Annotated in this window: 49 protein-coding genes and 1 pseudogene; 16 read left to right on the forward strand and 34 right to left on the reverse strand. The window is 66.5% G+C overall.

Features of this window, described 5'->3' with window-relative positions:
- From KGM94_RS03615 to KGM94_RS03660, 10 genes are all read right to left on the reverse strand, one after another.
- A partial coding sequence (locus tag KGM94_RS03615) for a CbiX/SirB N-terminal domain-containing protein (RefSeq protein WP_300255095.1) occupies window positions 1-557 on the reverse strand: 557 nt, incomplete at its 3' end.
- Window positions 541-2,106, reverse strand: a complete 1,566-nt coding sequence (locus tag KGM94_RS03620) for a nitrite reductase (protein WP_300255097.1) — start codon at window positions 2,104-2,106, stop codon at window positions 541-543. The genes KGM94_RS03615 and KGM94_RS03620, both read right to left, overlap by 17 nt.
- Window positions 2,084-3,292, reverse strand: a complete 1,209-nt coding sequence (nirJ, locus tag KGM94_RS03625) for a heme d1 biosynthesis radical SAM protein NirJ (protein ID WP_300255099.1) — start codon at window positions 3,290-3,292, stop codon at window positions 2,084-2,086. The genes KGM94_RS03620 and nirJ overlap by 23 nt, the downstream gene beginning before the upstream one ends.
- 15 nt (window positions 3,293-3,307) lie before the next feature.
- Entirely contained in the window at window positions 3,308-3,784 is a 477-nt protein-coding gene (locus KGM94_RS03630) for an AsnC family transcriptional regulator (protein ID WP_300255101.1), read from the reverse strand.
- A gap of 2 nt (window positions 3,785-3,786) precedes the next feature.
- Complete coding sequence (locus KGM94_RS03635) at window positions 3,787-4,239, reverse strand: Lrp/AsnC family transcriptional regulator (RefSeq protein ID WP_300255103.1); 453 nt, start codon at window positions 4,237-4,239, stop codon at window positions 3,787-3,789.
- Window positions 4,239-5,222 carry an Lrp/AsnC family transcriptional regulator gene (locus tag KGM94_RS03640; protein ID WP_300255104.1) on the reverse strand — a complete coding sequence of 328 codons (984 nt, stop codon included), beginning with the start codon at window positions 5,220-5,222 and terminating at the stop codon, window positions 4,239-4,241. The genes KGM94_RS03635 and KGM94_RS03640 overlap by 1 nt, the downstream gene beginning before the upstream one ends.
- A complete protein-coding gene (locus tag KGM94_RS03645) occupies window positions 5,219-6,403 on the reverse strand; it encodes a cytochrome D1 domain-containing protein (protein WP_300255106.1) in 1,185 nt (394 codons plus the stop codon). The genes KGM94_RS03640 and KGM94_RS03645 overlap by 4 nt, the downstream gene beginning before the upstream one ends.
- Window positions 6,400-6,711 carry a cytochrome c gene (locus tag KGM94_RS03650; RefSeq protein ID WP_300255108.1) on the reverse strand — a complete coding sequence of 104 codons (312 nt, stop codon included), beginning with the start codon at window positions 6,709-6,711 and terminating at the stop codon, window positions 6,400-6,402. The genes KGM94_RS03645 and KGM94_RS03650 overlap by 4 nt, the downstream gene beginning before the upstream one ends.
- Window positions 6,701-7,480 (reverse strand): uroporphyrinogen-III C-methyltransferase, encoded by a 780-nt coding sequence (gene cobA / locus KGM94_RS03655; RefSeq protein WP_300255109.1) that lies wholly within the window; start codon window positions 7,478-7,480, stop codon window positions 6,701-6,703. Before cobA ends, KGM94_RS03650 begins: the two co-directional genes overlap by 11 nt.
- 74 nt (window positions 7,481-7,554) lie before the next feature.
- Window positions 7,555-9,273 carry a nitrite reductase gene (locus KGM94_RS03660; protein ID WP_300255111.1) on the reverse strand — a complete coding sequence of 573 codons (1,719 nt, stop codon included), beginning with the start codon at window positions 9,271-9,273 and terminating at the stop codon, window positions 7,555-7,557.
- A 147-nt stretch (window positions 9,274-9,420) separates the two neighbouring features.
- On the opposite strand from KGM94_RS03660, the gene KGM94_RS03665 reads away from it, so the two are divergent.
- A complete protein-coding gene (locus KGM94_RS03665) occupies window positions 9,421-11,568 on the forward strand; it encodes a NosR/NirI family protein (RefSeq protein WP_300255112.1) in 2,148 nt (715 codons plus the stop codon).
- A 9-nt stretch (window positions 11,569-11,577) separates the two neighbouring features.
- Window positions 11,578-12,567, forward strand: coding sequence for an FAD:protein FMN transferase (locus tag KGM94_RS03670; RefSeq protein WP_300255113.1), 990 nt, complete (start codon window positions 11,578-11,580; stop codon window positions 12,565-12,567).
- A 37-nt stretch (window positions 12,568-12,604) separates the two neighbouring features.
- Here the strand turns inward: KGM94_RS03670 and KGM94_RS03675 are convergent, their stop codons facing one another.
- The 9 genes from KGM94_RS03675 to KGM94_RS03715 form a co-directional block, all read right to left on the reverse strand.
- Window positions 12,605-12,988 carry a cytochrome c family protein gene (locus tag KGM94_RS03675; protein WP_300255114.1) on the reverse strand — a complete coding sequence of 128 codons (384 nt, stop codon included), beginning with the start codon at window positions 12,986-12,988 and terminating at the stop codon, window positions 12,605-12,607.
- 51 nt (window positions 12,989-13,039) lie between these two features.
- Entirely contained in the window at window positions 13,040-13,438 is a 399-nt protein-coding gene (locus KGM94_RS03680) for a hemerythrin family protein (RefSeq protein WP_300255115.1), read from the reverse strand.
- 10 nt (window positions 13,439-13,448) lie between these two features.
- Window positions 13,449-13,952: a hypothetical protein gene (locus KGM94_RS03685; RefSeq protein ID WP_300255116.1), complete on the reverse strand. Its 504-nt coding sequence runs from the start codon at window positions 13,950-13,952 to the stop codon at window positions 13,449-13,451.
- Window positions 13,949-15,478: a cytochrome b N-terminal domain-containing protein gene (locus tag KGM94_RS03690; RefSeq protein WP_300255117.1), complete on the reverse strand. Its 1,530-nt coding sequence runs from the start codon at window positions 15,476-15,478 to the stop codon at window positions 13,949-13,951. Before KGM94_RS03690 ends, KGM94_RS03685 begins: the two co-directional genes overlap by 4 nt.
- A 96-nt stretch (window positions 15,479-15,574) precedes the next feature.
- Complete coding sequence (locus tag KGM94_RS03695; protein WP_300255118.1) at window positions 15,575-16,378, reverse strand: SCO family protein; 804 nt, start codon at window positions 16,376-16,378, stop codon at window positions 15,575-15,577.
- The gene (gene cyoE, locus KGM94_RS03700; protein ID WP_300255119.1) at window positions 16,375-17,247 is read right to left on the reverse strand and encodes a heme o synthase; all 873 of its coding nucleotides are present in this window, start codon (window positions 17,245-17,247) and stop codon (window positions 16,375-16,377) included. Before cyoE ends, KGM94_RS03695 begins: the two co-directional genes overlap by 4 nt.
- Window positions 17,248-17,280: 33 nt before the next feature.
- Entirely contained in the window at window positions 17,281-19,002 is a 1,722-nt protein-coding gene (locus KGM94_RS03705; RefSeq protein ID WP_300255120.1) for a cbb3-type cytochrome c oxidase subunit I, read from the reverse strand.
- Between the two features lie 4 nt (window positions 19,003-19,006).
- Window positions 19,007-19,582, reverse strand: coding sequence for a hypothetical protein (locus KGM94_RS03710; RefSeq protein WP_300255121.1), 576 nt, complete (start codon window positions 19,580-19,582; stop codon window positions 19,007-19,009).
- 39 nt (window positions 19,583-19,621) lie between these two features.
- Window positions 19,622-19,795, reverse strand: coding sequence for a hypothetical protein (locus KGM94_RS03715; RefSeq protein ID WP_300255122.1), 174 nt, complete (start codon window positions 19,793-19,795; stop codon window positions 19,622-19,624).
- Between the two features lie 106 nt (window positions 19,796-19,901).
- On the opposite strand from KGM94_RS03715, the gene KGM94_RS03720 reads away from it, so the two are divergent.
- Window positions 19,902-20,381, forward strand: coding sequence for a hypothetical protein (locus KGM94_RS03720; RefSeq protein ID WP_300255123.1), 480 nt, complete (start codon window positions 19,902-19,904; stop codon window positions 20,379-20,381).
- Here KGM94_RS03720 and KGM94_RS03725 read toward each other — a convergent pair.
- The 3 genes from KGM94_RS03725 to KGM94_RS03735 all read right to left on the reverse strand — a co-directional run bounded on the left by KGM94_RS03725 (window position 20,350) and on the right by KGM94_RS03735 (window position 24,674).
- On the reverse strand, window positions 20,350-21,138 hold the full coding sequence (locus tag KGM94_RS03725) for a Crp/Fnr family transcriptional regulator (protein WP_300255124.1): 789 nt from the start codon (window positions 21,136-21,138) through the stop codon (window positions 20,350-20,352). The two genes, KGM94_RS03720 and KGM94_RS03725, sit on opposite strands and share 32 nt — an antisense overlap.
- Before the next feature lie 102 nt (window positions 21,139-21,240).
- On the reverse strand, window positions 21,241-21,468 hold the full coding sequence (locus tag KGM94_RS03730; protein WP_300255125.1) for a DUF1858 domain-containing protein: 228 nt from the start codon (window positions 21,466-21,468) through the stop codon (window positions 21,241-21,243).
- A 161-nt stretch (window positions 21,469-21,629) separates the two neighbouring features.
- Entirely contained in the window at window positions 21,630-24,674 is a 3,045-nt protein-coding gene (locus KGM94_RS03735; protein ID WP_300255126.1) for an adenylate/guanylate cyclase domain-containing protein, read from the reverse strand.
- A 283-nt stretch (window positions 24,675-24,957) separates the two neighbouring features.
- Here KGM94_RS03735 and KGM94_RS03740 point away from each other — a divergent pair, with 283 nt between their 5' ends.
- The gene (locus tag KGM94_RS03740) at window positions 24,958-25,452 is read left to right on the forward strand and encodes a hypothetical protein (protein WP_300255127.1); all 495 of its coding nucleotides are present in this window, start codon (window positions 24,958-24,960) and stop codon (window positions 25,450-25,452) included.
- Between the two features lie 12 nt (window positions 25,453-25,464).
- On the opposite strand, the gene KGM94_RS03745 is transcribed toward KGM94_RS03740, so the two are convergent.
- Both KGM94_RS03745 and KGM94_RS03750 read right to left on the reverse strand, forming a co-directional pair.
- Window positions 25,465-26,490, reverse strand: a complete 1,026-nt coding sequence (locus tag KGM94_RS03745) for a histone deacetylase family protein (protein WP_300255128.1) — start codon at window positions 26,488-26,490, stop codon at window positions 25,465-25,467.
- Window positions 26,491-26,566: 76 nt separating this feature from the next.
- Window positions 26,567-26,935: pseudogene (locus tag KGM94_RS03750) on the reverse strand (hypothetical protein); the annotation flags it as partial.
- 414 nt (window positions 26,936-27,349) lie between these two features.
- On the opposite strand from KGM94_RS03750, the gene KGM94_RS03755 reads away from it, so the two are divergent.
- Together KGM94_RS03755 and KGM94_RS03760 are read left to right on the forward strand one after the other, a co-directional pair.
- A complete protein-coding gene (locus tag KGM94_RS03755) occupies window positions 27,350-27,583 on the forward strand; it encodes a hypothetical protein (protein ID WP_300255129.1) in 234 nt (77 codons plus the stop codon).
- A 10-nt stretch (window positions 27,584-27,593) separates the two neighbouring features.
- A complete protein-coding gene (locus KGM94_RS03760; protein ID WP_300255130.1) occupies window positions 27,594-27,785 on the forward strand; it encodes a hypothetical protein in 192 nt (63 codons plus the stop codon).
- Window positions 27,786-27,799: 14 nt separating this feature from the next.
- Here KGM94_RS03760 and KGM94_RS03765 read toward each other — a convergent pair whose 3' ends face one another.
- The gene (locus KGM94_RS03765) at window positions 27,800-28,573 is read right to left on the reverse strand and encodes an enoyl-CoA hydratase-related protein (RefSeq protein WP_300255131.1); all 774 of its coding nucleotides are present in this window, start codon (window positions 28,571-28,573) and stop codon (window positions 27,800-27,802) included.
- 103 nt (window positions 28,574-28,676) lie between these two features.
- On the opposite strand from KGM94_RS03765, the gene KGM94_RS03770 reads away from it, so the two are divergent.
- On the forward strand, window positions 28,677-30,266 hold the full coding sequence (locus KGM94_RS03770; protein WP_300255133.1) for a gamma-glutamyltransferase: 1,590 nt from the start codon (window positions 28,677-28,679) through the stop codon (window positions 30,264-30,266).
- A gap of 2 nt (window positions 30,267-30,268) precedes the next feature.
- Here the strand turns inward: KGM94_RS03770 and KGM94_RS03775 are convergent, their stop codons facing one another.
- Window positions 30,269-31,534, reverse strand: coding sequence for a D-amino acid dehydrogenase (locus KGM94_RS03775; protein ID WP_300255135.1), 1,266 nt, complete (start codon window positions 31,532-31,534; stop codon window positions 30,269-30,271).
- 70 nt (window positions 31,535-31,604) lie between these two features.
- On the reverse strand, window positions 31,605-32,933 hold the full coding sequence (locus tag KGM94_RS03780) for an aspartate aminotransferase family protein (RefSeq protein WP_300255137.1): 1,329 nt from the start codon (window positions 32,931-32,933) through the stop codon (window positions 31,605-31,607).
- 149 nt (window positions 32,934-33,082) lie between these two features.
- Here KGM94_RS03780 and KGM94_RS03785 point away from each other — a divergent pair, with 149 nt between their 5' ends.
- From KGM94_RS03785 to KGM94_RS03795, 3 genes are all read left to right on the forward strand, one after another.
- Window positions 33,083-33,631: a cupin domain-containing protein gene (locus tag KGM94_RS03785; RefSeq protein ID WP_300255139.1), complete on the forward strand. Its 549-nt coding sequence runs from the start codon at window positions 33,083-33,085 to the stop codon at window positions 33,629-33,631.
- Between the two features lie 46 nt (window positions 33,632-33,677).
- Window positions 33,678-33,857: a hypothetical protein gene (locus KGM94_RS03790; RefSeq protein ID WP_300255140.1), complete on the forward strand. Its 180-nt coding sequence runs from the start codon at window positions 33,678-33,680 to the stop codon at window positions 33,855-33,857.
- 95 nt (window positions 33,858-33,952) lie between these two features.
- Window positions 33,953-34,357, forward strand: a complete 405-nt coding sequence (locus KGM94_RS03795) for a DUF4864 domain-containing protein (protein WP_300255142.1) — start codon at window positions 33,953-33,955, stop codon at window positions 34,355-34,357.
- On the opposite strand, the gene KGM94_RS03800 is transcribed toward KGM94_RS03795, so the two are convergent.
- Window positions 34,354-35,610 (reverse strand): MFS transporter, encoded by a 1,257-nt coding sequence (locus tag KGM94_RS03800; RefSeq protein ID WP_300255144.1) that lies wholly within the window; start codon window positions 35,608-35,610, stop codon window positions 34,354-34,356. The genes KGM94_RS03795 and KGM94_RS03800 overlap by 4 nt on opposite strands.
- Window positions 35,611-35,991: 381 nt before the next feature.
- Here KGM94_RS03800 and flhA point away from each other — a divergent pair, with 381 nt between their 5' ends.
- Both flhA and KGM94_RS03810 read left to right on the forward strand, forming a co-directional pair.
- Window positions 35,992-38,130, forward strand: a complete 2,139-nt coding sequence (gene flhA / locus KGM94_RS03805) for a flagellar biosynthesis protein FlhA (RefSeq protein WP_300255146.1) — start codon at window positions 35,992-35,994, stop codon at window positions 38,128-38,130.
- Between the two features lie 291 nt (window positions 38,131-38,421).
- The gene (locus KGM94_RS03810; protein ID WP_300255148.1) at window positions 38,422-38,622 is read left to right on the forward strand and encodes a hypothetical protein; all 201 of its coding nucleotides are present in this window, start codon (window positions 38,422-38,424) and stop codon (window positions 38,620-38,622) included.
- 144 nt (window positions 38,623-38,766) lie between these two features.
- Here KGM94_RS03810 and KGM94_RS03815 read toward each other — a convergent pair whose 3' ends face one another.
- The 6 genes from KGM94_RS03815 to fliI form a co-directional block, all read right to left on the reverse strand.
- The gene (locus KGM94_RS03815) at window positions 38,767-39,705 is read right to left on the reverse strand and encodes a formylglycine-generating enzyme family protein (RefSeq protein ID WP_300255150.1); all 939 of its coding nucleotides are present in this window, start codon (window positions 39,703-39,705) and stop codon (window positions 38,767-38,769) included.
- 256 nt (window positions 39,706-39,961) lie between these two features.
- A complete protein-coding gene (locus KGM94_RS03820; RefSeq protein ID WP_300255152.1) occupies window positions 39,962-40,921 on the reverse strand; it encodes an AraC family transcriptional regulator in 960 nt (319 codons plus the stop codon).
- A gap of 204 nt (window positions 40,922-41,125) precedes the next feature.
- On the reverse strand, window positions 41,126-42,028 hold the full coding sequence (locus KGM94_RS03825; protein ID WP_300255154.1) for an anti-sigma factor: 903 nt from the start codon (window positions 42,026-42,028) through the stop codon (window positions 41,126-41,128).
- Window positions 42,029-42,031: 3 nt separating this feature from the next.
- Window positions 42,032-42,577, reverse strand: coding sequence for a sigma-70 family RNA polymerase sigma factor (locus KGM94_RS03830; protein ID WP_300255156.1), 546 nt, complete (start codon window positions 42,575-42,577; stop codon window positions 42,032-42,034).
- 204 nt (window positions 42,578-42,781) lie between these two features.
- Window positions 42,782-43,201, reverse strand: coding sequence for a flagellar export protein FliJ (gene fliJ, locus KGM94_RS03835; RefSeq protein ID WP_300255158.1), 420 nt, complete (start codon window positions 43,199-43,201; stop codon window positions 42,782-42,784).
- 109 nt (window positions 43,202-43,310) lie between these two features.
- Window positions 43,311-44,636 carry a flagellar protein export ATPase FliI gene (gene fliI / locus KGM94_RS03840; protein ID WP_300255160.1) on the reverse strand — a complete coding sequence of 442 codons (1,326 nt, stop codon included), beginning with the start codon at window positions 44,634-44,636 and terminating at the stop codon, window positions 43,311-43,313.
- 394 nt (window positions 44,637-45,030) lie between these two features.
- On the opposite strand from fliI, the gene ctrA reads away from it, so the two are divergent.
- The 4 genes from ctrA (at window position 45,031) to KGM94_RS03860 (ending at window position 47,109) form a co-directional block, all read left to right on the forward strand.
- Window positions 45,031-45,732 (forward strand): response regulator transcription factor CtrA, encoded by a 702-nt coding sequence (ctrA, locus tag KGM94_RS03845; protein WP_016848562.1) that lies wholly within the window; start codon window positions 45,031-45,033, stop codon window positions 45,730-45,732.
- A gap of 221 nt (window positions 45,733-45,953) precedes the next feature.
- Complete coding sequence (locus tag KGM94_RS03850; RefSeq protein ID WP_300255162.1) at window positions 45,954-46,358, forward strand: DUF350 domain-containing protein; 405 nt, start codon at window positions 45,954-45,956, stop codon at window positions 46,356-46,358.
- Window positions 46,359-46,360: 2 nt separating this feature from the next.
- Window positions 46,361-46,759: a hypothetical protein gene (locus tag KGM94_RS03855; RefSeq protein ID WP_300255164.1), complete on the forward strand. Its 399-nt coding sequence runs from the start codon at window positions 46,361-46,363 to the stop codon at window positions 46,757-46,759.
- A 110-nt stretch (window positions 46,760-46,869) separates the two neighbouring features.
- Window positions 46,870-47,109, forward strand: coding sequence for a hypothetical protein (locus KGM94_RS03860; RefSeq protein WP_300255166.1), 240 nt, complete (start codon window positions 46,870-46,872; stop codon window positions 47,107-47,109).
- Window positions 47,110-47,358 lie beyond the last annotated feature (249 nt).

Below are 47,358 nucleotides of genomic sequence, written 5' to 3' on the forward strand. Positions count from 1 at the left end.
GCGGCGACGTCACCGAGCGACGGCAGCTCTTCGAGAAATGCAGGCTCCACCTTGCGAAAGACCGCGCGTTGTTCGAGGGCGCGCGCCATCTGCTCAGTGGACTGCCGGGAGGCCGGATTGCGCTGCGAGCCGTGCGCCAGCAGGATCACGGTGCAGGCTTTTGGCGCGAAGCCGTGATCCCGTGCCGAATCGCCGGCCTGCTGCAGCACTACATCGGGCAGGCCCGGGTCGAGCCCGAGCGGCGTCAGCATCTCGACCTCGCGACCGGCGCGGCCGGCCTCGTCGAGGATCTGCACCAGGCGGTCGCGGGTGAAATAGCCGCTGGCGGCGAACAGCGGATAGACCAGGATGCGGTCGGCGGCCAGGCGCTCGAGCGCGTCCTTGACCGAAGGCTTTCCGGAGATGAAGCCGACCGCGACGTCCAGGCCGCGTTCGGACAGCGCGCGAGCGATGCGGAAGACGCCCTCGTTGCCCGCGTCCGGCCGCCGCTCGCCATGGGCGGCGAGCAGCAACGCAGTCCGCGGAGCGGCGCCCGCTCGCTCAGTGACTGGTGCCATCGGAGAAGGTGATCTTGTTCCAGACGTTGTATTTGCCGGAGGGGCGCGACATCGGGATGCGCTTCACCTCGGCGAAGGTCGCCGCATCGTAGATCACCAGCGCGCCCTTGTCCTCCCAGATCGAGACCAGGGCGTGGCGGCCATATTTGTCGAACTCGACGTGGGCGGCGGTCTTGCCGGGCTCCGGCGTCACGCTGCGGACCACCTCCAGCGTGCGCTTGTCGATGATCGTGAGCGTGTCCTTCTTCGCGCTCATCATGCTGTCGGTCCAGGCATAGGGCGTGTTCTCGTGGCTGCGCATGAAGAAGCCGGGGCCGGGCGTCTCGATCGTCTTGACCGGCGACCAGTCCTGCATGTCGAGCACGCTGATCTTGCCCTCCTTCAGGAGCGGCGTCGCCATCACGGCACGACCCTGCCAGGTCCAGGAGATGCCGGAGCCGAGATGCGGCAGGCCCGGCAAATCGAGTTGCTTGATGTCGCGCCCGACTGTGAGGTTGACGACGATCGCCCTGCCCTCGCGCGCCGAGCCGATCAAATTGCGGTAGGGCGGATCGAAGAAAAAATCGTCGAGCGGCTCGGGCACCTCGATCCGCCGCAGCGCGAACAGGCCCTGCGAGGACGGCAGAGCCTCGATCATGCCCTTCTCGTGGCTATGCACGTAGCCGCCATAGACCGGCGGCGCGCTCGGGTCGGTGGCGACCTCCCAGATCTCCGGCACGTCCTTCAGCGCCGCGATGAAGCTGTTGCGTGACGGCGCCTGATAGACGGCGGAGACGCGCGAGGAATTGCCCTTGCGGTCCTTGGCGTCGAACACCTTCTCGACCGAGAGATCATCGGTGGACAGCATCACCAGCGTATGTGGCAGATAGTTGGCGACCGCGATATGCTTGCCGTCGCGCGAGATCGCGATGTTGCGCGAATTGATGCCGGCGCGGACCTCCGCGAGCATGGTCAGGGTCCAGAGATCGTATTTGGAGACCCAGCCGTCACGCGACATGAAGAAGACGTAGCGGCCGTCGGGGGTGAATTTCGGACCGCCGTGCAGCGCGAACCGGGTCTGGAAGCGCGTCAGCGGCTCGAAACGGTCGCCGTCGAGGATGGTCGCATGGTGGTCGCCGGCCTCGACCACGACGAATAGGTTCATCGGGTCGGCGTCAAACCGCGGGCGGTCGAGCTGTGGCGCGGACGCGTGCACGACGCGGCTGGCGTCGATCTCGGGAATGCCCCAGGCCGGCACGAACGGCAAGGGCGAGGCAATGAAGGCTGCGAGCGCGGCGATCTCGTCCTTGCCGAGCTTACCGGAGAAGCCGGGCATCTGCGTGGCGGCGCGGCCGTCGGCGATCACCGAGACGGCGCGCGCGCCGGTCAGGCGGCCGAGATTTTCGGGCAGCAGCGCAGGTCCGAGCCGGCCCAGCCGGTCGGCGCCATGGCATTCGGCGCAATTGTCGGCGAACAGCTTCGCCGCATCGGGCCCCGCGAGCGCCGGCCCGCCCAGCGCAAACAGCGCGAGCGCAATGGCGACCCAGTCAGAGAGACAGCGGCGCTTCATGGCGTGTTCCGCGATAGATGCTGGTCTTCACCCGCTCGACCGGCGCGTCGAGCCCGATCTCGGCGTCGCTGAGATAACAGCCGGGATCCTCGGCCCAGGCATCGCCGGTGATGCGCTGCGCGCGCACGCGGGTGTTGCCGTTGCAGATGTCGAAATAGGCACAGGCGCCGCAGCGGCCCGAGACCCGGCGCGGCTTCTGCTTCAGGCCGGCCATGATCGGGTCGGACAGGTCGGTCCAGATCTCCGAGAACGGCCGCGCCTTGACGTTGCCGAGATCGTGGTGCCACCACATCGTGTCCGGGTGCACGTTGCCGAGATTGTCGATGTTGGCGACGTTGACGCCGGAGGAATTGCCGCCCCAGCGCACGAGCTTTTCGCGCAAATCGTTCACGCGATTCGGCGCATTGCGCTCGGCCCAGTGCAGCAGATAGACCGCATCGGCATCGTTGTTGCCGGTGACGATCTCCATCTCGCTGCCTTCTTTCGCCCAGCGCCAGGCGCGCGCGATCACCATGTCCATGGCATCACGCGTGGTTTGCCACATCGCGTCGTCGCCGCGGTTCTTGTTGCCGCGCCCGGCATAGACGAGATGCGAGAGATAGAACTTCGGAAACCCTTCCTGCTCGACCAGATCGAGCAGCAGCGGCAACTCGGCCGCGTTGTCCTCGGTCATGGTGAAGCGCACGCCGACCTTGATACCGCGGTCGCGCAGCATGCGCAGGCCGCCCAGCGCCTCCTGATAGGCGCCCTGCTTGCGGCGGAAGCGATCGTGGGTCGCACCGATGCCGTCGAGCGAGATGCCGACATAGTCGTAGCCGATGTCGCGGATGCGATCGGCCATGGCGGCATCGACCAGCGTGCCGTTGGAGGAGAGCCCGACATAGAACTTCATCGCCTTGGCGCGGGCGGAGATCTCGAAAATGTCCCGCCGCATCAACGGCTCGCCGCCGGACAGGATCAGTACCGGAACGCGGAAGGACTTCAGATCGTCCATCACGTGAAAAATCTGCGCGGTCGACAGCTCGCCCGGGAAATCGACGTCGCCGGAGATCGAATAGCAGTGCTTGCAGGTGAGGTTGCAGCGCCGGATCAGATTCCAGATCACCACCGGTCCCGGCGGATGACGCACCGGCCCGGTCGGGGCTGGCTCATCCAGTTCGCGCAGATATTGGCTCAGGCGGAACATGACCGCTCCTCTCGTTCAGGCGGCAATACGAAGACCGGTCTTCTTCAGGATCCGGGTGGAGAACAGCACCTCATGCGCGCGCGCGGCGGGGCCGACCAGCGCGGCGATCTCCGCGACCTTGGTCCGGACCTCGTCGCGCGTCCGGCCGTGCACCATGGCGAAGAGGTTGTACGGCCACAGCGGCAGATAGCGCGGCCGCTCGTAGCAATGGGTGACGAAATCGAGCGCACCGACCCTCGCGCCGACCTCGGCGACGGATTCGTCGGCGACGTCCCACACCGACATGCCGTTGGCGGTGTAGCCGAGCGCGTAGTGATTGGGAATGGCGCCGATGCGGCGGATGGCGCCGTCATCGAGCAGCCGTTGCAGGCGCGCGATCACCTCGGCCTCGGCGAGACCGAGCCGCTCGCCGAGCACGCGGTAGGGCTCGGAGACGAGCGGCAGGCCGGTCTGGGTGGCCGCGACGAGCTTGCGATCGATGGCATCCAGCATCGTCAAACCTCGACACGAAAGCCGACGAAGAATTCGCGCGTCTTCGGCATGGCGCGGACGGCAAGGCCGGTCTCGCGCTCGATCTCGGCGATCACCTGGTCGATCCGGCCGGGCTCCGCCGCCGATACCACGAACCACATGTTCAATTCGTGATCGCGCTCGTAATTGTGCGCGATCTCGGCATGGGCGTTGACGAGTTCGGCAACCTCCTCGAAGCGCTCCGGCGGAACGGCGATGGCGGCAAGGCACACCGCGCCGCCCATCTGCTCCGCATTCCAGAGCGGGCCGAACCGGCTCAGCTGCCCGCCGGCGAGCAGGCCGCCGATGCAATCGATCATCTCGCCCTCGCTGAGGCCGAGCTTTGCGCCGGCGTCGCGGAACGGCCGCTGCGTCAGCGGAAAGCCGCCCTGCAGGCCGTTGACGACGGCCCTTTCCGTCGGGTCGAGCGAGCGCATCAATTCGCTCCGTCGCGGCTGAAGACCGCACCGCGCTGCTTGAAGCAGCGCTTCGAGAACAGCACGGCCTGGCGGTTGAGGCCGGTATCCGCCAGCAGATTGAGCTCGTCGATCGCGGCATGGGCCTCGCTGCGGGCGCGCGCGTGCACCATGCAGAACAGATTGTACGGCCACAGCGGCGGATGACGCGGGCGCCGGTAGCACAGGGTCACGGCGGGATGACGGGCAAAGGTCGCGGCGACCGCGTCCACGTTCGCGTCGGGAATGTCCCATACCGCCATCGCGTTGGCCCTGAAGCCGAGCTTGTCGTGTCGCACCACGCAGCCGAAACGCGTCACGACGCCGGCGGCGACCAGATGTTCCAGCCGCGCGATCACCTCGGCCTGATCGAGCGCGAGCCGGTCGGCGACCGCGAGGTAGGGATGCTCGACCAGCGGCAGACCGTTCTCGATCGCCGCCAGGATCAGGCGGTCGCGCGGATCCGGGCAATACTCCTGGGCAGCACGAGACGCCTCGTCCTTCTGCGGACGCGGCGCGCCGAGCGGAAAGCCGAGGCCGAGATGATAGGCCCGCAGCATCGGCAGGGCGATTACCGCAAGGCCGGTCCGCGCCTCGATGTTGCGGATGGTCGCGCCGATCGCGTCGGCATCGCCGCCCGCGACGACGAACCAGAGATTGAGATCGTGCTCGCGCTCGTAATTGTGCGTAACCAAGGGCTCGCGACTGACGATGTGGGCGACCTCCTCCAGCCGCTCCGACGGGACCTGCATCGCCGCGAGCGTGCTGGCGCCGACCGTGTTCGGCCGAACCACGGCGCCGATGCGGGAGATCAGGTCGTGCTCCTGCATGCGACGGAAGACGCCGATCGTCTCCTGCTCGCCGAGCGCGGCGGAGCGGCCGACCACCTTGAACGGCTTCTCGACCAGCGGAAAATTGTGCTGCCAGCGATCGATCAAGGTCAGCTCAGTGGGCGTCGGAATCATTGCCCGATCCTCGTTGCGCGCGCGGTGAAGAAGATCCCGGAGGGCTTTTGCGCCGGGATCTCCGCTTTCTTGGCGAAGGACGCGGCGTCGTAGACGTCGATGCGGTCGGCGTCGCGCACGGAGACCCAGACCTCGTTGCCGCGCGGCGTGAACTCCATGTGCAGCACGGCGGGGCCCGGCGTCAGGCGATGGATCACCTTGAGGCTCTCGGTGTCGACGATGTCGATGGTGTCGTTGAGCGGATGGGCGAAGTTGACCCAGACGTGGCGACCGTCGGGGCGCGCCACCGCGAACACCGGCTGACCGTGGGTCGCCACGCGACCGGCCTCGGTGAACTTGCGCAGATCGACCGCGATCAGCTCGTGATGCCCGACGGCGGGCAGCAGCAGCTTGTCGCCGACCGCGGCCCAGCCTTCGAGGTGCGGCATCTTGTAGACCGGCAGTTGCTGCTCGCCGCGGCCGTAGCCGTCGAGGATGCGCTCGGCCTTGAGCGGCTGCTGCCAGGTGTCGACGTGCACCACGCCGTCCTCGCCGAACAGGCCGGCGAGATAGTGGCGCCCGTCGGTGGTGACGTTGCCGTCATAGGGCAGCTTGCCCACATTGGTCAGCCTCGTGACGGCGGGCGATTCGACATTGGTGAGATCGGCGACCCAGATCTCGCCGGCGTCGTACAGCGCCCAGGCGAAGCGGCGGCCGGGCAGATCGACCAGGCCGACCGTCTTGGAGGCCTTGCCGTCGGCGCCGACGGCGGGAATGTTGGCGACGGGATCGAGCGTTCTGGCGTCGAACACCCGCACCCCGCCGGGCTCGTAATTCGACACCGCGATCAACGCGCCGTCATCGGAGATGGCGCCGCCGATCGAATTGCCGGCCTGCACGATACGCTTCGCGATCGCGTTGGTGAGCATGTCGACCTTGGTCAGGCCGCCGTCGCGGCCGAACACATAGGCGTAACGCTGGTCCGGCGAGAACACCACGGAAGCATGGGAGAGATCGCCGAGGCCTTCGACGCGGCCGATGGTCTTGCGCGCGCTGGTATCGACGATCAGGGCCGAGCCCGTCGCGCGCTCGATGATCAGGCCGAGATTGCCGGTGCCGCGCAATTCGTCGGCGCGGACCAGCGCCGGCATCAGCAACAACAGCGCCAGCGTCAGCTTCGCAATCATTTTAGCGGCGTTCATGGCAGATTTCCCTGCTGCAGGCGGTCGACGATCCAGCGCGCCTCCGGCTCGCTCAGGAGCGGGCGCCATGGCGGCATCGGCGTGCCCGGCACGCCGTCGAGGATGATGCTGACGAGCTGTTCGCGATTCCAGGCGCGCAAATGATCCGGCGTGAGCGGCTTGCCGAGGCCCCCTTTCAGGGTCAGCCCATGGCAGGAGCCGCAATCCTGCCGCACGAGGTTCGCCAGACGGGCGGGGTCGCTATTGGTTTCGCCTGCGGCCGCCGGAGCCATGGCCCCGACCGACGCCAGCGCGAGGCTAGGCCACAACAGAAATCGCCTCGCTACTCCCAGCATCATTCCGCTCGCTGCGCTCCATGGCGATCGCGGCGACCCTTCCGATGATGAACAGGACCGGCCCGCTGAAGGAGGCATCCTTCAGGACCGTCGGAAGCGTCTCCAGACAAGCGTATATTCGGCGCTCTTGCGGGGTCGTACCTTGACAAATCGCAAACACCGGCGTGGTGGCCGACAGGCCTTCGGCGACCAAGTTGCGGACGATTTCCTCAATGTTCGCAAGGCCCATATAGACGACGAGCGTGGTCTCGGGATCGGCGAGGCTGCGCCAGTCCAGATCGAGCGGCTCGTTGGCCTTACGATGGCCCGCCACATAGCGCACGCCCGAGGCGAGCCCGCGGTGGGTCAGCGGCATGCGCGCCGCCGCGGCGCAACCCTGCGCCGCGGTGATGCCGGGCACCACCTCGTAGGGAATGCCAGCGGCTTCGAGCTCGGCCGCTTCCTCCGAGCCGCGCCCGAAGATGAAGGGATCGCCGCCCTTGAGCCGCACCACCGTGCGACCGGCGCGCGCCAACCGAACCAGCATCTCGTTGATTTCGTCCTGCGGCACCGGATGATGGGCGGCCTGCTTGCCGACATTGATCTGCAGTACGCCGTCGGCGATGGTGTCCAGGATGCTCTGCGGCACCAGGCGGTCGTAGACGACGACGTCGGCCTCGCGGATCGCGCGCACCGCCTTCACGGTGAGCAACTCGGGATCGCCCGGGCCGGCGCCGACGAGAGAGACCTTTCCGACAGCCATGACGCGCTCCGCTTGGGCCGCCTCGCGAACTACGACGGTGCGGCAATCTTCTCGCCGCACCGTCGCGTGACCCGTCAGTAGATGTCGTTACGGGTGTTGTAGACGTTGAACTTGCCGGTCGGCGTGACCAGCCGCTTGTCCTTGATGACCGTCTTCAAGGTCAGCGTCTTGTCGTCGACGACCACGATCGCGGAGTCCTGGGCCTTGTTGTTCCAGACGGAGAACCAGATCTCGGTGCCGTCCCGGTTGAACTCGCCCTGCACCACGCGGCGCGCGCCTTCGGAGATGCCGGACCACTGACCGATCGGAAGCACCTTGTACTCGGGCTTCTCCTTGGCGAGGTCCTTGATCTTGAACACCGCGACGGACGAGGAGATCTCGGCGTCGGTGTTGAGCGGCGTGTCGACGTAGAGGTTCTCGGACTTCGGATGCGTCTTGATGAAGAGCGATCCGCCGCCCTGGCCGTCCACGGTCTGCACGACCTTCCAGGCCTGTGCCTTGTGCTTCTCGGGATCGGTGCCGATGAAGGAGATCGTCTCGCTGCCGAGATGGCTCGTGGCCCACACCGGTCCGAACTTCGGATGGATCAGGTTGGCGCCGCGACCCGGATGCGGGGTCTGACCCTTCGACTCGACCACGCCGACCAACTTGTCCTCCTTGGTGTCGACGATCGCGATCTTGTGGCGGGCGTTCGCGGCAACCAGGAAGTAGCGACCGGTCTTGTCGAAGCCGCCGTCATGCAGGAAGCGCTCGGCCTCGATCGCCGTCACCTTCAGGTTCTTGAGGTCCTGATAGTTGACCAGCAGGATCTGTCCGGTCTCCTTCACGTTGACGACGAATTCCGGCTTGAAGTGAGACGCGACGATGGAGGCAACGCGCGGCTCGGGGTGATATTCCTGCGTGTCCTCGGTCATGCCGCGCGTGGCGACGACCTTGAGCGGCTCGAGCGTGGCGCCGTCCATGATCACGTATTGCGGCGGCCAGTAGGCACCGGCAATCGCATACTTGTCCTCGTAGCCCTTGAACTTCGAGGTCTCGACCGAGCGCGCCTCGGTGCCGATCTTCAGCTCCGCGACCGTCTGCGGCGGGTCCATCCAGAGATCGATCAGGTTGAGCTTCGAATCGCGGCCGATGATGTAGAGGTAACGACCGGACGCCGACATGCGCGAGATGTGCACGGCGTAGCCCGACTTCAGGACGTGCTCGATCTTCTTGGTGGCGCCGTCGATCAGCGCGATCTCGCCGGCGTCGCGCAGGGTCACCGAGAACAGGTTGTCGATGTCGAGCTTGTTCATCTTCTTGGTCGGCCGCTGGGCGACCGGCACGATGACCTTCCAGGTATCCTTCATCTCCTTCAGGCCGAACTCCGGCGGCTGCGCCGGCTCGTTCAGCAGGTAGCGCGCCATCAGTTCGACGTCGGCCGGCGGAAGCTCACCGGAGGTACCCCAGTTCGGCATGCCGCCGGGCGAGCCATAGGTGATGAAGTCGCGCAGATAGTCGAAGCCGAGCTTCTTGGTGAGGTCAGGCGTCAGCGGCTTGCCGGTTGCGCCCTTGCGCAGCACACCGTGACAACCGGCGCAGCGCTCGAAATAGATGCGGCTCGCCTTGTCGAACTCGGCCTTGGTGAGGTTGGGATCGCCGGGCTTGGTGCCGGGCTGGTCCACCGGCTTGTCGCTGAGAACGTCCAGGCTGGGCTGGTACTGGCCGCCCGGCGTGGTCTTGTGCTGCTGCAGGTCCGCCGGTTTCGGCGTCGGAGCCGGCTGCTGCGCATAGCCTGCCGTCGTTACACTCAAAAACAGCCCCGTTGCGGCTACGCCGCCCGTGAGCATCGCTAGCAGAGAAGCTCGGCCTCGCATCACATTCCTCCAGCATGAGAATCCCGATCGGGGCCTTATGCCTAGGAGGCCAACGCTTCGCATTGACCGCGGTCAAGGCTACACTTGACCTATCTCAATGCGGCGATGGCCCAACCCTGCCTGATCCCTGACATGCGAATGGCTGCCGGCAAGATCGAAACGATAGCACTGCAGGGACTGCGTGCAGTGGCGGCGCTCCTGCTGAGCATTTGCGGTGCACAGGCGGCCGATCTCGGCATCGCGACGAAGTTCTTCTCCGAGCCCGTCACGGTCGAGCGCCCCGAAGGCGCGCCGCCGGCGGCGATCGTGCGGGCCGCGGACGGCCGCGTGCTCGGCTATGCCTTCTCCAGCCTCGACGTCTCGGGATCGGTCGGCTATGCGGGCCGGCCGCTCGACATCGTCGCCGCGGTCACGTCCGAAGGCACCATCGCGGGCGCCGAGATCGTCGCCCACGAGGAGCCGATCCTGGTGATCGGCATCCCCCGCGACGCGTTGGCTGCCTATGTGGCCAATTTCCGCGGCTTCGACGTGCGCGCCGGCGCCACGCTGAAACCGGCCGACGAACTCGCGCGCGGGCCTCATGCGGTCGCCGGCGCCACCATCACCAGCACCGTGATCCGCGACGCCATCGTCCGCTCGGCGCGCAGCGTGTTGCGCAGCCGCAGCAACGCGCCCGACCGCACGACGCGGCTCGACCGCGAAACCCTGCGGCGGTCGAACTGGCAATCGCTGCTCGCCGAGGGTGCCGTGCAGCGGCGGCTGGTGAGCCGCGGCGAAGCCGCAAAAATGCTCGGCACGCAGGACAGCGAGCCCGAAAAGCCCTTCATCGACCTCTGGCTTGCGCTGGCGACGCCGCCCCCGATCGGGGAAAGCCTGCTCGGCCAGCGCACCTACGAGAGCGAGCTGGGCAAGATCGGTCCCGAAGACGATCTGGTCCTGATCGGCGCCACCGGGCTCTATTCGTTCAAGGGCACCGAATGGCGCCAGGCCGGCGCGTTCACCCGTATCGAGCTCGTCCAGGGCAGCCGCACGATCCGGCTCAAGCCGTCCGATCACACGGCGATCGAGTCGCTGCACGCGGCCGGCGCGCCGGAGCTGCGCGAGGTCGCCGTGTTCCGGATCCCGCAATCGAGCGGGTTCGACTCGACGAAACCGTTTCGACTCGACCTGGACCTCAGCGCCGGCGCGGCGCGCAGCGGCCCCGCGGTGATCTCGCTCGAGTACAGGATTCCCGAGCGCTATCTGATCGCGACGGCCCCGCCGTCGGTCGCGCCGCCAGCCGGGAAGACCGCCGCAACGGCTGCGCCGGCATCGACCCAGACGCTCTGGCAGGACATCTGGTGGGCGCGGCGCTACGAGATCGGCGTTCTCGGCGCCATGCTCTCGGTGCTCGCGGCGATCCTGATCTTCCAGGATACCGTGACGGCGCACGGCGTGTTCTATTATCGGCTGCGCACCGGCTACATGCTGCTGACGCTGGTGTTCCTCGGCTTCATCGCCAACGCCCAGCTCTCGGTCGTCAACGTCCTGACCTTCATCCACGCACTGCTCTCCGGCTTCCGCTGGGAGCTGTTCCTGCTCGATCCCCTGGTGTTCATGCTGTGGAGCTTCGTCGCGCTCAGCATCCTGTTCTGGGGACGCGGGGTGTTCTGCGGCTGGCTCTGCCCGTTCGGCACGCTGCAGGAGCTGACCAACCAGCTCGCCCGCCGCCTCGGCATCAAGCAGATCGAAATCCCGTTCGGGCTGCACGAGCGGCTGTGGATGATCAAATACGTCGTGTTCCTCGGCATCCTTGCGATCTCGCTGCGCTCGATCCTCGGCGCGTTCCAGCTCGCGGAGGTCGAGCCGTTCAAGACCGCGATCACCATGAAATTCATGCGCGAGTGGCCGTTCGGGCTCTATGCCGGACTGTTGCTGCTCGCCGGACTGTTCATCGAGCGATTCTACTGCCGCTATCTCTGCCCACTCGGCGCCGCATTGGCGATCCCCGCCCGCATGCGCATGTTCGAATGGCTGAAGCGCTACCGCGAATGCGGCGCGGAATGCCATGTCTGCGCGCGGCGCTGCACGGTGCAGGCGATCCATCCGCTCGGCCAGATCAATCCGAACGAGTGCATCTACTGCCTCAAGTGCCAGGCCAATTATTTCGACAACGACATCTGCCTGCATCTGAAGAAGCGTGCGGCGCGCCGCCAGCCGCTGGCGCAGGCCACGCCGCCGCGGAATTCATGAGGAGACAGCATGCCTCTTGACCGTCCGACACGTCGCCGCGCCATCACCATCCTCGCGGCAGCCGCCGCCGGCGCGATCGCGGGCCCCGCCCGCCCCGCCGCAGCCGGCTATGAATGGCGCGGCACGGCGATGGGGGCGGATGCGCGCATCCTGTTCGACGGAATCGAGCCGCAGCAGGCGCGAAGCCTGGCGGCCACGGTCGAGGCGGAAATCGACCGGCTGGAGAATGAGCTGAGCCTGTTCCGTCCCGACTCCGAGCTGTGCCGCCTGAACCGACGGGGCCGCCTCGACGAGCCGGGTGGCGACCTCCGCCGCGCACTGGCGCTGGCGCTGCGCGTCGCCGACCTCACCGGCGGATTGTTCGATCCGACGGTGCAGGCGCTCTGGGAAGCCCACATCGACTGGTTCGCGGATCGCAGCCACACGTCGCTGCCGCCCGAAACCGTGATCGTGCAAGCGCGCCGGGCCGTGGATTGGCAAAGGATCGACCTCGGAGCGGGCACGATCCAACTCGGCGAGGGACAGCGCCTCACCCTCAACGGCCTCGGCCAGGGCTATGTCACCGATCGAGTCTCGGAGCTTCTCGTCGCCAAGGGCCTGACCCACATCCTGGTCGATCTCGGCGAGCAGCGCGCGCCGGCGCCGCGGGACGACGGCTCGCCGTGGCTGGTCGCGCGCAGTGGCGCCGCGCCGATCCGGCTGGCGCATGGCGCGCTCGCGACGTCCGAAGGATCAGGCTGTGTGCTCGGCGCGGGCGGCGCCGCGCATCACTTGTTCGATCCGCGCAGCGGCCGCAGCGCGGCGCACTGGCATACGATCACCGTCCATCACGCGTCGGCCGCGGTGGCCGACGCGCTCTCGACGGCGCTTTCCGTCGCGTCCGCGGACGAAATCGAGGCGCTGCTGCCGCGGCTCGACGGCGCGGCGATCTGGGCGGTCGACGCCGCCGGCCGACGCCGGCGCTGGCCGGCAGGCCCGCGCGACGGCATCGCCGGGTGAAGGGCGACGCCGCCCGCGCGAAGCGCGTTCGCGGCGACTACTTGGTCTTGCCGTCCGCGTCGTACTGCTTGAGATAGGACCAGAGGTTCTTGGCCTCGGCCTCGTTCTTGATGCCGGCGAACGCCATCTTGGTGTTTGGCACCTTGGCCTTGGGGTCCTTGATGTACTCGAGGAAGGTCGCCTCGTCCCAGGTGATGCCCGAGTTCTTGTTGGCATCGGAGTAGTTGTAGCCCGCGACCGAGCCCGACTTGCGGCCATCCAGGCCGTTGAGCACCGGGCCGACCTTGTTCTTCGCGGTCGGGCCGACGTCGTGGCAGCTCACGCATTTCTTGAACGCGGTGGCGCCCGCAGTGACGTCCTGCGCGCTGGCCGCGCTGGCCGATGCGGCAGCAACTGCGATGGCGATCAAAATCCGCTTCATTTCATCGTCTCCTGTGTTGAAGGTCTATTCATTGTCCCTGGTGCGCGGTCCCTAGTGGGCGCCGAGCGCCTTGTGCAATCGGGCGTCATGGGTCTCGAAATGCCGGGAGAACCAGGCGTCCAGGGCGTCCGCGAGCAGACGGTCGTCGAACCTGGAGCTGGCCTCGTAGTCTTCCATGATGTCGCGGATCTCGTCGAGCAGCCGCTCATGGTCGTTCTTGTGCTGGGTGAGATGGTCGTAGCCGCGCTCGCGCATGAAGCGCTCCTCGAGCGCGAAATGCGACGAGATCGCCTTGAAGAGATCGCCGAAGAAGCCGACGACCGCGTCCTTGGAGCGCTGCGCGATCGCCTCGGCATAGAGGCGGTTGATCAGCTCGATCAGCTCCCGGTGCTCGTGGTCCACGGCCGCGACGCCGACGCTGTAGCGATCTTCCCAATGCAACAGGCCCATGATGCGATCCTCACCGGAAGATGAATTCGCCGCTTTCAGGGCGATAGTCAATGACGAGGAGCTGGGCCGGCGCGAAATCCACGGTCTCGCGGCGCTCGTGGTCGAACCCTTCGGCCCGGGCGGTATCGCGCATGCGCACCGCGACGTCGTATTTCCCGGCCGGCAGCACGAAGCGCTGATAGACCTTCGAGGGACCGTCGCCGGCAATTCCGGTCGGCGGCAGGTCGGCGCGATAGACGTTGCGGCCGTCGACGTCCAGCTCGACATGGAGCGACCGCCGCACGCGCGGACAGTCCTGCACGCGCCGCATGTTCGGCGGCAGCTTTGCGATCTCCTCCGGCGTGAGCCTGCGGCATTCGCCCTTGCGGTCGGCGCCGTGCACGAAGGTCAGTACCATCACGCCCGTGTTGTCGGGAATCTGGTGGTAGGCCGGCCAGCTCGACAGCATGGCCACGCCGGCGAATAGCGCCAGGATGACGACGAACTGGCCGGCCGTGCGAAATGCTCCGCTCATGGTTCGTTCCTCGCCTCGGCCGGCTCCCGGGCCTTGGGCTGCGCCGACGGTGCGCTCGCGGGCAGCGGCGAGCGCATCTTCAGCGGCGGCAACTGTGCGACCTTGGCGCCGAACGCGGCGATCTCGGCCTCCGCGTGCCGCACCTGGAGCGCGGACGCCCAAATCTTGGCGATGCGCTCGCGGGGAACACGGGCACGCAGATAGGGATCGCGCTGCGCGGCAAAGCGCTCCTCGGTCCATTTCACCCCGAGCCGGTTGTAGCAGGCGCTCTCGGCGCAGCCGGCGATGACCACGCCGTCGGCGAGGTCGCGGCTGAGGATGTAGTCGATCAGCGACGGCGGCGCCATTGCCACGCAAGGCATCACGACGGTGCCCTCGAGCCGGCCGGCGGCGGCGCCGTGCTCGCAGGCCAGCACCAGCAGGCGCCCGGGCCCGGACAGGCCGCGTGCGGTCTCGAGAACCCTCTCGCGCAACTCCTTCAGCGGATATTCGGGCAGGTCGATACCGGTCCGCAGCTCCTCCGAGCGCCGGAACGGCGTCGACGACGGACAGGAGCCGACGCAGATGCCGCAGGAGACGCAGAGCGACGGATTGACCTGCGCCTGGGTCGGGAACGGCAGGTTGTCGGTGCGGCCGACCATGCGGATGGCCTCGTAGGGGCAATCCTCCGCGCAGCGCGCGCAGCCGTTGCAATGGTCGAGGTGGACCTCGACCGCCTTGGCGCGGCGCAGCGGCGGCAGCCACGGCATCAGCGCGATCATGAGCGAGAAGGCGCCGAGGAACGCCCAAACCGCGCCGTTGCCCCAGAGGGTGGTCAGCGGATAGAGCGGCAGATACAGCCAGTCGAGTCCGACCGTCGCCGGCACCTTGGCGAGATCGGCATGTCCTTGCGAGAGCGCCGGATTCCAGATCGACACCGCGAGCAGCGCGACGAGCGACAACAGCGCCAGCGCGCGCGGCGGGTTCACCTTGGGCCGCGATATCCGCAGGATGTGCACCCACATGATGAACAGCAGGAACAGCGGCACCGCGACGTGCATGAACACCATCAGCGAGAAAAAGCGGCTGGTCAGCGTGCCCGTGGCGATGAAGTTGCGCGCGATCGGCTCGCCGAACACCGGCAGCCAGTCCAGGAGCTCGGAGGACACCAGCGCGACATATTGCGCGAGCTTGTCCCACACCAGCCAGTAGCCGGTGATGCCGGAGGCATAGAGCAGCCAGATGATGGGCAGGCCGGTGAACCAGGAATACCAGCGGACGCCGCGGTAATGGTCGTAGGCGAATTCGCGCAGCAGGTGCACGGCCACCATCACCACCATCAGGTCGGAGGCGTAGCGGTGGAAGCTGCGCATCACGCCCGCATGGAACCAGTGGTCATGGGTGAGGTATTCGACCGACTGGTAGGCGCGCTCGATGCCGGTGTCGAAGAAGATGAAGAGATAGATGCCGCTGACGGCGACGATCCAGAAGAAGAAGAAGCCGAGCGCCCCCAACTGCGCCAGAGGATTGAGCGCAGGGGAAAACAAGCGATCGAACGGACGCTCGATCGCGTCAAAGCCCGCGCGAAGTACGCTGCGAATTGCACCAATCACATGATCACCCGTTTCATTAGGCCCCGCCGCTCATGCCTGCGCCGAGCGCATCCACTCGCGAAGGATCAGGCCGCCCATGACGAGCAGGGAGAAGGCGCCGATCGCGCCGCCGAACACGAGGCCATAGTCGATGCGGTAGCGGCGCGAGCCAGGATCGTAGGCGGTGCAGATGAAGCGGATGCGGTCGATGATGCCGTCGAGCGAGAACGGCGTCGTGGTGCCGTAGACCACGTCCTTCATCGGCTCCATGAACATCGGAAACGGAAAATCCTCGCCATAGACGTGGCGGTAGACCTTGCCGTCGCGGTCCAGGATCGTGGTCTGCGCGGGATGATCGAAGCCGCCGGCGACCGCCCGGTAGCTGAAGCCGAGATCGTTCAGGAGGGCCTCGACCGACCCGGCATCGCCGCTGGCGACGCGCCAGTTCGACGTCTTGATGCCCTGCAGCGACGCGAACTGCGCCATGCGGGCGACGGTGTCGTTGCGCGCATCGAATCCGATGGTCAGCACGGCGAACCGGTCGGCACCGAAGACGCGTGCGGCCTCATTGACGGCGTCGATCAGGTGCTGGGTCGTCGGCGGGCAGACCGAGCTGCAGGCGGAATAGACCAGGCTGATGACGAGCGGCTTGCCGCGGTAGTCACCCAGCGACAACGGCTTACCGGTGCTGTCGACGAAACGGTAGTCGCCGATCGTCCGGCCGACCGCGCGCTGGCTGGTCGCGATCGCCTCCTTGGGATCGAGTGGCGACGATGCGGGCGCACCTCTTGCGGATGCGACCGAGAAGCAGGTCAGCATCGCAAACAGCCACGCCGCGGCACGTCGAGACGTCATGACCAGTGTCCGACCGCGCTCGACAGCAGCGCACCTGCGACCAGCAGGGCAAGTTGCAAGAGCGAAGCGAAGAAGTTCGTCATCGCGTTGGCCTTCGACGGATCGCGATAGAGCTTGATGCTGGTCCAGACGAAATAGCCGCCGCCGACCGCCGCGCCGATGCCGTAGCACAGCCCCTGGCCGAACCAGAGCGGAACGAGCGCGATCAGCGCCAGCGCCACCGAATGGGCGAGGATCGCCATGGTCCAGGCTCTCGCCGGCGCGACGACGGGCAGCATCGGAATGCCGGCGCGGGCGTAATCCTGCCCCTTGGCCGCCGCGAGGCTCCAGAAATGCGGCGGCGTCCACAGGAACAGCACGACCGCCAGCACCGTCGGCACGACCTGCGGCGACGAATCGACCGCGGCAGCGCCCGCCAGCACGGCGAAGCTGCCGGCGAGCCCGCCGACAACGATGTTCCAGGTGCTGCGGCGCTTCAGCCAGACGGTGTAGACGATGCCGTAGGTGAAGGCGCCGAGAAACACGTAGGCCGCGGCGAGATGGCCGACCGTCATCCAGGCGAGGCCGAGCGAGACGGCGAGCAGGCCGACGAACGCGACGGGCCACCAGGCGCTCTCCCCGAACGCGCCGCTGGCGAACGGACGGTTGCGGGTCCGCGCCATGAGCCGGTCGAGGTCGCGATCGTAGTAGTGGTTGAAGGCGCCGGCCGCGCCGGCCGCGCCGAGGATGGCGATCGAAAGGCCCACGACCTGCCACCAAGCCAGGCCGGGACCGCTTGCGACCGCGATCCCCGCCAGCGCGCTCGCGGCGATGGCAACGCCGATCCTGAGCTTGAGGAGCGAAACCGCCATCGCCGCTGTTGCACGCATCTTGTTGTCCTCTCTGATCGTCAATTCAGTCCATCACCGGAACAGCCAGAGTTCCGACAGATACTTCCAGTTGATGAAGTAGTAGAGGACAAAGCAGACGAAGAAGATTGCAACCAGGATGATGGTACCCGGCAGCTTGATCGTCCCTTCGCTGCCGTAGTGCGACGCCGTGGCTCCGCCCCCCGAATGCAGCGGGAAGGTGAGCTTATGGCCACCCTTGATCTTCTCGCCGAACAGCACGGTGCCGACGACGACGAGGACGTAGGTAATGCCGCCGAGCGCCGCGATCACCGCGAAGATGCCGTTCAGACCCATCATCAGGAACGCACCTGCCGAATAGGCGAAGGACAAATTGGCATCGGTGAAGGTGATGTCCCAATGCCGCCGCGCCACGCCGAGGGTGCCGGCGCCCATCATGAACAGCGAGATGCCGGCGGCACCGACGCCGAACAGATAGGGCTGGATCTTGGCGAGCTTCGGCCAGATGATCTCGCGCTGGAAGATCAGCGGCAGCACGAGATAGGTCGCGCCCATGAAGGCGAGCGTGGTGCCGGCGACCACGGTGCCGTGGAAATGGCCGGGCACGTAGATCGTGTTGTGCATCAGCACGTTGAGCTGCTCGGTGCCGAGCACGACGCCGGAGATACCGCCGATGAAGCCGAAGAAGATCAGCGAGAGGAACATGCCGGCGAAGGCGGGATGTCCCCACGGGGCCTTGCGCAGCCATTCGAACACGCCGCGGTTGAACCCGTTCCTGCGTTGCGCGGCCTCGATCGAGCCCGGCACCGTGAGGCCGTGGATCATCGAGCCCATCACCGCCAGGTACATCATGTAGCTGGTGTTGACGATCTTCCAGCTCGCATCCAGACCAGGCTCGGCGAGAAGATGGTGCGCGGAAGCGAGTTGCAGGAAGAGGATGTACATCAGGAACGCCGTACGGCTCACCTTCTCGCTGAGCGGCTTGGCGCCGACCAGGAGCGCACCCGTCAGATACCAGAGAGAGACGTGCGCCGAGACGTTGATCTGCTGCGACGAGTGACCCATCGCCCACCAGACCACCTTGTACATCAGCGGATCGAGATCGGAGATCAGGCCGAGCGACCACAGCCAGGCCGGGACCAGGATGATCGCGCCGGAGGCGATGGTGAACACCGCGATGATGGCGGCGGTCAACGCGCCGAAGGTCACGAGCGGCATCGAGCCTTCGTAGGTGCCCTCTTCCTTGGCGATCACGAGCGTCGCGAAGAAGATGCCGCAACCGATCAGCGCACCGACCGCGAACAGGACGAGGCCGAGATAGAAGTTCGGCTTGGCCTGCATCGGCGGGTAGGAGGTGAACATCACGCTGGAGTCGCCCTGCAGCACGGTCACGTTGGTCATGAGCGCGCCGACCACCATCAGCACGAAGCCGAGCCAGGCGAGCTTCGGCGTCGCCAGGCGGCAATTGAGCAGGACCGCCGAGGCGAAGTAGAGCACCGCGATTTCGAAGAAGATGATCCAGAACAACAGCACGTTGGCGCCGTGTCCAGTCAGGATCAGGTAGAACCAGTCGGCCGGCAGCAGGTGCACGGCCGGCCAGCGCGTCAGCGCCACCAGCAGCCCCATCAGGCCGCCGATCGCCAGGAAGACGACGGCGGCGACCGCGTTGGCCTTGATCAGCGCTTGCGCCCCTGCATCGACCTTCAGCCCGGTATACTGGCAGGTGCGGAATTCGGCCTGGCGGCCCACGGCTCCGATAACGGTTTCGGCGGTCATGTTGCTACCTCTGCTCCGCGAGGCGCTGTCCGGCCTCGGCCTGCTTCTTGTCGGTGACGTAAATCTTGCCGGTCATGGTGTGATGACCGATCCCGCAGAATTCGTTGCACACGATGCCGAACTGCCCGCTCTCGGTCGGCGTCAGCGAAATGATGTGCTCGTAGCCGGGATAGACGGATATGTTGATGTTGGTGGGCTGCAGCGAGAACCCGTGCATCCAGTCGATCGACGACAGATGGATGCGGTAGCTCTGGCCCTTCTCCAGCTCGAGGACCGGCCACCACTGCCACAGCCGCGCGAGCAGATAGACGTCCTCGCCCGGCTTCGGCTTGACCACCGGGATGCCCTGCTCCTCGCGCACCTGGAACTGCTTGGCGAATTTCTCGACCTTCTGCTCATAGGCGGAGGGCACGATGCGGTAGGCTTCCTTGCTCAGGTTCTGCTGGCCGATGAAGTGCCAGGCGATCATGAAGCAGAACATGAATAGCCCCCACAGGAAGGCTATGAAGATCCAGACCAGCTCGACCCGTTCGATGGGTTCGTTCCACCAGATCCGTTGCTCGGGAGGTGTGGCAGCCATTGTTTGGTGTTCCCTATGTTGGAGGCCGCGGCGCGGCTCTCACTTGGCCAGCGGGATCGAGGCGACTTCCATCACGCCCCAGATGAGGTAGAGGACCGTCGGGATCGTGATGCCGAGGAACAGGAGCAGGAACGGATTGTCGAGAATCCGCTGCATCGCCGGCACGCGTTCGGCGCGCCCCTGATTCGGCGCAGTTGTTTCGGTGGGCGGCATCGGGCAGACTCCCTGAAGTGACGTCGCGAAGAATTTACGCGCTTCGCCGACGGTATCCTTGACCGCGGTTAAGGATGGCGCGCCCTGCACCAGAAATAATCGGTTTATGGAGCCGCCGCCCGAGACCAGGTCCGATCCCGCCTTGTTGCAGCGCGGCCGGCCGCGCGCCAATCGTCTCGCCTATCCCGGCATGCTGATCGCGATCCTCGCTGTGGCGATGGCCGCATGGGCCGGCCATTCGGGGCGTCCGGCGCCGGACGTCATGCTGCTCTATGTCGGCGCAGAGGACTGCGCGCCCTGCCGCGCCTGGCAGAACGGCGACGGGGCGATCTTCTTTCGGTCGGCCGAGTTCCCGCGCATCCGCTATCGCGAGGTCAAGTCGCAGCATCTCACAGACGTGCTGAACGACGACAACTGGCCCGAGGAGCTCCGCGCCTACCGAAGCCAGCTGAAGCGCAGCGACGGCGTTCCGCTGTGGCTCGTGGTGTCCGGCGGCGAGATCGTGGAACGGAAATTCGGCGCGGAAGCCTGGCGCGATATCATCCTGCCGAAGATCAGGAGCCTGCTCCGGCCATCGCTGATTTAGGCTCGGAACGGACCGCGCGCGGCGGTTGCGGGCGCGGCAGCCGCGGCTTGATGGGACAACGCGCATTGATGCGGTCGCAGGCGACCAGCTTGCAGAGCTGCGCCATGTCGCGCACTTCCACCGTGGAGGCGCGGACGTCGACGCCGATCGCGCGCAATTTGGCAAACACCCGCGACAGCGATTCGGGCTTCAGGCCGAGCCGGCCGGCGATCAGCGATTTGTCGTAGGGCAAGGTGATCGTGCAGGGGCCCTTTGCGCGGGGCGCCAGCGAAGCCAGGAATTCGGCGACACGCTGCGTGGCGCTCTGCGCCATCAACTGCTCGATCTGCTGGACCATTCGGTGCAGATGCTGCGAGGTCGACGCAATCATCGCGATCGCGACATCCGGCATCTTGCGGATGCAGTTCATGACGTGTTCGGCGGGGATCACCATGACCCGCGCCGCGGTCACGGCGCTGGCCGTGGCGGGATAGCGGCCGGAAGTGAAGGTGACGGCTTCGGCAAAGCTCTCGCCCTTGGTCAGGACGTTGAGCACGGCCTCGTCGCCGGCGGGCGTCACCCGGTACAACTTGATCCAGCCGTCCATGATGATGAAGAACGCGTGCGCCGTCTCGCCCTGCCGGAACAGCGCATGGCCGGGACGAAGATTGAAGACGCTGGCTTCCTCGAGCAGCACCGCCAACGCCTGCGGCTTCAATCCGCTGAACACCGGTATCTGGGCAGCGATCTCGAGATCAACCGGAGTAGGCGCTGTCATGGTTTCGTTCCTGAATGGAATTCTGGCCTTGCAACTCTTGATCATCCGCCGCCCCGGCCTCTTGACCTGGATCAAGTCGGGACCCGGCTTTCCCGCGATCTCTCAGGGCTGCGTCAGATTTGCCTCAGCCGTCGCATCGCCGGCGACCCCGCGCAACGCCTGCAGGAATTCGCCACGGTCGACGCCGTGTTCGAGGCAGGCGTCATGGACCGTGTGGAAACAGGCGATCGGACAGCCGACGCAACTCATCTTGAAGTCGAGAAAGACACGGATCGTCGTCGGATGGCTCCTCATCACCTCATCCACCAAATCGTCCGCTTCGATCGGCATCGGAGGTCTTTCCATCTTTGGCGAAAAGTATCGTCCCGATCCCGGATCGCCCGTTTGTGGCAGCGCAAACAGCCGGCGTTTTCGCGAAAGTTGCAGCCGGAACAGCCGGGTACGGCGACCGCCGGGCGGAATTCAACCAGTGCCGCCTTGCGGTAATGGGATCAGGCCGTCCGGGTGCGCATCTCGGTCAGCAGCGCCTCGGCCCTGACGAGCAGCGGCCTGGCTCCGCTTTCGGCGGCGATCGCAATGGTTGCGCGCAGGGCGGCAACGATGGCCGCCCGGTCGTCCTCGCTCGTGCGCGGCATCACCGAGGCTTCGCCGAACAGCGCCTCGGCCTCGAGCCCCGAAAAGCCCTGCTGGCGCGCGGTGTTGCGCGCCTCGCGCAGCATGTTCAGGGCGGTCTGGACGTCGCCGAGCCGGCTGAGGGCGAGCGCGAGATAGATGGAGCTGCGCAGCACGGTCGACGTATAGCCGACGGAGCGGGCCTCCTCACGCGCTTCGGCCAGGACTCCGCGTGGCCGTTCGAGCTGGCCTTGCTCGAGATAGGCAATGCCGAGGTGACAGGCGAGGACCGGCACGAACAGCCGAACGCCGTGCTTCTGCGCCTGCACGTAGCCCTGTTCGAGTACGGCTGCCGCGGACGCCGGGTCGCCGCGACCGAGCGCCAGCCAGCCGCCGCTGTAGGATGCCGCGACCCGGTCGAAGGGACGGCCGGTCTCATCGGCGATCGCCCAGGCTTGCTGCTGAAATCGATCCGCCGCCTCGAACTCGCCCATCACGGTATGGGTGAAGCTCTTCATCATGCAGCAGAGCAGGAGCAGGTATCTCGGCGTGGTGCCGATCGGGGCGCTGGCGTCGGGGGCCGTCAACTGGGCACAGGCACGGGCCGCGATCCGCTCGGCGTCGCGATAGCGACCGGCGAGGAAGTAGGCCTGCCCCAGGCCATAAAGCGCAAGGTTGAGCCAGCCCGCATTGCCCCATTCCTCAGCCAGACGGACGACGTCCTCGCCGATGGCGACGGCTTCGACCGGCGTGCCGTAGAAGTTCTGCGCGGCCGCTCGCACCGTCATCGCGGCGACCTTGCGTCCGATGTCGTCGATTTCGTCGGCGCGCCGCTCGGCTTCGCGTCCGAGGTCCAACGATTCTGCAACGTGCCCCGACCACATGAACGCCATGCGCGCCTCGATCCTGAGATCGATGGCATCGGCTTCCCGCGCGCGTGTCACGGGCGTCCTGTCGAGCGAATCCATCGCGATCTGGAAATAGCTGGTCGCGTCGGAAAACGCCGACCGGGCGAGAGCCTTTTGCGCTGCGCGTCGCCCATGGGAGAAAGCCTTGCCCCAGTCCTTCGCCCTCGTCGCATGGTAGCACAGCGCATCGGGCTCATCGCCCCAGTCTGCTCCGCGCTCCAGAGTCGAGAGGACGCGCGCATGGATGTTCTCGCGCACCTTCTCGACCATCGAGTCATATGTGACCTGGCGGATCATCTCGTGTGGAAATGTGAACAATCCCTCCAGTTCGCTGTCGACCCTGACGAGCAATTCGGCTCGATCGAGAGCAGCGAGACATTGCTGCAGATCGGCTTCGGGAAACGCAGCCACTTCACGAAGCAGCTTCTCGGTCGAACGCGGGCCGAGCACTGCCGCAATCTGCAGTAGCGTACGCTCCGGTCTGGACACCCGATCCAACCGAGCCGCGATGACCCCCTGGATGCTGGTTGGAATGCCCAACTCTTCAATGGGGCGCGCGAGGGCAAGATCGCCCCACTGGCCGCGAAGGATGCCGCTGTCCTTCAACCCGCGACACACCTCCTCGATGAACAGGGGCACGTTGGCGGTATGAGCAATGATGCGGCTCTTCAGATCCGAATTGCCGGTTGAGGACCCCAGCATGTCCGCCAGCATGGAGAGGCCGGAATCATCGTCGAGCGGACGCATCGCCACGATCTCGGCGTGGCAGCGCGCGATCCACTCCGGCATGCCGAGTGGCCGGCTGGTGAGGAGCACCAGGAGGTTTAAGGCTGAAAGCGAGGCAAGCCTAGCCATCACCGCGTCACTGGCACGGTCGATCCAATGCAAGTCCTCGACCAGAAGGACCGTGCGCTGACGACGCGCCAGCCCCTCCAAAATCACGCAGCTCGCATCGCTGATGGCCCGGCCGCGCGCATGCGGCTCCAATTCCTCCCATCGCGGGTCCGATATCGGGAGGTCCAGAACGGCGTCGATGGCACATTGCTGGATCGCCGGCAGGTTCTTCCGGATATCGATGCCGTCACCCGGCTCGGCCGCAACCCCCTCCAGGGTCGATTGCAGCAGGCGCTTCAGCATGCTGAACGGCGCCCCCTGGAGATTCGGGTTGCACTCGGCATCGATCAGCCGCCAGCCTTCAGTCTTGAGTCCTTGCGCAAACTCGTGAGCGAGCCGCGATTTCCCGATGCCGGGATCGCCCATCAACAGGACGGTCTGCCGGCCGGCAGCGGCCCTCTGCGCAGCGCGCGCCAGCAGCGCTTGCTCCGTCGTGCGATCGACGAAGCGGGAAATGCTGCGGGCACGCCGCACCCGCCAGCTCGACAGGTCGCTTGCGCCGATGATTCGATACACCGGCACTGGCTCGGGGAAACCTCGCAGCGACTTGGGACCCAGAAACTCGAACCGGACATGCCCCTCGGCCAGCTTCTGGCAGGCTTCCGACACGCAAATCTGATTCGCCTCGGCCACCGATTCCAGCCGCGCAGCCAGATGCTGCGCCGCGCCACCAATCTCGTAAACCTTGGAAAACTCGCTGGAAACCATGTAGGCCACCACGTGTCCGGAATGCAGGCCGACCCGGACCTGCAAGCCGCGATCGTCGAGTCGCGCCACCCGCCGAACCAGCTCAAGCGCCGCGTGACAGGCTAGCGGAGCATGGTTGTCGTCCGCGATGGGTGCGCCAAACACCGCGGCCAGCCCGTCGCCCAGCTCCTTGCTGACGATTCCTCCGAACTGCCGCACCGCGCTGCGCATCGCGGCCAGTGCCGGTTCCAGGCGGGAGACCGCCTCCTCGGGATCGAGATCGGCGACCAATCCGGTCGAGTCGACGACGTCCGCCCGCAAGATCGTCACAAACCTGCGTTCGCTGTCCGGGTCCGGACGCCGCTGCGCGGCCCCGCATTTGGGGCAGCGATCATCGCTCGAATCGATCGTCGACTGGCACGCGAAGCAAAGCATCCTGCGCTCTTATTTGCTGCAGCAGGATGACCATCGCCTGCAACAGCCCGGGTAAGATGACTGATCGGCAAATGCTTATCAATCAGGCTCGCACAACTCCGCTTGCCCCAGAGAGCGCCAAAGTCCGTGTCTGGACGAAGCACAAATTCGGATGGTAGCTTGGTTCGGGCTGGGCAAAGATGACGAGACCAGAAGTTCGGACTAACCGGACTGATCGCCTCGGCCGGCGGGTTTCAGGCGACGGATTTTCCAGCAAAGCCAGATCATATCGAGGGACGGGACAATGAGCGGCAGAGTATATAATGGCCAGCCATTTAAGGATTTAATGAACAGCAATTACTATCCTCTGGAGAATATGAGGAAGAGCGTCGAGATCCTGAAGGCCTCGGAGCATATCGACATCAAGACCCTGGAATACGGCCAGTACCACCTGATCCTGACGCCCGCGGAAAAATGGCCGAACGGAAGCGCGAAGCACTGGCACAAGGAGAAAGGCCGGGCACGCGTGCAGCTCACCGCGCAACCCAACACCACGCCGCTGTCGGCCGACGAGCCGAACGTCGTTCCCCTGACGAAATGCGCGCTGCTGGATGCCAGCGTGCGCAAGTGCTTCAACTCGGAGCCGCCGATTCCGATGAAGACCAACATCATCCAGCACGACAAGAGCGCTCCCAACGCCCATCAGCACGAGATTCGGCTGGAGTGGGAATACAAGAACGGCCAGGACAAGGCCCCGACCCTGCTCAACCTGACGATGGTCTGTCCGCACAAGTCGTGATCGCGGCCGCTCTCAGCGCGCCTCCTCGAATCCCGCCAGCACCGACGTCAGGTTGGCGCCGAGGATGTCGGAGAGATAGCCGCCCTCCTGCACCAGCACCGTCGGCAGGCCGATGCGCGCCAGCGCCTGGCCGATGCGGCGGAAGCCCGGCGTGGTGACGGCGAGGCCGCGCAGCGGATCGTGCTCGGAGGCGTCGAGCCCGAGCGCGACGACCAGCGCGGTCGGCGCAAAGGCCTCGATCGCCCTCCGCGCCGCGTCCATCGCCTGCATGTAGCCGTCGTCGCCGGTGCCGATCGACAGGGGAATGTTGAGGTTGGCGCCCAGCCCCGGACCCGCGCCCCGCTCGTGGGCGTAGCCCCAGACATAGGGATAGTAGGCCGCGGGATCGGCGTGGATCGAGACGGTGAAGACGTCGGGCCGCTCGTAGAAGATGCCTTGCGTGCCGTTGCCGTGATGGACGTCGACGTCGAGGATCGCCACGCGCTCGTGCTTCAGCCGCAGATGCGCCGCCGCGATCGCGCTGTTGTTGAGGAAGCAGAAGCCGCCGGCAACGTCGCGAAAGGCGTGATGTCCGGGCGGACGGCACAGTGCATAGACTGCATCCTCCCCGTCCATCACGAGCTGCGCGGCGGTGGTCGCAACATCGGTCGCGGCACAGGCTGCAGCAAAGGTGCCCGGCCCGATCGGACAGCCGGTGTCGGCGGTGTGCCAGCCGAGCCTGCCCACGATGTGGGTCGGATAGGTCGCGGTGTGCCGCACCGGATGGACGTTGGCGATCATCTCGGGGCCGGCATCGCCGAGCGCCGACCAGGCGTCCCAGGCCTCGGCGAGGAACGCCAGATATTCCGGGCTGTGTATGCGCGCTCGCGGCCCCTGCCCGAAGCTCGTCGGCTCGACCAGCCGATGCTTGCCAGCCTTCAGGCCGGCGAGCAGACGGTCGGCGCGCTCCGGCTGCTCGGTCGTACGCTTGACGATGCCGCGCACCAGGAAGAATTGCGGATCATGGCTGCGATGCAGTTCGGTATAGACAGCTTTCACGAAGGCGGCTCCTTCCTCGCGAACGGCAATGTCTTGATCCCTGCGGCCGACGGATGCAAGCGGGAAGACGCGGAGGTCAGCAGCGTCCCTGCTGCAGGTAATGCTCGCGTCCCTCCCTGTCGGCGCGGAAGGATTCGATGAAGCCGCCCTGGCGCTGCGTGACGAACACCGTCTTGCCGTCGCTGCCGCCGAAGGCGAGGTTGGTCGGCTCCCGGCCCTTCAGCATCCGGTCGGAATGAAACCAGACGACCGGCTCGGCGCCGCCATTCGGGATTGCGAAGATGTTGTGTCCCCTGTAGTCGGCGGCGAACATGGTGCCGTCAGGCACAAAGCGGATCGCGCTGCCGACGCCACCCTCCGGCAGCGCGACGAACATCTCGGATGCCGCTGCGCCCGCGGGCAGCCTGCCGATCGTCCCCGCCTTGCCGAGATTGACGACGAACACTGCAGTATCCGCCCTTCATGTCGATCCGGAGCCGGGGAAAGGCGAGATCACCGCTGCCGCACAGCTCGGTCCCGATCGCGTAGCCGCTCTTGCGGACCGGCTCCGACGAGACCGGCACGGCCAGACAGGAGATCGCGGCGAGCAGCGCGATCGCGAATGCGTATCGGCTCGGGCGGTCGCGATTCTCCTTCGCGCTGAACACGACGCCTCCCCCTTCGACCGGCGGCGCATCGACAGTTTCACTCCGCCGCGGCGCCGTCCAGTCTGCGGTCACCGGCCCGTGATGGAACCGCTCATCGCGCGAGCCGCGACCAACCTCCGTAAATTCACTTACCGGGTTGGTCCGAATATTTTTCGCTCTTCTCCGGTGGTATCGAGCCGTTGCGTCCAAATCGCTTTCCACAGGAGGCGCGCATGGTCCAGGTGTTTTTCCACTGCTCCAATACCGAGGGATTTCTGGTCGATCGATACGGCGCTGCCGTGTCCAATCTGACCGAGGCGCATGAGCGCGCGTCCCAGATCATGCACACGATGATCATGGCACCCGGCACCGAGGACTGGCGCGACTGGGTGCTCCATGTCAGCGACGACGACGGCGAGGAGATTTTCGAGCTGCCGTTCACCTCCATGCTCGGCAAGCCGCATTGAGAGAACTGACATGCTGATCGCGACCCTGACCCTGCTTCGCCGTCACCTCCGCCCCGTCGTCGTTAAGTGGCAGACGCTCGTCCGGGTGGCAGGCAACCCTTATCGCCCCGAGCTGCACTACATGCGCGGCCCGGGACCGAAATGGCACGCAAAGCAGGTTTCGGCCAAGGCGACGCGCACCAGGCCGAACCCTCCGCGCTAAGGTGAAGGACGAGGCTATCGGCCCGTGAACTTCGCCTTGCGCTTCTCGACGAAGGCGTTGCGGCCCTCGAGCGCGTCGGCACTCTTCCTGATGCTGGCCTGCAACTCGATCTCGCGGCGAAACTGCGCCTCGTAGCTTGCGTGCTCGCTCTCCTCGAGCAGCGCACGGGTGGCGACCAGCGCCCGGGTCGGGCCGTCCGCCAGGCGCTGCGCCAGCCTCATAGCCTCCTCCATCAGCCGCGCGTCGTCGACGACCTTCCGCACCAGGCCCATCTGATGGGCGGCCTCGGCCGTGAGCGGCTCGTTGAGCAGCATGAGCTCCAGCGCGCGCTGGCGGCCGACCAGCCGCGGCAGCAGCCAGGTCGACCCGAGGTCGGGCACCAACCCGATGCGGCTGAACACCTGGATGAAGCTCGCCGAGCGCGCCGCCACGATCATGTCGCCGGCCATCGCGAGGCTGAAGCCGCCGCCGGCAGCAACGCCGTTGACCGCGACCACCACCGGCACGCGGCACTCGCGCAGCGCCTTGAAGGCGGGCCAGTAGAAGCGCATCACGCCGGCCGCGATGTCCTCGCCCAAGGCCTCGGAGGCCTTCAGGTTCTGGCCCGAGCAGAAGCCGCGGCCCTCGCCGGTCAGAACCAGGGCGCGAATCCCGTCGTCCCCGGTCATCGCCGCGACCGCGTCCGCGAGTGCGCCGAGCAGATCGGGCGTCATCGCATTCAGGCTCGCCGGCTCGTCCAGCATCAGGACGCCGACCGCCCCGTCGCGCGTCCGTTTCACACCAGCCATGTTCGTCTCCTCGTATGTTCTCGCCGGCGCCAATGTGCCATTGTCCGTCCGCCGCGCCAACGCGGCGCATACAATTCCGTTCAACGCAATAAGACCCGCCGCCATGCCCCATCAGTTCAGCCTCTCCCAGGACATCCGCAAGCCCGCCCGTCGCGCCAGCGGCGGCATCGTCGCCTCGCAATCGCGCCGCGCTGCCGAGATCGGCGCGGAGGTGCTGGCGGCCGGCGGCGACTGCGTCGACGCGGTGGTCGCCACCACCTTCGCGCTCAACGTGCTGGAGCCCTGGATGAGCGGCGTCGGGGGCGGCGGCGCGATGGTGCTCTATCGCGCGCGCGACAAGCGCTACGAGGTGATCGACTACGGCATGCGCGCGCCTGCGAGCCTGCGCGTGGAGGATTATCCGATCACCGGCCAGGGCGCGGCGTCCGACCTCTTCCCCTGGGCGCGGGTGAAGGACGATCGCAACCTGCATGGCCCCGGCTCGATCGCGGTGCCCGGCGTCGTCGCCGGCATGGAGGAAGCGCACCGCCGCCACGCAAAGCTGCCCTGGAAGGACCTGGTCGCCCCGGCGGCAAAACTCGCCGGCGAAGGCCTCCTGGTCGACTGGTGGACGACGCTGATGATCGCGAGCTGCGCTCTCGACTTGCGGCGCTATCCGGCGAGCGCCGAGGCGTTCCTGAAGGACGGTCTGCCGCCCAACGCGCAATGGGGCATCAAGGCCGAGACGCGGCTGCCGCAGCACAAGCTGCAGGCGACGCTGGCGCATCTGGCCGCGGCCGGACCGCGTGATTTCTACCAGGGTGATCTCGCAGCAAGCATCGCTGCCGACATCAAGCGCGACGGTGGCTCGCTGTCGGTCGAGGACCTCGCCGCCTTCCGCGCGCATCTGCGCGAGCCGCTCGCGATCCCCTATCGCGGCGGCAAGGTGTTTGCGACGCCCGAGCTGACGGCCGGGCCGACGCTGGCGCATGCGCTGCGGCTGCTGCAGCAGAAGCTGAAGCCGCAGGGCGCACCGGATGCGGCCGCCTATGTCGAATATGCGGCGGCGCTGCAGTCGGCCTATCGCGAACGGCTGCAGGACATGGGCGATGCCGACGGCAAGCGCGCGCTCGGCGCCGAGCATCTGGCGCCGTCCTGCACCACGCATTTCTCGGTGGTCGACCGCCACGGCAACATGGCGGCGGTGACGCAGACGCTGCTGTCGACCTTCGGCTCGAAATACGTGACGCCGACCTCCGGCATCGCCATGAACAACGGCATCATGTGGTTCGACCCGACGCCGGGCACGACCAACTCGCTCGCGCCGGGCAAGCGCTGCCTGACCAACTACACCCCGGTGATCGGGGAGACCGCGGACGGCCGGCGTCTTGCTGTCGGCGCATCCGGCGGACGGCGCATCCTGCCCGCGGTGACGCAGCTGCTCTCCTTCGTGATGGATTTCGGCATGGACCTCGACACGGCGATCCATCAGCCGCGGATCGACGCCAGCGAGGGAGCGATCGTGATCGGCGATGCGCGCCTGCCGGCGGAAACGCGCAAGACTCTCAGCGAGCGCTTCGACTACGAGGAGGCGCTGGTGCAGACCGCCCCGATGAAGTTCGCCTGCCCGAGCGTCGTGATGCGCGACGGCGACAGCAACTTCGGCGCAACCGAGATCTTCCAGCCCTGGGCCGACGCGGTGGCGGAGGCCTGATTTCAGCCGAACCGGCGATCGTAGCGATCGACGGCGAGCTCGCGCGTGTCGATCTCCGGCTTCTTCCCCGACAGCAGATCCGCGAGCACCCGCCCGGAGCCGCAGGCCATGGTCCAGCCGAGCGTGCCATGGCCGGTGTTGAGGTGGAGGTTGGCGTAGCGCGTCGGCCCGATCACCGGCGGGCCGTCCGGAGTCATGGGACGCAAGCCGCACCAGAACGTCGCCCTCGAGAGATCGCCGCCGCGCGGGAATAGATCGGTCAAGGAATGATCGAGCGTGGCGCGGCGCGCGGCATGGAGCCGGTCGGAATAGCCGGAGACCTCCGCCGTACCGCCGACGCGGATGCGGTCCCCCAGCCGGGTGATCGCGACCTTGTAGCTCTCGTCCATCACGGTCGACACCGGTGCGCCGTCCGCATTCCCGATCGGCACCGTGATCGAATAGCCCTTCACCGGGTAGACCGGCAGCGCGATGCCGAGCGGCGCCACGAACCGCGGCGACCAGCTTCCGAGCGCAACGACGTAGGCGTCGGCCTGCAGCGGGCCCGCGCCGGTCGCAACGCCGGTGACGCGCGAGCCGTCCGCGATCAGGCCGTCGATGGCGACGTTGAACATGAAGCGCACGCCGAGCCTTTCGGCTTCCGCTGCCAGTGCCTGCGTGAACATGTGGCAGTCGCCGGTCTCGTCCTGCGGCAGCCGCAGGCCGCCGACGAACTTGTCCTTCACGCCCGATAGCGCCGGCTCGGCGGCGATGCAGCCCGCGCGGTCGAGCACCTCGTAAGGCACGCCATACTGCTTCAGCACGGCGATATCGTCGCCGGTGTGATCGAGCTGCGCCTGCTGCCGGAACAGCTGCAGCGTGCCCTGTGCACGCTCGTCATAGCGGATGCGGATCTCGCTACGCAGGCTGCGCAGGCAATCGCGGCTATATTCCGCGATTGGAATCATCCGGCTCTTGTTGATGGCATAGCGCGCCTGCGTGCAGTTGCGCAGCATCTTCAGCAGCCAGACCCACATCGCCGGATCGAGCTTTGGCCGCACCACCAGCGGGCCGTGCTTCATCAGCAGCCATTTGATCGCCTTGACCGGTACGCCGGGGCCGGCCCAGGGCGAGGCATAGCCGGGCGAGACCTCGCCCGCGTTGGCAAACGACGTCTCCAGCGCCGGCTGCGGCTGGCGGTCGACGACCGTCACCTCATGGCCGGCGCGGGCAAGGTAGTAGGCAGAGGTGACGCCGATGACGCCGCTGCCGAGGATGAGAACCTTCACCTTAGTCACACTCCCGCGGCATCACTCTCACCGCTGCCAACATATGTCCTGGCCGCGGCAGGAGCAATTGTCAGGCCACGCGCTTGATGGCGTCCCCGAGGATCGAGACGATCTCGTCGATATGGCTCTTCTCGACGATCAGAGGCGGCGACATCGCGAACGCGTCGCCGCTGGTGCGCATGTAGAGGCCGCGATTGAAGCAGTCGACCATGACCTCATAGCCGCGGGCGCCGGCTGCATCCTTGCGCGGGGCGAGCTCGACCGCACCCATCAGGCCGACATTGCGGATGTCGATCACGTTCGGCAGGCCCTTGAGCTGGTGCAGGGCGTCACGCCAGTAGCCTGCAATCTCTGCGCCGCGCGTCAGCAAGCCTTCGTCCCTGTAGATGTCGAGCGTGGCAAGGCCGGCGGCGCAGGCGACCGGATGCGCCGAATAGGTGTAGCCGTGGAACAGCTCGATCTGGGCTTCCGGACCCGTCATGAGCGCGTCGTGCACCTTGCGGCTCGCGAACACTGCGCCGCAGGGAATGGTGCCGTTGGTGATGCCCTTGGCCGTCGTCATCAGGTCGGGCGTGACGCCAAAGTACTGTGCGGCGAACGGCGCGCCGAGCCGGCCGAAGCCGGTGATGACCTCGTCGAAGATCAGCAAGATGCCGTGCCTGTCGCAGATCTGGCGCAGCCGCTGCAGATAACCCTGCGGCGGCGGCAGCACGCCGGTCGAACCCGGCACCGGCTCGACGATGACGGCGGCGATCGTCTCTGCGCCATGCAGCGCGACCAGCCGCTCGAGATCGTCGGCGAGCTCGGCGCCGTGTGCCGGAAGGTCCCTGGCAAACGCGTTGCGCGCGAGATCGAAGGTGTGGCGGATATGGTCGACATAGGGCAGATGGACCGGAAAGCCCTTGCGGTTGTTCACCATGCCGCCGACCGACATGCCGCCGAAGCCGACGCCGTGATAGCCGCGCTCGCGGCCGATCAGGCGGGTGCGGGTCGGCTGGCCCGCGGCGCGCTGATAGGCGAGCGCGATCTTCAGCGCCGTGTCGGCCGATTCCGATCCCGAATTGGTGAAGAACACGCGGTCGAGGCCATTTGGCGCGATCTCGGCGAGGCGCTCGGCGAAATCGAACGCGAGCGGATGGCCCATCTGGAAGGTCGGCGCGAAGTCCAGCGTCATCAACTGCCGCTCGACCGCAGCGGCGATCTGCCGCCGTCCATGGCCGGCGTTGACGCACCACAGGCCCGCCGAGCCGTCGATCACCTGACGGCCGTCGACGGAGGTGTAGTACATGCCCTCGGCGGAGGCGAACAGGCGCGGCGCCTGCTTGAACTGGCGGTTGGCCGTGAACGGCATCCAGAACGAGTCGAGCTTGATGGTGTTCGGTTTCTGATGAAGGGTCACGGGCCGCGCTCCTGTGCTGATCCGCCAGCCGAACCACGGCTTCAAGGAAGCAACAAGTCCTTTTCTGTCGGACGGCAAGCCCTTGATCTCGTTGGGGCGATCGTTCCATATTTGCGCGATCCGCAACACCTGAAACAGGGATTCGGGACATGAGCGTCGACATCGGCGGACGGCTGCGATTCATCCGGGCGCGCCACAAGTTGTCGCAGCGCGAGCTCGCCAAGCGCTCCGGCGTCACCAATTCGACGATCTCGCTGATCGAATCCAACCAGATGAATCCGTCGGTCGGCGCGCTGAAGCGCATCCTCGACGGCATCCCGATGGGGCTCGCGGAGTTCTTCGCACTCGAACCGGAGAAGCGGCGCAAGATCTTCTACCGCGCCGAGGAACTGACCGAGGTCGGCAAGACGCCGATCTCCTATCGCCAGGTCGGCGACAACCTGTTCGGCCGCAGCCTGCAGATCCTGAAGGAGCGTTACGCGCCCGGCAGCGACACCGGCCGGGTGCCGTTGGTGCACGACGGCGAGGAAGGCGGCGTGGTGACCTCAGGCAAGCTCGAGGTCACCGTCGAGGACGAGCGGCGCATCCTCAACCCGGGCGACGCCTATTATTTCGAAAGCCGCCGCCCGCACCGTTTCCGCTGCGTCGGCGGCAAGCCCTGCGAAGTGATCTCCGCCTGCACGCCGCCGACGTTCTGAGAAGGCGCCGCACAATATCGGGCGAGCGGACTCAGTCGATCTCGCCATGCTGATCGTCAACCGGCTCGACGACGTCTTCGCCAGGCGTCGCCACAAGGACGGCGGCAGCGACGACGGCGCGGACGAAGCCAAGTGCAAGCGGCGGCTCGACATCTCCTCGACCGCGCGGCTGTTCCCCGCGCGCCCCTCGCCCGACATCGACAATCTGCCGGGATCGATCCGGTAGGCGGACGCGGCGGCGGATTCGCCGCACGAACCGGTGCATTCCGGAGCATTCGTGCTAGGATCATCGCTGCCGGAATTTTCCGCGCGGAGCCTGCCATGCGCATCCTGGTCGTGCTGGTCACGCTGCTGCTCGGCTTTGCCTCCGCGCATGCCGCCGACGACATCGCGGCCGCGCAAGGCGTGATCAGCGCCCAGGAGCAGGCGTTCGGCCGCGACGATGCCGCTGCCGCCTATTCCTACGCCGCGCCCGCGATCAAGCAGATATTTCCGCAAGCCGATATCTTCATGTCCATGGTGCAAGGCTCCTACGCCCCGGTCTACCGTCACAGGAGCTTCGAGTTCGGCGAGACCAGGAGCGAGGCCGGCTGGATCGGCCAGCGCGTCCACATCGTCGATGCCAATGGCGAAGCCTGGGAGGCGCTCTACACGCTCGAGCAGCAAGCCGACGGCAGCTACAAGATCACCGGCTGCACGCTGTTGAAGGCGGGGCAATCGGTCTAGGTCGCGAAGCCCGGTTCGCCGATCTTGGTCGAATTCATCCGCGCGCGGATCAGCAGCGACACCACGATCACCACGTTGAGCGCGTTCCAGGCGACGCCGTTGGCGAAGGCGGCTGCGTAGGAGCCGGTGGCGTCGAAGATCACGCCCGAGACCCAGCCGCCGAAGGACATGCCGAACACGGAAGCGAAGATCACGATGCCGACGCGCGTCGCCGCCTGGCTCGCCGGCATCGCCTCGCGCACGATGATGGCGTAGCTCGGCACGATGCCGCCCTGGAACAGGCCGAACATCGCGGAGATCAGATAGAGCGAGCTCAGGCTGTCGAAGAACAGATAGAAGAACAGCGCAAAGCCCTGCGCCAGCGATCCGATCAGGAGCGTGCGGAGGCCGCCGATCCTGTCGGCGAGGAAGCCGGAGCCGATCCGGCTGACGATGCCGCATGCCATCATCAGCGACAGCATCTCCGCGCCGCGCGCCACGCCGTAGCCGAGATCGCCGCAATAGGCGACGATGTGGACCTGCGGCATCGACATCGCCACGCAGCAGGCGATGCTGGCGATCGAAAGCAGCACGGTCAGCGTGTTGGTGGAGAGGTTGAGGTCGACCCGCGGCGGCGGAGCGCCTGCGTGATTGCGCACCTTGTCGTCGCCGATCTGGGCACGCAGTAGCAGCACCAGCAGCGCCATCACGCTGGCGCAGAAGATGCCGAGCACGATATGGGTCGTGCGCCAGCCGGCGGTCTGCACGCCGTAGTTCACGATCGGCGGCCAGATCGTGCCGGCGACGTAGTTGCCGCTCGCAACGATCGTGACGGCGAGCCCGCGATAGCGCTCGAACCAGTGCGAGGCTTCCGCCATCAGCGGCGCGAAGGTCGCCGAGGTGCCGAGCCCGATCAGGAAGTAGACCGCCACGAACTGCCACAGCTGGGTCGAAAGACCCGCGAGCACGTTGGCGACGCCGAGGAAGCCGATGCTGAGCGCCATCGCCATGACGATGCCGAAGCGGTCGGTGATCTTGCCGGTGATGACGCCGCCGAGGCCGAAGCCGAGCATGGTGAGCGTGAAGGCGAGCGAGACCGCGCCGCGGGTCGCGCCGAATTCGGCCTGCACGACCGGAATCACGACCACCACCGACCACATGCCGACGGCGCCGACCGAGCCGATCAGGAGCGCAATGACGAGCCGCACCCAGGCCTGACGGGAATCAGGGGTAAAGGAGGCCGGCTTCTGTCCGGGATGATTGGGCGCGTGCACGACGCCAACCTCTGCCCTACCGCCCTACCGGTCAACCGTCATGCCGCGATATTAGGCATGCATATGCGATGCAGTGGTGTGGTCGTGAGCATCATCCCGGGGCGATGCTCGGCATCGAGCCCGAAGTCTCGAAGCTCCGGTTCGGCGCTCCCAGCCGCCCCCGAAAACGACGAGTTGCCTCCCCCGTCCCCCGTTAACCCTTTGCTAACCATACACCGGGCAAAAATTGCCGGGTGAAGTCGAGTGTCGTCGGCCGCGTAAAACGGGAGGAGACCCCCCGTGGACGCCAGTGCGGTGCCTCACTTTCGAAACGGCGGCCCATCGGCCGCCGCGCAGACGTTTGGCGCGCGCGGGCGGCAATCGCGGGGGGGAGCAGCAACCATGGTCGACGTCACCGCGGGTCACGGCATGGGCGGCCCCAAACCCGGCATCCCCTCCCTCGCCGAGATCGGCAACTTCCTCAGGCGCGGCGACATTGCGCTCGCGATCGGCATCCTCACCATTCTGGTGGTGCTGATCCTGCCCTTGCCTTCGCTGGTCCTCGACCTCTTCCTGGCGATCTCGATCACGCTCTCGATCCTGATCCTGATGACGTCGCTGTTCATCCAGGCACCGCTCGAGTTCTCCGCCTTCCCGACCATCCTGCTCATCTCGACGATGCTCCGGCTGTCGCTCAACCTCGCCTCCACCCGCCTGATCCTGTCGCACGGACACGAGGGCACCGACGCTGCCGGCCACGTCATCGAGGCCTTCGGCAGCTTCGTGATGGGCGGCAATTTCGTGATCGGCATCATCGTCTTCGCCATCCTGATCATCGTCAACTTCGTCGTCATCACCAAGGGTTCGGGCCGCATCGCCGAAGTCGCCGCGCGCTTCCACCTCGACGCCATGCCGGGCAAGCAGATGGCGATCGACGCCGACCTGTCCGCCGGGCTGATCGACGAAAAGGTCGCCAAGGAGCGGCGCAAGGCGCTGGAGGACGAGAGCGGCTTCTTCGGCGCCATGGACGGCGCCTCCAAATTCGTCCGCGGCGACGCCATCGCGGGCCTCCTGATCGTGTTCATCAACGTCGTCGGCGGCATGATCATCGGCGTCGCGCAGCAGGGCCTCTCCTTTGCCGATGCCGGCCGTAGCTATACCCTGCTCACCGTCGGCGACGGCCTCGTCACGCAGGTGCCGGCGCTGATCGTCTCGACCGCGGCGGGCTTGCTCGTCTCCAAGGCCGGCGTCTCCGGCGCCGCCGACAAGGCGCTGATGAAGCAGTTCTCAGGCTATCCGCAGGCGCTCGCGATGTCGTCTGGCGTCATGATCGTGCTGGCGCTGCTGCCGGGCATCCCGACCATCCCCTTCTTCGCGCTCGGAGCCGGCGCCGGCGCGCTGGCCTGGACGGCGCGCAACCGCAAGCAGGTCGCGGCCAGGGCGGCGGAAGCCGCCACGGCGGCGCCCGCGCCCGGAACGCCCGGTGCGGCGGCGGCCGCGGCCGAAGAGCCGATCTCGGCCGCCCTCAAGATCGACGACCTCAAGATCGAACTCGGCTATGCGCTGCTGCCGCTCGTCAACGGCCCCGACGGCACCGACCGCCTCACCGAGCAGATCAAGGCCCTGCGCAAGTCGCTCGCCATCGAGATGGGCTTCGTGATGCCGGCGGTGCGTATCCTCGACAACGTCCAGCTCGAGGCCAACACCTACGTCATCAAGATCAAGGAGGTCGACGCCGGCACCGGCAAGATCTGGCCGAGCCAGTTCATGGTGATGGACCCCGCCGGCAACCAGGTACAGGTGCCCGGCATCCACACCACCGAGCCGACCTTCGGCCTGCCGGCAACCTGGATCGACGCGAGCCTGAAGGAGGAGGCTTCGCTCAAGGGCTACACCGTGGTCGACGCCGCCACCGTGCTGTCGACCCACCTGACCGAGCTGCTCAAGACCAACATGTCCGACCTCTTGTCCTACGGCGAGGTACAGAAGCTGCTGAAGGAACTGCCGAAGGAGCAGAGCGAACTGGTCAAGGACATCGTGCCGGCGCAGATCACCGTCTCCGGCATCCAGCGCGTGCTGCAGCTTCTGCTCGCCGAGCGCATCTCGATCCGCGACCTCTCGACCATCCTGGAGGGCATCGCCGACGCGCTTGCCTTCTCGCGTAATCCCGCCACCCTGGTCGAGCACGTCCGCGCCCGCCTGGCGCGCCAGATCTGCGCGCAGAACACCTCCTTCAACGGCTATCTTCCGCTGATCGCGCTGTCGGCAAGATGGGAGCAGGCCTTCGCCGAATCCCTGATCGGCCAGGGCGAGGAGCGCAGCCTCGCGATGCAGCCCTCGAAACTGTCGGAGTTCATGACCGGGGTGCGCGAGGCGTTCGAACGCGCCGCCCGCGAGGGTGAAGCGCCGGTGCTGGTCACCTCTGCGGCAATTCGTCCCTTCGTCCGCTCGCTGGTGGAGCGATTCCGTGCCCAGACCACCGTGCTGTCGCAGGCGGAAATCCATCCGCGCGCACGGTTGAAAACGGTCGGAAGCATCTGATTTGCTTGAAAAATGACCTGTGCTTTTTCGCAACAGGCAATCTCTTTTTGCATTTTCGCGCCCCGAGCGGCGTGACGGCCGGGAACCGTCGCGCCTAAGACAACACGCTGAAACACCTGAATAAATATTCAGAAACGCGCCGTTTCGATCGCGCTCCTTCACGTCTGTTCACGCCCTTGTGATCGCCCCTTGGGAACGAATCTCCCCAATACTAGGTTGTTGGGCACCGAGGGCGTGAACCTCGCTCCCAAAGCGGGAGACTACTTTCGGGAGACGCGGCAGGAGGCTTCCATGAACCACTCGATCTACAGCGCGGATCGCGCGACCCATCTGAAGATTGTGGTCGTCGCCCTCGTTGCCGGCATCGTGGTGGCGGGCTTCGGCATCACGGCGCGCATGGGCTCGGATGAAGGCCTGACCCAGACCGCCCGCGTCATCAAGGCCGGCCAGCCGGTCGCAATCACGAGTTCGAGCGCCTCGCTCGTACGCTAAGGAGATTTCACGGAATTCACGCGGCTCTTTACCAGCCCCCCAAAGTCGCCACGTGGATATGTAGACGACCCCAACCCCAAGTCGACTACTGAAAGCGCCCGCCCCCCACGGGCGCTTTCGCATTTTTGGGAGCGCGCACGCCACCTACGGCCCCAGCGTCCGTGCGACGCGCACGCTCATGTAGTCCATGCGGTTGGGCGGGCCGGACCACATTCGCGCGGCGGAGCGGCGGGTCTGCAGCGACCGGCTCAGGGCGCCACCGCGCAGGACGTGGCCCTTGCAATCGCCCGCCGTCCAGGCCGAGCCGTCGCTCGGCGCGCCGACGTAATTGTCGTGCCAGCAATCCTCGACCCAGTCGTAGACCGCGCCATGGACCTCCAGCAGCCCGAACGGATTGGCGAGCGGCACCGTCGGCGGCATCGCCGCGACCGTGGAGATGCCGATGTCGGCGACGAGATTCGCGGCGGCGGCATCGGCCTCGTGCGGATCGGCGACGTCGCCCCACCAGAAGGCGGTGGTGGTGCCGGCGCGGGCGGCATATTCGCGCTCGGCCTCGCTCAGAAGCCGGTACGGCCTGCCCGTCGCGTGCGAGAGCCATCGCACGTAGTCCCCCGCCTCGTCCCAGAGAATGCCGGTGACGGAATCGCGCTCGCGGCCCGCGATGATCGGAACGCGATGGGCGCAACCTTTCGCCGCCACGCAGGCTTGCCATTCCTCCGACGTCACCGGCGAGCGTCCGGCCGCGAAATGCTGCAGGCTCACCCGATGACGCGGCCGCTCGTCCTCGGTGCTGCCCGCCTCGCTTGCGTCGGCGCCCATCATGAACACGCCGTCGGGGACCACGACCATCTCCGGGCAGCGTACGCATTCACGGAAACGATCCCTGGGCCGCAGCGCCGTCTCCTCGGCACGAGAGAGCGGCCTGGCAAGCCGCAGCTCCAGCGTCTGGGCACGCCCGTCCTTCCGCGCCAGACTGGTGGGAGTGACCTGCGGCACCGTTTGCGCCGACGCGGACGGCGCCGGGGCGAAATTGAGCATCAGCGATGCAATCAGGGCAAAAGGCCGGGATGAAATACCGCCCATGGCACCCTCCTGGTCACGTCGGTGTGACCATCAAATGACTTTTCAAGAAATGAGCTTGGTTGAAGCCGCGCAAATGACGCGGTGGGCTATCTGTCGGTCTCCCAAAATCTCGAATGGTTCAATGCGCCGCAAGACTCTTCGCGGGTTTCCGCGGCAACAAGACGTTCTCGATTTCAGCTATCGCGCGAACACGCGCGATCTTCAATCCGCGCTTGCGCAACTCGCACCCATGGTGCGCGCGACATGCGCCGACAATTCACGCCTCGCGCAGATCCGACGGCGTCGCGCTGAAGCGCTTGCGAAAGGCGCGATTGAAGTAGGAGAGATCGGCAAACCCTGCGGAGTGCGCGATGTCGCTGATCTTGCGCGCGCGACCGCGCGGATCCTGCAGCAGCTTGCGCGCGAGCAGCAGACGCTGCTCCAGCACGAATTCGGTGAAGGTCGTGCCGGCCTGCTCGAACAGCCGCTGCGCCTGGCGCGGGCTCAGCCCGCAGCGCGAGGCGATCTCGGACAGGCTGAGCTCGTTGCGGCCGAGATTGGTCATGACGTCGCCGCGCATGAGGCCGAGCCTTGCCGCAGCCTGGCCGCGGCCGCGCGCGAGCGCGCCCGCATCGGCGTCGGTGCCGAGCAGGAGGCCGACGAGATCGACCATGTGCTGCGCGGTGAGGCGCTGGCCGACCGCATCGAGATGCGGCGCGAGGTCGGCGGCGAGTGCGTGATAGCGCGTGATGGTTTCGGCGACGGTGCCGTCGGACAGGACCTGCGACAGCCGCTCCTCCGCGCGCGGGTTGATGTCGAGCAGCGCCCTGCGCGGCATGCGAATGGTGGTGAAGCGGTCTTGCTCGGTGTGGCCGACGGTACCTGCGACGGCCATGTCGGCGAGCACCATCTGCGACGGCTCGAGCTCGATCGTCCGCCCGTCCTGCTCGACTTCGACGCGCCCCGATTGCGCCGATATCAGCACGAGGTCGTCGCAGCCGTCGCTCAACGCCTCGCGCCTGCGCGAGAACCGCGCCGAGGCTCCTTCGGGAATGGCCAGCGCGATGTTGCCGACCAGACTGATCTGCAGGCGCGACTCGATGGTCTCGCCCCGGCTCGGACCGACGTCGAGCCCGCATCGGCCGCAGGTGCGCTCGCGCCATTGCTCAAAGGCGGGACCGAGCGGCAGTCCCGCATAGTGGTGAATGAAGATCGCCGGCGCCTTCGCAGGATCCATGATGCCACTCGCCCCTCTCCGCCGCCGCGAATAGCGGCGCCGTCAAACCGATTGCGCGCATTTGACGTGGCGAGCCGCCGGTCGGTTCAAAGGGAGATTGTCGTTGCGCGACGACGAGGCGGACTGGAGCGATGGCGTATTGGCGCAGCGCTCCCTTGGTCGTCTCGACGAAGGCCGGGACGACGAAGCGGCCCGTTCGTTGCGCTACTTCTTGGCTGGCTGCGCCGGTGCCTGCGGCGGGGACGGCGGCACGGTCTCGATCAGCTTGCCCGAAAACACCGGCGACGAGGTCGGCTGGCCGTTCGGCGAGCCGCCGACCTGCTCGACGGTGACGGCGTAGGTCGCGGCGTTGACGACCTCGGCGTCGAAGGAGGCAAGCACCGGGCGCGCGGTGAAATCGCCGGCGCCGATCACGCCGAGCGAGCGCGGACGCGGCAGCTTGTCGGAAATCAGCCAGAGCTCAAAGCTCTTGCCGGGCTCCGGCGTGGCGCCCACCTTGCGCACCGTGAAATTCCGCGTCGCGCCGTCGACGGTGAGGATAAAGGCGGGCCCGCCGCCCTGGCCCTGCAACAGCGCGACATATTGCGCGGACGGCGCGAGCGGAGCCGACGGCGTCTTCACTTCCACGGTCTGGATGCGCGGCGCCGGGCGCAACGCACCGGGCAGCGCATCGGGCGCGTAGACCTCGAGCGCCAGCATCGCCGCCAGCGCGGCTGCGAGCGCACCGACGGCGGAGGCGACGTTGCGCCAGCGCTTCACGCCGCCTTCCAGACGGATGACGTTGCCGGTGTCGACGACGGGGTCCGCGGCGACCACGACCTCGGGCTCGGCCGGCGGTGCAGGCGGCGGCTCCGGCAGCACCAGCGGCTCCTGCGGGGCTGCGGCCTGCCCGATCGCGCTCCTGACGTTCTCCCACACGATCGGCCGCGGCTCGACCGAGCCCACCATCTGGTTGAGCGCGCCGAGGCGAAATTCCCAAGCCTGGACGATGGCGGTGAACTCCTTGTCCACCGCCATCATGGTCTCGACCTGCGCGCGCTCGTCGGCGTCGAGCGTGCCGAGCGCGTATTCCGCGGCAAGCGCGATATGGTCCTCAGTATAGGCCATCAGCTACAGTCCAAGGCACTCCCGGATGTCCATCATGCTGCGCCGGAGCCAGGTCTTCACCGTGTTGACTGGCGCGGAAAACTTCTCCGCCAGCTGCTCGCGGCTCCAGCCGTTGTAGTAGGCCAGCAGCACCAGCTTCTGCCGGTCCGGCTCGAGCCGGCCGACGCATTCCAGGAGCCGCTTCAATTCCTCCGTCATTTCCCGGCGCGCCAGCGGGTCGGGGCTTTCGGCCGCGACGTCCATTGCCGACGGCTCTTCCTCGATCGAAGCCTCGGTCTTCCTGCGCACCAGATCGATCGCGCGGTTGCGCGCAATCGACGCCATCCACGTGATCGGCGACGACAGGGCCGGGTTGAACTGGCCGGCGCCGTTCCAGATCTTGACGTAGGTCTCCTGAATGACCTCCTCGGCGAGATCCTGTCGACGCAAGATACGGAGCACGACGCCATAGAGTTTCGCGCGCGTGGCGCCGTAGAGACGCTCGAACGCCGCCTCATCGCCCTTCGCTACCGCCGCGATCAGCCAGACTAGCTCTGCCGGCGTCAGCATTCAGCGTCCCCCAAACTCGCGATCTCCCCGTCGCTCGCCCGCAAAGGCCTGGAACCCTGCTGCCACCATAGCGCGCGGCAAAGCCCGCCACCAAGGGGCCCAAGGGAGCGCCGGGCCCACATTGTGGACATTACATGCGAAAACCCGGACCGCTGGGATCCGGGTTTCTGCAAATTCGTCGCGTCTGGACCGATGGCGCCGCCGTCAGGCGATGGCGCCCATGCGGGCGCGCATCAAGCCGATGCTGTCGAGATCGGCCTGCTCGCGGGCGTTCTCCTCGGCGCGCTCGCGGGCCTGGTCGCGCTCGTCGAGCAACTCGACCTTCTTCATCTCCTCGAAGGCTTCCGCCAATGCCGCCTTGGCGTCCTCGAGCTGTCCCCTCAGCTCGTCGGCCGAGCGGGTCAGGTTCTCGCGGCGCTGGATCGCGGCCTTGGCGTAGGTCGGATAGGCGAAATGCGAGGGATCGTTGATCCCGGCGCGTTCCTGCTCGGTCAGGATCTCGCGCTCGAGGTCGGCCGACATCCGCTGGAAATCGGCGATCATGCTCTCGATCTGGCTGACCCTTCGGCGCTTCTCGTCGACCTGAAATTTCTTCAGGCGAATGAGCGTATCACGTGACTTCATCGACTCGTACTCCCCAGAAGTCCCCTGGCTCCACGCGGGACAGCGCCGGTCTCCCCGAAGGCCCCAACCGGCATATTCAATGTGTGCGGCGGATGATGGCCTGACAAAGTTAGCGTTCCGTTTCCAAATTGGTCAGGATTTGCGCCAACTGGCGGTATCCGTCCGCCAGGCTCGCGCTTTCGTCCTTGCCCTGGCGCAGGAAGGCCTCCAGCGGCTCGTGCAGCCGGATCGCCTCGTCGACCTCGGGGCTGGAGCCCGCCCGGTAGGCGCCAAGCCGGATCAATTCCTCCATGTCGTTATAGGTCGCCATCACCTGCCGCGCCCGCTGGATGGTCGGCCAGAACGCCGGATCGGCCGATTTCGGCATCGTGCGGGAGACCGATTTGAGGATGTTGATGGCGGGGTAGCGGCCGCGCTCGGCGATCGCCCGCTCCATGACGATGTGGCCGTCGAGGATGCCGCGAACGGCGTCGGCGATCGGCTCGTTGTGGTCGTCGCCGTCGACCAGCACGGTGAAGACCGCGGTGATGGCGCCAAGGCCCATCCCCGGGCCCGCCCGCTCCAACAGTTTCGGCAGCTCGGTGAAGACGGTCGGCGTGTAGCCCTTGGCGGTCGGCGGCTCGCCGGCGGACAGCCCGATCTCGCGCTGCGCCATGGCAAAGCGCGTCACCGAGTCCATCAGGCACAGCACGTCCTTGTCCTCGTCGCGGAAGTATTCGGCGATCGCGAGCGTGAGATATGCGGCCTGGCGGCGCATCAGCGCCGGTTCGTCGGAGGTCGCCACCACCACGACGGAGCGCGCCAGACCCTCTTCGCCGAGGTCGTCCTGGAGGAATTCCTGCACCTCGCGGCCGCGTTCGCCGACCAGGCCGATGACGCTGACGTCGGCATCGACGTTGCGCGCGAGCATCGACAGCAGCACCGACTTGCCGACGCCGGAGCCGGCGAAGATGCCCATGCGCTGGCCGCGGCAGCAGGTGAGGAAGGTGTTGAGCGCGCGCACGCCGAGATCGAGCGGGCTGCCCACGCGCATCCTCGAATGCGCCGGCGGCGGCGTGTTGCGGAACGGCATCGGCGAAGCGCCCTGCGGCAGCGGCCCCCTGCCGTCGATCGGCTCGCCGAGCGCGTTGACGACGCGGCCGAGCCAGGCCGCGCAGGGCCGCACCTGATTGGCGGCGTTGGCGATGATCGCCTTGCAGCCGCGGCGCACGCCCTCGAGGCCGGCGAACGGCATCACGACGGCGTTGTTGCCGGAGAAGCCGATCACCTCGCAGGGGATCGCGCGGTTCGCACCGGTCTCGATCACGAGCCGCGCACCCACCGACATGGCGTGGATGGGACCCGCGACCTCGACCATCAGGCCGCGCACGCCCACGACGCGGCCGTAGATGTTGATGCCGTCGATGTCGCCGATCTGCTCGGCAAGAGCCTTCATGATCCGGCCTTCATGATTCGGCCATCATGACGAAAACCTTAAGTTTCGCCACATTTCTGAATGCCGCTTAACTTCGTGTTTACCCGCATCATTAATCATTGCGTCACTGTCTTTGGTGACTGGCGAATTGCGCTTCAGAAGAAGGGCGAGTCGCGGGAGTCGGTTAGGCCCGTCTCTTAAAGTGGAGCTTGAATCGTAACGGGTGGCAAAAGCTGCTTCTGCGCAACATCTTAGGGCGATTCGACAAAAATTGCACCGGGAGGTCTTGCGTTCCAGAATCAGACTTTGTTAACCATGTGACGTCAGGATCCGAATCAGTTGTTCAAAGGCGTTTGTTGTGTGCCGCGAATGCGGCCGACCTGACGCCCGGAGCGGCGACTATGGGGAAACTGGCATGCGCGTTTTGCTGATTGAAGATGACAGCGCCGTCGCGCAGTCGATCGAACTGATGTTGAAGTCAGAAAGCTTCAACGTTTACACGACCGACCTCGGGGAAGAAGGCGTCGATCTCGGCAAGCTATACGACTACGACATCATCCTTCTGGACCTCAACCTGCCCGACATGTCCGGCTACGACGTGCTCAAGCAGCTTCGGGTCTCCAAGATCAAGACACCGATTCTGATCCTCTCCGGCCTCGCCGGCATCGAGGACAAGGTCAAGGGCCTCGGCGTCGGCGCCGACGACTACATGACCAAGCCCTTCCACAAGGACGAGCTGGTGGCCCGCATCCACGCGATCGTGCGCCGCTCCAAGGGCCACGCCCAGTCGGTCATCCAGACCGGCGACCTCGTCGTCAATCTCGACACCAAGACGGTGGAAGTCGGCGGCCAGCGCGTGCATCTGACCGGCAAGGAATACCAGATGCTGGAGCTGCTCTCGCTCCGCAAGGGCACCACGCTCACCAAGGAAATGTTCCTCAACCACCTCTATGGCGGCATGGACGAGCCGGAGCTGAAGATCATCGACGTCTTCATCTGCAAGCTGCGCAAGAAGCTCGCCAACGCCTCCGAGGGCCGCAACTTCATCGAGACCGTGTGGGGCCGCGGCTACGTGCTGCGCGAGCCGCACGAGGCCGACGAGCGCATCCCCGCCTGAGCTTCCTTCCGTCGCGAGCTCCCGGTCGGGGCTCGTTCCTCCCAGCCTGGACCCCGCCGCAAATGGCGGGGTTTTTGTTTTTGTATCCTTGCTCCCCCGCCTGCGGGCGCCTTCGGGAAGGGGTCGAGCGAATTCACGGCGGCGACTTCATCCCGTCCTAAGGATTGAACCGCTATCCTGTCCCTGTCGACGAATGCTCGCCGCACCCTCCGGGGAGAACGATGATCCTGCAATCGCTTGCCGGCCTGCCCGCCTTCCTGGTCTATTTCTGCACCGGGCTGGTCGCGATCGTGACCTACCTGTTCGTCTACACCCGCATCACTCCGCACAACGAATTCCAGCTCATCCGCGACAATGATCCCGCCGCCGCGATCGCGCTGGGGCTGAGCCTCGTCGGCTTCGTGGCACCGCTGGTCAGCGCCATCGCGCATGCGGCCAACGTGCTGGACTGCCTGATCTGGAGTTTCGTCGCGCTGGTCGTCCAGGTCATCGTGTTCTACCTGGTGAAGGTGCCGGTGCCGAACCTGTCGGCGCGGATCGCCGCGGGCGAACTCGCGCCCGCGATCTGGCTGGGGCTCGCCTCGCTCGCCGCGGGCCTCCTGAATGCCGCCTGCATGATCGTCTGACCATGGACGAGAACCGCCCCATCAAGGAGTTCGGCAGGCGCCGGCCGGCGCCCCCGGCCCTGCCCGCCAAGGAGCCGGTCAAGCGCTCCGGCCACGTCGCGCTGCTGGTGATGGGCACGATCGCGGTCGGCACCACGGCCTACACGCTGGTGCCGCGCCAGGCTTGCGACCCGGCTTCCCCCGGCATGGCCGCGCCGGGGCAGCCCTCCGTCGCCTGCAGCAGCCGCGGCTCTTCGAGCGGCGGCGGAAGCGGCGTCCATTGGTCGTCGCGATCGAGCTTCTTCAGCGGCGACTCCGCGAGCCACACGTCGTCGGGGTCCTCCGACAGCGGCTCGGGCGGCGTCACGCGCGGCGGCTTCGGCTCCTTCGCACACGCCTTCGGCTTCTCCGGCCACGGCTGACCTGTCCGCGTTGAGACAGGTCAAATCCGGAACGACGACCGATCTGTATCGTGCAAGCTCGACGACGCGCCCGCACGGGCGACGAAGATCGAGGTGCATCGATGCGTATCATGATGACGTCGGCTCTCGCGCTGCTTGCGGTGCTATCCATGTGCATCGCCGCGCAAGCCGCGCCCTGCCCGTTTCCGCAGGTGCGGGTCTGCGAGCCGCAGCCCAATCCCCCGGTGCGCCCGCCGATGTGCCGCTGCGAAAATCCAAAGGGCAGCGCGACCTGGGGCGGCAAGGCCGAGGTTCACAAGAAGAACGTGCCGACGGTGAAGCCGAACAAGTCGTTTGGCACCACCGACTGAAAGCGACTGCACGAAAACCCGAAGCGCGATTGGCGAAAGCGCCATCGTACTCCGTTTGATTCGAGGGTCGCGCGCGCCGCTACCGCAGCTTCTTCGTCGTCACCGGCCGCGGCGGCTCCGGCTGCGGGTTCAGCCAGTTGCCGCCCGGGACGGGCTTCTTGCCCGACATCGGCGGCTCGGGCTGCGGGTTCAGCCAATTCGTCTGGGGCTGCTCGATCTTCTTGCGCTTGGTCTTTTTCGCGGCCACGG

This window comes from Bradyrhizobium sp. (genome assembly GCF_028868675.1).
GTDB lineage: Bacteria > Pseudomonadota > Alphaproteobacteria > Rhizobiales > Xanthobacteraceae > Bradyrhizobium.

Bases quoted from the DNA above. Each gene is read 5' to 3' on its own strand.
- KGM94_RS03630 (WP_300255101.1), bottom strand. From the start codon at position 3,784: ATGCTGGATGCCATCGATCGCAAGCTCGTCGCGGCCACCCAGACCGGC.
- KGM94_RS03680 (WP_300255115.1), bottom strand. From the start codon at position 13,438: ATGGGCCTGTTGCATTGGGAAGATCGCTACAGCGTCGGCGTCGCGGCC.
- KGM94_RS03635 (WP_300255103.1), bottom strand. From the start codon at position 4,239: ATGCGCTCGCTCGACCCGACGGAAAGGGCCGTCGTCAACGGCCTGCAG.
- KGM94_RS03740 (WP_300255127.1), top strand. From the start codon at position 24,958: ATGAGCGGCAGAGTATATAATGGCCAGCCATTTAAGGATTTAATGAAC.
- KGM94_RS03685 (WP_300255116.1), bottom strand. From the start codon at position 13,952: ATGAGCGGAGCATTTCGCACGGCCGGCCAGTTCGTCGTCATCCTGGCG.
- KGM94_RS03860 (WP_300255166.1), top strand. From the start codon at position 46,870: ATGATGACGTCGGCTCTCGCGCTGCTTGCGGTGCTATCCATGTGCATC.
- KGM94_RS03735 (WP_300255126.1), bottom strand. From the start codon at position 24,674: ATGCTTTGCTTCGCGTGCCAGTCGACGATCGATTCGAGCGATGATCGC.
- KGM94_RS03720 (WP_300255123.1), top strand. From the start codon at position 19,902: ATGGAGCCGCCGCCCGAGACCAGGTCCGATCCCGCCTTGTTGCAGCGC.
- KGM94_RS03815 (WP_300255150.1), bottom strand. From the start codon at position 39,705: ATGGGCGGTATTTCATCCCGGCCTTTTGCCCTGATTGCATCGCTGATG.
- KGM94_RS03695 (WP_300255118.1), bottom strand. From the start codon at position 16,378: ATGACGTCTCGACGTGCCGCGGCGTGGCTGTTTGCGATGCTGACCTGC.
- KGM94_RS03710 (WP_300255121.1), bottom strand. From the start codon at position 19,582: ATGGCTGCCACACCTCCCGAGCAACGGATCTGGTGGAACGAACCCATC.
- KGM94_RS03730 (WP_300255125.1), bottom strand. From the start codon at position 21,468: ATGCCGATCGAAGCGGACGATTTGGTGGATGAGGTGATGAGGAGCCAT.
- KGM94_RS03675 (WP_300255114.1), bottom strand. From the start codon at position 12,988: ATGAAGCGGATTTTGATCGCCATCGCAGTTGCTGCCGCATCGGCCAGC.
- KGM94_RS03790 (WP_300255140.1), top strand. From the start codon at position 33,678: ATGCTGATCGTCAACCGGCTCGACGACGTCTTCGCCAGGCGTCGCCAC.
- KGM94_RS03645 (WP_300255106.1), bottom strand. From the start codon at position 6,403: ATGAACGCCGCTAAAATGATTGCGAAGCTGACGCTGGCGCTGTTGTTG.
- KGM94_RS03640 (WP_300255104.1), bottom strand. From the start codon at position 5,222: ATGATTCCGACGCCCACTGAGCTGACCTTGATCGATCGCTGGCAGCAC.
- KGM94_RS03765 (WP_300255131.1), bottom strand. From the start codon at position 28,573: ATGGCTGGTGTGAAACGGACGCGCGACGGGGCGGTCGGCGTCCTGATG.
- KGM94_RS03850 (WP_300255162.1), top strand. From the start codon at position 45,954: ATGATCCTGCAATCGCTTGCCGGCCTGCCCGCCTTCCTGGTCTATTTC.
- KGM94_RS03820 (WP_300255152.1), bottom strand. From the start codon at position 40,921: ATGGATCCTGCGAAGGCGCCGGCGATCTTCATTCACCACTATGCGGGA.
- fliI (WP_300255160.1), bottom strand. From the start codon at position 44,636: ATGAAGGCTCTTGCCGAGCAGATCGGCGACATCGACGGCATCAACATC.
- cobA (WP_300255109.1), bottom strand. From the start codon at position 7,480: ATGGCTGTCGGAAAGGTCTCTCTCGTCGGCGCCGGCCCGGGCGATCCC.
- KGM94_RS03855 (WP_300255164.1), top strand. From the start codon at position 46,361: ATGGACGAGAACCGCCCCATCAAGGAGTTCGGCAGGCGCCGGCCGGCG.
- ctrA (WP_016848562.1), top strand. From the start codon at position 45,031: ATGCGCGTTTTGCTGATTGAAGATGACAGCGCCGTCGCGCAGTCGATC.
- KGM94_RS03810 (WP_300255148.1), top strand. From the start codon at position 38,422: ATGAACCACTCGATCTACAGCGCGGATCGCGCGACCCATCTGAAGATT.
- fliJ (WP_300255158.1), bottom strand. From the start codon at position 43,201: ATGAAGTCACGTGATACGCTCATTCGCCTGAAGAAATTTCAGGTCGAC.
- nirJ (WP_300255099.1), bottom strand. From the start codon at position 3,292: ATGTTCCGCCTGAGCCAATATCTGCGCGAACTGGATGAGCCAGCCCCG.
- KGM94_RS03795 (WP_300255142.1), top strand. From the start codon at position 33,953: ATGCGCATCCTGGTCGTGCTGGTCACGCTGCTGCTCGGCTTTGCCTCC.
- KGM94_RS03620 (WP_300255097.1), bottom strand. From the start codon at position 2,106: ATGAAGCGCCGCTGTCTCTCTGACTGGGTCGCCATTGCGCTCGCGCTG.
- KGM94_RS03670 (WP_300255113.1), top strand. From the start codon at position 11,578: ATGCCTCTTGACCGTCCGACACGTCGCCGCGCCATCACCATCCTCGCG.
- KGM94_RS03830 (WP_300255156.1), bottom strand. From the start codon at position 42,577: ATGCTGACGCCGGCAGAGCTAGTCTGGCTGATCGCGGCGGTAGCGAAG.
- KGM94_RS03785 (WP_300255139.1), top strand. From the start codon at position 33,083: ATGAGCGTCGACATCGGCGGACGGCTGCGATTCATCCGGGCGCGCCAC.
- KGM94_RS03705 (WP_300255120.1), bottom strand. From the start codon at position 19,002: ATGACCGCCGAAACCGTTATCGGAGCCGTGGGCCGCCAGGCCGAATTC.
- KGM94_RS03725 (WP_300255124.1), bottom strand. From the start codon at position 21,138: ATGACAGCGCCTACTCCGGTTGATCTCGAGATCGCTGCCCAGATACCG.
- flhA (WP_300255146.1), top strand. From the start codon at position 35,992: ATGGTCGACGTCACCGCGGGTCACGGCATGGGCGGCCCCAAACCCGGC.
- cyoE (WP_300255119.1), bottom strand. From the start codon at position 17,247: ATGCGTGCAACAGCGGCGATGGCGGTTTCGCTCCTCAAGCTCAGGATC.
- KGM94_RS03755 (WP_300255129.1), top strand. From the start codon at position 27,350: ATGGTCCAGGTGTTTTTCCACTGCTCCAATACCGAGGGATTTCTGGTC.
- KGM94_RS03760 (WP_300255130.1), top strand. From the start codon at position 27,594: ATGCTGATCGCGACCCTGACCCTGCTTCGCCGTCACCTCCGCCCCGTC.
- KGM94_RS03715 (WP_300255122.1), bottom strand. From the start codon at position 19,795: ATGCCGCCCACCGAAACAACTGCGCCGAATCAGGGGCGCGCCGAACGC.
- KGM94_RS03770 (WP_300255133.1), top strand. From the start codon at position 28,677: ATGCCCCATCAGTTCAGCCTCTCCCAGGACATCCGCAAGCCCGCCCGT.
- KGM94_RS03825 (WP_300255154.1), bottom strand. From the start codon at position 42,028: ATGGCCTATACTGAGGACCATATCGCGCTTGCCGCGGAATACGCGCTC.